The organism is Vibrio aquaticus (assembly GCF_003970385.1).
Taxonomy (GTDB): Bacteria; Pseudomonadota; Gammaproteobacteria; order Enterobacterales; family Vibrionaceae; genus Vibrio; species Vibrio aquaticus.
This window is the reverse complement of sequence record NZ_RXZH01000001.1, coordinates 576,715-634,385: the sequence shown is the minus strand read 5'-3', so window position 1 is coordinate 634,385 and position 57,671 is coordinate 576,715. Positions and strand designations below refer to the sequence as shown.

The 57,671-nt window shown below is 45.9% G+C and carries 45 protein-coding genes (2 of these 45 only partly in view); 30 read left to right on the top strand and 15 right to left on the bottom strand.

The window, feature by feature from the left end; all coding sequences use genetic code 11:
• Positions 1-281, top strand: partial view of a DMT family transporter gene (locus tag EJ063_RS02625; protein WP_126572449.1) — the 3' portion only. It extends 652 nt beyond the left edge of the window; 281 of the gene's 933 nt are visible here — the last part of the coding sequence; the start codon falls outside the window, past its left edge; its stop codon occupies positions 279-281.
• Here EJ063_RS02625 and EJ063_RS02620 read toward each other — a convergent pair.
• Positions 278-1,189, bottom strand: a complete 912-nt coding sequence (locus EJ063_RS02620) for a DMT family transporter (protein WP_208640333.1) — start codon at positions 1,187-1,189, stop codon at positions 278-280. The genes EJ063_RS02625 and EJ063_RS02620 overlap by 4 nt on opposite strands.
• Before the next feature lie 86 nt (positions 1,190-1,275).
• The gene (locus EJ063_RS02615; protein WP_126572448.1) at positions 1,276-1,851 is read right to left on the bottom strand and encodes a flavodoxin family protein; all 576 of its coding nucleotides are present in this window, start codon (positions 1,849-1,851) and stop codon (positions 1,276-1,278) included.
• 192 nt (positions 1,852-2,043) lie between these two features.
• Between EJ063_RS02615 and EJ063_RS20965 the strand changes: the two genes are divergently transcribed.
• Positions 2,044-2,193 (top strand): hypothetical protein, encoded by a 150-nt coding sequence (locus tag EJ063_RS20965; protein WP_167469856.1) that lies wholly within the window; start codon positions 2,044-2,046, stop codon positions 2,191-2,193.
• Between the two features lie 81 nt (positions 2,194-2,274).
• The gene (locus EJ063_RS02610; protein ID WP_126572447.1) at positions 2,275-2,886 is read left to right on the top strand and encodes a LysE family translocator; all 612 of its coding nucleotides are present in this window, start codon (positions 2,275-2,277) and stop codon (positions 2,884-2,886) included.
• 87 nt (positions 2,887-2,973) lie between these two features.
• Here the strand turns inward: EJ063_RS02610 and EJ063_RS02605 are convergent, their stop codons facing one another.
• Positions 2,974-4,305: an MFS transporter gene (locus EJ063_RS02605; protein ID WP_126572446.1), complete on the bottom strand. Its 1,332-nt coding sequence runs from the start codon at positions 4,303-4,305 to the stop codon at positions 2,974-2,976.
• A 373-nt stretch (positions 4,306-4,678) separates the two neighbouring features.
• Between EJ063_RS02605 and EJ063_RS02600 the strand changes: the two genes are divergently transcribed.
• The 6 genes from EJ063_RS02600 (at position 4,679) to copI (ending at position 13,842) form a co-directional block, all read left to right on the top strand.
• Positions 4,679-6,244 (top strand): ABC-F family ATP-binding cassette domain-containing protein, encoded by a 1,566-nt coding sequence (locus EJ063_RS02600; RefSeq protein WP_126572445.1) that lies wholly within the window; start codon positions 4,679-4,681, stop codon positions 6,242-6,244.
• Positions 6,245-6,404: 160 nt separating this feature from the next.
• Positions 6,405-6,863 (top strand): hypothetical protein, encoded by a 459-nt coding sequence (locus EJ063_RS02595; RefSeq protein WP_126572444.1) that lies wholly within the window; start codon positions 6,405-6,407, stop codon positions 6,861-6,863.
• 120 nt (positions 6,864-6,983) lie between these two features.
• Positions 6,984-8,354 carry a TolC family protein gene (locus EJ063_RS02590; RefSeq protein WP_126573097.1) on the top strand — a complete coding sequence of 457 codons (1,371 nt, stop codon included), beginning with the start codon at positions 6,984-6,986 and terminating at the stop codon, positions 8,352-8,354.
• Positions 8,351-10,087 carry an efflux RND transporter periplasmic adaptor subunit gene (locus EJ063_RS02585; protein ID WP_126572443.1) on the top strand — a complete coding sequence of 579 codons (1,737 nt, stop codon included), beginning with the start codon at positions 8,351-8,353 and terminating at the stop codon, positions 10,085-10,087. Before EJ063_RS02590 ends, EJ063_RS02585 begins: the two co-directional genes overlap by 4 nt.
• Positions 10,084-13,233 carry an efflux RND transporter permease subunit gene (locus EJ063_RS02580; RefSeq protein ID WP_126572442.1) on the top strand — a complete coding sequence of 1,050 codons (3,150 nt, stop codon included), beginning with the start codon at positions 10,084-10,086 and terminating at the stop codon, positions 13,231-13,233. Before EJ063_RS02585 ends, EJ063_RS02580 begins: the two co-directional genes overlap by 4 nt.
• A 69-nt stretch (positions 13,234-13,302) precedes the next feature.
• Positions 13,303-13,842, top strand: coding sequence for a copper-resistant cuproprotein CopI (copI, locus tag EJ063_RS02575; protein WP_126572441.1), 540 nt, complete (start codon positions 13,303-13,305; stop codon positions 13,840-13,842).
• 900 nt (positions 13,843-14,742) lie between these two features.
• On the opposite strand, the gene EJ063_RS02570 is transcribed toward copI, so the two are convergent.
• Positions 14,743-15,297, bottom strand: coding sequence for a winged helix-turn-helix domain-containing protein (locus EJ063_RS02570; protein ID WP_126572440.1), 555 nt, complete (start codon positions 15,295-15,297; stop codon positions 14,743-14,745).
• Between the two features lie 617 nt (positions 15,298-15,914).
• Between EJ063_RS02570 and EJ063_RS02565 the strand changes: the two genes are divergently transcribed.
• Together EJ063_RS02565 and EJ063_RS02560 are read left to right on the top strand one after the other, a co-directional pair.
• Positions 15,915-16,292, top strand: a complete 378-nt coding sequence (locus EJ063_RS02565) for a hypothetical protein (RefSeq protein ID WP_126572439.1) — start codon at positions 15,915-15,917, stop codon at positions 16,290-16,292.
• A complete protein-coding gene (locus EJ063_RS02560) occupies positions 16,289-19,915 on the top strand; it encodes an inverse autotransporter beta domain-containing protein (RefSeq protein ID WP_126572438.1) in 3,627 nt (1,208 codons plus the stop codon). The genes EJ063_RS02565 and EJ063_RS02560 overlap by 4 nt, the downstream gene beginning before the upstream one ends.
• Positions 19,916-20,077: 162 nt before the next feature.
• Here the strand turns inward: EJ063_RS02560 and EJ063_RS02555 are convergent, their stop codons facing one another.
• The 5 genes from EJ063_RS02555 to EJ063_RS02535 all read right to left on the bottom strand — a co-directional run bounded on the left by EJ063_RS02555 (position 20,078) and on the right by EJ063_RS02535 (position 26,028).
• Entirely contained in the window at positions 20,078-20,647 is a 570-nt protein-coding gene (locus EJ063_RS02555; RefSeq protein ID WP_126572437.1) for a sugar O-acetyltransferase, read from the bottom strand.
• Between the two features lie 138 nt (positions 20,648-20,785).
• Positions 20,786-21,271, bottom strand: coding sequence for a hypothetical protein (locus EJ063_RS02550; protein ID WP_126572436.1), 486 nt, complete (start codon positions 21,269-21,271; stop codon positions 20,786-20,788).
• A gap of 59 nt (positions 21,272-21,330) precedes the next feature.
• Positions 21,331-24,195 carry an aminomethyl-transferring glycine dehydrogenase gene (gene gcvP / locus EJ063_RS02545; RefSeq protein ID WP_126572435.1) on the bottom strand — a complete coding sequence of 955 codons (2,865 nt, stop codon included), beginning with the start codon at positions 24,193-24,195 and terminating at the stop codon, positions 21,331-21,333.
• A 121-nt stretch (positions 24,196-24,316) separates the two neighbouring features.
• A complete protein-coding gene (gene gcvH, locus EJ063_RS02540) occupies positions 24,317-24,697 on the bottom strand; it encodes a glycine cleavage system protein GcvH (RefSeq protein WP_126572434.1) in 381 nt (126 codons plus the stop codon).
• A gap of 35 nt (positions 24,698-24,732) precedes the next feature.
• Positions 24,733-26,028: a serine hydroxymethyltransferase gene (locus tag EJ063_RS02535; protein WP_126572433.1), complete on the bottom strand. Its 1,296-nt coding sequence runs from the start codon at positions 26,026-26,028 to the stop codon at positions 24,733-24,735.
• A gap of 368 nt (positions 26,029-26,396) precedes the next feature.
• Between EJ063_RS02535 and EJ063_RS02530 the strand changes: the two genes are divergently transcribed.
• The 5 genes from EJ063_RS02530 (at position 26,397) to EJ063_RS02510 (ending at position 31,382) form a co-directional block, all read left to right on the top strand.
• Positions 26,397-27,020 carry a helix-turn-helix domain-containing protein gene (locus tag EJ063_RS02530; protein ID WP_126572432.1) on the top strand — a complete coding sequence of 208 codons (624 nt, stop codon included), beginning with the start codon at positions 26,397-26,399 and terminating at the stop codon, positions 27,018-27,020.
• Positions 27,021-27,278: 258 nt separating this feature from the next.
• Complete coding sequence (gcvT, locus tag EJ063_RS02525; protein ID WP_126573096.1) at positions 27,279-28,397, top strand: glycine cleavage system aminomethyltransferase GcvT; 1,119 nt, start codon at positions 27,279-27,281, stop codon at positions 28,395-28,397.
• 104 nt (positions 28,398-28,501) lie between these two features.
• Positions 28,502-29,464 (top strand): S1 family peptidase, encoded by a 963-nt coding sequence (locus EJ063_RS02520; RefSeq protein WP_126572431.1) that lies wholly within the window; start codon positions 28,502-28,504, stop codon positions 29,462-29,464.
• Between the two features lie 79 nt (positions 29,465-29,543).
• The gene (locus EJ063_RS02515) at positions 29,544-30,578 is read left to right on the top strand and encodes a S1 family peptidase (protein WP_126572430.1); all 1,035 of its coding nucleotides are present in this window, start codon (positions 29,544-29,546) and stop codon (positions 30,576-30,578) included.
• Positions 30,579-30,713: 135 nt separating this feature from the next.
• The gene (locus EJ063_RS02510; RefSeq protein ID WP_126572429.1) at positions 30,714-31,382 is read left to right on the top strand and encodes a LuxR C-terminal-related transcriptional regulator; all 669 of its coding nucleotides are present in this window, start codon (positions 30,714-30,716) and stop codon (positions 31,380-31,382) included.
• Between the two features lie 83 nt (positions 31,383-31,465).
• Here the strand turns inward: EJ063_RS02510 and EJ063_RS02505 are convergent, their stop codons facing one another.
• Entirely contained in the window at positions 31,466-31,729 is a 264-nt protein-coding gene (locus tag EJ063_RS02505; protein ID WP_126572428.1) for a DUF3012 domain-containing protein, read from the bottom strand.
• A gap of 309 nt (positions 31,730-32,038) precedes the next feature.
• Here EJ063_RS02505 and rbsD point away from each other — a divergent pair, with 309 nt between their 5' ends.
• From rbsD to EJ063_RS02465, 8 genes are all read left to right on the top strand, one after another.
• A complete protein-coding gene (gene rbsD, locus EJ063_RS02500) occupies positions 32,039-32,458 on the top strand; it encodes a D-ribose pyranase (RefSeq protein ID WP_126572427.1) in 420 nt (139 codons plus the stop codon).
• Between the two features lie 24 nt (positions 32,459-32,482).
• Positions 32,483-33,988 (top strand): ribose ABC transporter ATP-binding protein RbsA, encoded by a 1,506-nt coding sequence (gene rbsA / locus EJ063_RS02495; protein WP_126572426.1) that lies wholly within the window; start codon positions 32,483-32,485, stop codon positions 33,986-33,988.
• Positions 33,985-34,968, top strand: a complete 984-nt coding sequence (rbsC, locus tag EJ063_RS02490) for a ribose ABC transporter permease (RefSeq protein ID WP_126572425.1) — start codon at positions 33,985-33,987, stop codon at positions 34,966-34,968. The genes rbsA and rbsC overlap by 4 nt, the downstream gene beginning before the upstream one ends.
• A 58-nt stretch (positions 34,969-35,026) precedes the next feature.
• Positions 35,027-35,905, top strand: coding sequence for a ribose ABC transporter substrate-binding protein RbsB (gene rbsB / locus EJ063_RS02485; protein ID WP_126572424.1), 879 nt, complete (start codon positions 35,027-35,029; stop codon positions 35,903-35,905).
• Between the two features lie 142 nt (positions 35,906-36,047).
• Complete coding sequence (gene rbsK, locus EJ063_RS02480) at positions 36,048-36,968, top strand: ribokinase (RefSeq protein ID WP_126572423.1); 921 nt, start codon at positions 36,048-36,050, stop codon at positions 36,966-36,968.
• Positions 36,969-37,005: 37 nt separating this feature from the next.
• Entirely contained in the window at positions 37,006-38,007 is a 1,002-nt protein-coding gene (locus EJ063_RS02475) for a substrate-binding domain-containing protein (protein ID WP_126572422.1), read from the top strand.
• Between the two features lie 85 nt (positions 38,008-38,092).
• Complete coding sequence (locus EJ063_RS02470) at positions 38,093-40,039, top strand: tetratricopeptide repeat-containing diguanylate cyclase (RefSeq protein WP_126572421.1); 1,947 nt, start codon at positions 38,093-38,095, stop codon at positions 40,037-40,039.
• Positions 40,040-40,127: 88 nt separating this feature from the next.
• Complete coding sequence (locus tag EJ063_RS02465; RefSeq protein WP_126573095.1) at positions 40,128-41,675, top strand: DUF3369 domain-containing protein; 1,548 nt, start codon at positions 40,128-40,130, stop codon at positions 41,673-41,675.
• 21 nt (positions 41,676-41,696) lie between these two features.
• Here EJ063_RS02465 and EJ063_RS02460 read toward each other — a convergent pair whose 3' ends face one another.
• Positions 41,697-43,625 (bottom strand): sensor histidine kinase, encoded by a 1,929-nt coding sequence (locus EJ063_RS02460; RefSeq protein WP_126572420.1) that lies wholly within the window; start codon positions 43,623-43,625, stop codon positions 41,697-41,699.
• Between the two features lie 122 nt (positions 43,626-43,747).
• On the opposite strand from EJ063_RS02460, the gene EJ063_RS02455 reads away from it, so the two are divergent.
• Positions 43,748-44,713 carry an ABC transporter substrate-binding protein gene (locus tag EJ063_RS02455; protein WP_126572419.1) on the top strand — a complete coding sequence of 322 codons (966 nt, stop codon included), beginning with the start codon at positions 43,748-43,750 and terminating at the stop codon, positions 44,711-44,713.
• 121 nt (positions 44,714-44,834) lie between these two features.
• Complete coding sequence (locus tag EJ063_RS02450; RefSeq protein ID WP_126572418.1) at positions 44,835-45,818, top strand: chemotaxis protein; 984 nt, start codon at positions 44,835-44,837, stop codon at positions 45,816-45,818.
• A gap of 103 nt (positions 45,819-45,921) precedes the next feature.
• On the opposite strand, the gene EJ063_RS02445 is transcribed toward EJ063_RS02450, so the two are convergent.
• Positions 45,922-47,904 (bottom strand): DEAD/DEAH box helicase, encoded by a 1,983-nt coding sequence (locus EJ063_RS02445; RefSeq protein ID WP_126572417.1) that lies wholly within the window; start codon positions 47,902-47,904, stop codon positions 45,922-45,924.
• Positions 47,905-48,360: 456 nt separating this feature from the next.
• Here EJ063_RS02445 and rnb point away from each other — a divergent pair, with 456 nt between their 5' ends.
• Positions 48,361-50,364: an exoribonuclease II gene (gene rnb, locus EJ063_RS02440; RefSeq protein WP_126572416.1), complete on the top strand. Its 2,004-nt coding sequence runs from the start codon at positions 48,361-48,363 to the stop codon at positions 50,362-50,364.
• A gap of 62 nt (positions 50,365-50,426) precedes the next feature.
• On the opposite strand, the gene EJ063_RS02435 is transcribed toward rnb, so the two are convergent.
• Positions 50,427-50,780, bottom strand: coding sequence for a DUF3024 domain-containing protein (locus EJ063_RS02435; protein WP_126572415.1), 354 nt, complete (start codon positions 50,778-50,780; stop codon positions 50,427-50,429).
• A gap of 252 nt (positions 50,781-51,032) precedes the next feature.
• On the opposite strand from EJ063_RS02435, the gene EJ063_RS02430 reads away from it, so the two are divergent.
• Positions 51,033-51,851 (top strand): phosphate ABC transporter substrate-binding protein, encoded by an 819-nt coding sequence (locus tag EJ063_RS02430; protein WP_126572414.1) that lies wholly within the window; start codon positions 51,033-51,035, stop codon positions 51,849-51,851.
• Between the two features lie 44 nt (positions 51,852-51,895).
• On the opposite strand, the gene EJ063_RS02425 is transcribed toward EJ063_RS02430, so the two are convergent.
• Positions 51,896-53,182, bottom strand: a complete 1,287-nt coding sequence (locus tag EJ063_RS02425; protein WP_126572413.1) for a GGDEF domain-containing protein — start codon at positions 53,180-53,182, stop codon at positions 51,896-51,898.
• Between the two features lie 136 nt (positions 53,183-53,318).
• The gene (gene malK, locus EJ063_RS02420) at positions 53,319-54,431 is read right to left on the bottom strand and encodes a maltose/maltodextrin ABC transporter ATP-binding protein MalK (protein ID WP_126572412.1); all 1,113 of its coding nucleotides are present in this window, start codon (positions 54,429-54,431) and stop codon (positions 53,319-53,321) included.
• Between the two features lie 654 nt (positions 54,432-55,085).
• On the opposite strand from malK, the gene malE reads away from it, so the two are divergent.
• Together malE and malF are read left to right on the top strand one after the other, a co-directional pair.
• Complete coding sequence (gene malE, locus EJ063_RS02415) at positions 55,086-56,267, top strand: maltose/maltodextrin ABC transporter substrate-binding protein MalE (protein WP_126572411.1); 1,182 nt, start codon at positions 55,086-55,088, stop codon at positions 56,265-56,267.
• 75 nt (positions 56,268-56,342) lie between these two features.
• On the top strand, positions 56,343-57,671 hold the 5' portion of the coding sequence (gene malF / locus EJ063_RS02410; RefSeq protein ID WP_126572410.1) for a maltose ABC transporter permease MalF. The gene runs 243 nt beyond the window's last position; 1,329 of the gene's 1,572 nt are visible here — the first part of the coding sequence; the start codon lies at positions 56,343-56,345; the stop codon falls past the right edge of the window.

The window sequence follows — 57,671 nt, the reverse complement described above, 5'->3', positions numbered from 1 at the left end:
GGGCAGTTGTGTTACTTGCGATGTTCATCATCAACACCCAAGTATTTAGGGCTAAGGCGTACAAATTGGCCCAATCAAACTCGCAGCTTGCGCCACTGATTTTCACCAATCTGATTTTTACCGCGATTTGGCAATTGTGCTTTTTCGACCAAACATACCACGCCTTTCAGTGGCTAGGGCTTGGCTTGATCATTGGTGCGAATATGATGTGCGCCCTAGCACCGAAATTGGTTTCTCAATGGCGAAAGAAATCAAAGCTCGCCTTAGCTGATTCTCACTAAGATGACTTTGCTTCGCTGGTGCGTTTAGGCAGTAACTTTTTGCCAAATACGTTAATCAACGCACCAGTGACAATTAAGCTGCCGCCGATGTAAGTCCAAACCGAAGGGATCTCGTTGAACAACACGACCCCAAGCAGAGCCGAAAAGACGATTTGAACGTAAGAGTAAGCCGAGGCCTTGCCCGCAGCTTGGGTTTGCATCGCTTTGGTTAGACCGTATTGGCCAATCTGAGTGAAGATACCGACAAGTACCAACATAAAGGTCAGGGTCAAGCTCGGCACAACAAAGTCATTCCACATCAGTGCGACAGACGTTGGCAAGGCCACCAGTGGGAAGTAAAAGATGATCACTGAGCTGTCTTCTGTTTGGCTCAGCTTACGCACAATCACATAAGCGATGGAACTGCCCAGTGCGCCAATCAAAGCCATGGTGACGCTGAATATAGGTAATGCTTGGGTCGTCGAATTTGCAAGACTTGGTTGAACCATAAAGCCAAGTCCAACCAAACAGAGAGCGATACAAATCATCGTTGCACCCTGAATACGTTCTTTTAGGAACAGCACGCCAAGTAGGGCAGTAAACACAGGGTGAACGTATTGCAAAATGGTGGCTTCGGCCAAAGGCAAAGTAGTGACAGAGTAGTACACACACATCAGTGCGAGTGTACCAACAACGCCTCGGACCATAAGCAGAGGTTTGTTGTTACCCCAAACAGACAGACGTTTACGCTTGATGTCGATATAACTGATGATGAGAGAGACCAACGCACGAGCCGCAACAATCTCAAACAGAGGGATGCCGTACTCGCTCACGTATTTCACACAGGCAGACATTAGGGCAAAACCTAACGCCGACAGCAGCATAAAGCGGACGCCAACTGGGATCATCTGTGTGAATTTCGCATTCATTCTCGTTCTCATCATTCTTGTTTGGAGCCGCTATCATACGCCAAGCGAAACCGAAGTAAACCGATTCGCTTTCAGTCAAACCGTAACTATTTTGCAGAGGCGGTGCTTAAGCGTTCGGCGAGTAAAGCAACGCGCTGGCCAAGGTATTCTGCGGTCGCTCGGTCAGACGGGTGAAGAGAACCCTCAAGGTCCTGCGCCACAACGCCAACTTGCGAACCCAATCGGTTAAGACCTTGTTCGCCGGAATTGCTAATGGCATCTAATCCGACCCAAAGCATGCCATGTTGGCTCGCGAGAGTTTGCATGTATTGCAGAGTGCATGATTGATCGCCATTAGGAGATCCACCACTGGTAAAGCCTGCCGCGATCTTTCCTGCCCATTGTTGCGCGCCCCATGTTTCGCTGCTGGCATCGGCAAAGGCTTTGAACTGAGCAGATACGTTACCCATATAGGTAGGCGATCCAAAGATAATTGCTTGGCACTCGGAGAGGGTGGAAAATAATTCTGAATTGATGAAACGGCCCTCGAGGATCTCTTTGCCTGAGATTTGGTGAGAGAAAATCTCGAATTCACCTTGCTGTTCAATGCTGGTGGCCATCGCTTGGGCTAGTTGATTCGTGACGCCTGTTTGACTGAAGTAAATAATCGCAATTTTTGTCATGTTCATTTCCATTTATGTTGTGCGAGATATGTGTAATTGGGAATGAACAGAGGCTAAAACCTCAACCTAGGTAGAGGTCAACAACAAAATTAATTTTGTCGTTTTTCTGATTTTGCCGTTGACCTCAACTTAACTTGAGGTTCTAAGCTTTTCCCATCAAAACGTTTCCGGTAGAAACAAGGAGAGCACATTATGCAAAACAACTACATCAAGGAATTGGCGACAAAAAGCTACCAAGAAGAGATTCAAAGAGAGTATTACAGCAGTCAAAGAGTCAGTTTCCATACGCCAAGCTTCTTAGTCGGTAGCTTGATGTCCATCCTTTTACTGAATCTATTTTGAATAATTGATAGGAAAGGTTGATTAATTTATAGCCAGTCACCATGTAATGTCTACAAGGAGAATAAGAGTAAGGATAGCTACATGGAATACCTTTTCGCTGTTGCGTTGTTTGCCGTGTCATCGTCGGTGACCCCTGGTCCAAACAATATTATGGTCATGACATCCGGCGTTAACTTTGGCGTTAAGAAGAGCTTACCGCTACTCACGGGCATCTGTGTTGGCTTTACCATCATGCTGTTGCTCGTTGGGATGGGCTTCGCTCAGCTCTTTGAGCTCTTTCCTAGCTTACACTTCGTGATTAAGTGTGTCGGTGTCCTTTATTTACTCTACCTTGCTTGGCTCATTGCCCGTTCGGCAGGGGAGGTGGAATCTAGCCAGCAACAAAAGCCTCTGACCTTTATGAAAGGCGCATTGTTTCAGTGGGTAAATGGTAAAGCTTGGGTGGTTGCAACGGGTGCTATCGCGGCTTTCACCACCGTTGGAGACAGCTTTCTCAGTCAGAATATGATGATTGCCACGACCTTTTTCATCGTATCGTTCCCATGTGTAGGGGTATGGCTGATGTTCGGTTCAGTGCTGAAAAATATCCTCAAGAGCAGTAAGAGTCGAATGGTGTTCAACTACATTATGTCAGGCTTGCTCGTGCTTTCAGTCGTCCCTGTGGTGAATGAAATTGTCGTCCAGTTGGCATAATACTGAGCGCTTAAAAATCGAATCATAAGCAGGAAGGCGAACTTAACCGTTCGCCTTTTTGTTTTTGGGGCCATTTAAACGAGAGACTTAAAAGATGGGTTGCTTCTTATCTTTGACGTAGAAAGCCATACTGATAGCAATAAACAAAAACGCAAAGTAATAAACAAATGATGACAGCGAAGCAATAAAGTCAATGTGCTCGGCGATCTGTTCTTCGGTGTAGTTCTGTGAGAGCAGTTTGTAGTAGTAGGCATACAGCATACCAATCGAACCATAGCCTAAGTTAAACATCAGTCCCTTGAAGCTCAGCACCGTCGCTCGGTTGTGCGATTCGGTTTTTCTATTCAGGTGGTAGCTGATGAAAATGTTCATTGTCATGATGATAAAAATCAGCACCAATGCTGGGATCACGCCATAAATAGACCAACCCAAGCTAATCCAATAGTAGGTTGCTATGCTCGCCAGCCCCATCATCAAGATAAACGGTTTGGGTGCGACAGACTCAGCTAAGCGGCGGCTCTGACCAGCCAGTAGAATCTTTAGCCCGCTTACGCCTGCCCCAATCATGCCGAAGTAAATGATCGGAATGTTAATCGCACTATAGTATTGGCTATTCATGGTCAAAAACATGCGTGATGTGTGCTCAAACAAGCTGTAGTAAAGCAGAATAAACAGTACGTACGGTGTCGACGTGACCCACTTGCCCGTTTCTAAGGTCAACTTTAGGCTCGCCATTGTGGTGGCAAGTTTACCACCATCACTCGGCAAGGTTTTCTTCTCTTCTCTCATGCTGAACGCGGCATACATGGCGACCAAAGCGACTAGCAAAGTGGCGTAAACCGGAATGCGCATGATGTCTTGGGTGGTTTCTGGTTCAGCAAAACCAAGTAAATGGAAGACGTTTGCCATAAAGTTCACATCATACATTGCAGCACCGAGCAGAGTAACAAAGATACCGATACCAGAAGAGAGGCGAAGCTGAATCTGCAAGATACGTGGCCATAAATCTTCTTTGCCCTGATCTTTCAAGGTGTCGTAAGCGAGCGCTTCATCGGCGCCACTGGCCAGTGCCATGGCTAAACCACTCAAGACTCGGTTGATGAGAAATACGAAGAAGACAAGGTCGAGGTTTCCGGTGGGCACAAAGGCGATCATCGCAATTTCAATAAACATTACGATGGATGAAAGTACGACCAATTTCTTGCGCCCCAGAGTGTCAGCAAATGCGCCCGATGGGACTTCGGCAAGTACAATGGTGGCAGCCCAAACCACATTCAGCATGGCGAACTGAGAAAGGGTTAGGCCGTAATCCAAATAGAGTAGCGTGAAAACAGGGTAGTAAAAGCGAGCAAAGTAACTGCTACGAAAAATCAGGAAATTGCGCACATTACCTATTTGAAGGATTTCTTTGAGTGACATGAGTCGTCCAACTCTTTAAATAACATATTCTTATTGTACTTATTCTTGCTAAGGATGAACAAAGTTGTGTTCAGTGGAATATTGTCTAGATAACAAGTTGAATGAATTGTGACCACTCCCCCTTGTTAGCCACAGATGAAAACCGCTATACTCACCGCATCATTTCTTTAGGAGTTTACGCCAATATGAAGCACTAAACCTGTCATCCATACCATCAACTTTATTTGGATTTACAGGGTTAGTAGGCGTAGCTCACTACCAATTCATTGCACCTCAAAGAAACCACCCGACTTGGGTTTGTGTGCATTGATCTATTCGTTGTTTCTTTCATGTGTTGCTACGGCTGTTGTCCCTGTCATACAGGAGGCAATTTATGCCAAAATTTTATGCGAATAACATCAGTTACCAATTCGATAATGGTGACACTCTTTTTGATCACCTAACGTTCTCGATGAACCAAAAGCGAGTTGGAGTTGTCGGTCGAAATGGGGCAGGTAAGTCTGTTCTTGCTTCGATTATCTCAGGCCAAATTCAGCCCAGCAGTGGTTCCATCTCCAAGTTGCATTCTTGCGCCACTTATCATCAGCAGGCAGTCTCTTTTGGTCAGCAGAACATCGCTGAGTTTCTCGGCCAAGCGGATTTGCTCGATGCTCTTAATCACATTGAATCAGGAGATGTTTCTCAACATTGGTTTGATGTGGTTGGTGATAACTGGGATGCAGAGCCACAGCTTAAGAGGGCGTTAATTGAGTTGAACTTGCCGTGTGATCCCTTCATGGACTGCAATCAATTGAGTGGTGGTCAACAAGCTCGGCTTCAGCTTTGGCAGCTATTTTCAGGGGACCATGAGTTGCTGATTCTCGATGAGCCATCAAATCACTTAGATCGAAGAGCTAAACAGTGGCTCAAACACTCTATGCATGAGTTTGGTGGACACATATTACTGATCAGTCATGATCGTGAATTGCTCCGAGAAATGGACGAGATCTGGGAGTTATCGAGCCTTGGCTTACGTGTTTATGGGGGCAACTATGATGACTACCACGCTCGTAAGCAAGCCGAAACACAAGCGCTGGATCGACAGCTAAATCAGGTGGTTAAGCAAACCAAACACCTAGAGATACAGCAACAGAAAAACCGCGAGAAAGCAGAGCAAAGAGCCGCTCAAGGCAATAAGATTCGTAAGGATGGCAGTCAGCCTAAGATGTTATTGGACGGCATGAAAGAGAGTGCGGAAGACAGTGTTTCCAATCGCAATAAAAATACGACCTTACGGCGCAATTTGTTAGACCAAAAGCAGCAAGCCTTGAGCAGTCAACTTGAGCAAATAAAGCCGCAAAAGTTTTATTTATCTCAAGGCTCAGAACAGAAACATCAAGTGCTCAATCTAGAATCGGTTGTGCTGCCATTTGGCATTCAAGCACCCATTGCCTTGCAAGTTCGGGCGAACGATAAAGTGCACTTAACCGGCCTCAATGGCTGCGGAAAATCCACCTTACTGAAAGTTGTTAATGGACAATATTCCCCGTTGAGTGGGCAGCTTCAGATTAACTGTCCGGTCTATTATCTTGACCAGCATTTCAGTGTGGTAATTCATGAGCAGACATTGCTGGATAACCTTATGAATGCCTGTGTGGGTCTCATAGAAAGTGATGCCAGAACGTTGTTGGCAGGAATTGGGTTTCGAAGCGACAAGGTGTTTAAACTCGTACAAACGCTGAGTGGTGGAGAAAAGATGAAGTTGGCGATGTTGATTGTTAGCCATCAAACCGAAAAACCATTGCTGCTGTTAGATGAACCGGATAACCACCTCGATTTGGAGTCGAAAATTCTATTGGCATCGGCCTTATCGGATTATCAGGGAGGCTTCTTATTGGTCTCCCATGATGAGGACTTTGCTTTGGAAGCGGGAATTCAACGAACGTTAGAGCTCGAATAGGGAGTGAAACCAGCGCATTATTGGCGGGCTGAAAAGTTCGCCAATACAGAGCATCTATTGTTCTTAGAGAGGTTAAGGGCTTTGAATATTCGATGGTTTTACGTGTTGACCTTTCCCTAAGGGTAAGGTCTATACTTAAAGCTTCATTAGAAGGTAAGTTATGATTCATTCTCACAAAAACATATGGATTGCAATATTCAGCCTCTTTGCGATGCTGATGTCTAGCTATGTGTCGAGTATGCCAATGATGGCGATGAATAATGCACCTTCTTACTCAATGGCTTCCGATGAACGCGATAGTCATCAGCATCATCATGTGGCTGAGTATCGTGAACTCTCGAGCGACGCCCATTCGGATCACAAGGCTACCAACTGTCATTCAGAGAGTCACCCAACGGTCGATTTGGCTGCTCACAACGTAATGGAAAGTAGTCACTGTAGTGATTCCAGCTCTAGTGTCGACACCTGTTGCATCTCCGTTTGTTCAAGTACCTCTTATCCTACGAGCGATGTTGATGCGCCGCATTCCCTTTCGTTTTCGTTAGCCTTACATCAATCCGATACGATTGGTGCCCCTGTTACACGTATTCAAACCTTACTTCGCCCGCCCTCAGCTTAATTCAATACCCTCATTGTTAGCTCTCAAACCCTGATCAGGACAGATCTGCGTTTGAGGTGTGTCCATATCTTTTATTCGTGGATAAACATCGTGAATATTGAATTAAACGGGCTTGGTCTCATGAAAACCTTGCCTTTGAGTATTGCAGCTATTGTTTCTGCAATGCCTCTAATCTCGTACGCAGAAGATCAAGTTTCTGTGACCACTGCTGCGGCATCAACCAAGCAGCTAAATGCGTTGATTGAGTTGGCGCTAGACAGTGACACCAGCCGTGCACAATACGCTGCGCAATCCCAAGCTATGCGTCAGCGAGGGGCAGCGAGTGCAACCTTAATGGATCCCAAGATCAAAGTGGGTTTCGGTGGCTTACCGACCGACTCGTTCAAGTTGGATGAAGACCCAATGACCAACTTGTCGGTGGGTTTGATGCAGCAGTTTGAGCGTGGTTCGACTTTGGCATTGAATCAGCGCAAAGCCAACCAACAGGCTGATGGTGTGTCCTATCAAATCCAAGTGCGAGAACGTGACGTTGCTAATGCCATCACTCAGCAATGGTTGGAGCTCGGCTACCTTCGCTATGCGGCAAGTGTCATTCAAGACAATCAACGTCTAATGACAGAGATGGAGCGATATGCTCAAACCAACTATTCGATTGGTAAGAGTGAAGCGCAAGACTTGCTGAACGTTCAATTGCAGCGCAATAAGCTGGATGAAAAGTATCAGTCCAATCAACAAATGCAGCATCGAGCTAAGGCGCAATTGTCTGAATGGCTCGGTTCACAATGGCTCGACTCAAACCCAGATATTGATGCCAGCTATCAGCTTAGTTGGTCGCATCTAGACGGCATTTTGCAATCGAACGATGGCTCACAACAGTTCTATACCTTGTTGAATCAGCATCCAATGGCTCAAATCGCTGAGTCCAATATTGCCGCGAGTCGTACTCAGGTCGAAGTCGCTGAGCAAGCGTACACGCCTCAAGTTGGTGTAGAAGTGATGTACGCCCATCGTCAAGCGAACAACATGATGGGAGAACCGGCTTCGGATTTGTTGAGTGCGTATCTAACGATGGACATCCCCCTGTTCACCGATAACCGCCAAGATAAAAATGTCTCGGCAGCTCAATATCAAGTGGGCGCAGCACAGTATCAAAAAGACACCTTACTCGCTCAGATGAATGCGCAGGTTAATGCCCTGATGATCGACAGAACGAACCTAAAGGAACGTATTGAACGTTATCAGCTGCGGTTGCTACCTCAAATGACAGCACGTATTGAAGCAGTTGAACGTGGCTATCAAAACAACACTGCGCAGTTTGGCGATGTGATCACCGCATCGACTGACGAACTGGCACTAAAAGTCGAACTCGCACGCCTTATCACCGATCTAAATCAGACCAACAGCAAGCTTGCATCTCTGCTTGGAGGGTTTGAATACCAAGTATCGGCTCCTTCCGCTCAATACAACAAGAATAAAGGGAATTCAAAATGAGTACATTTAAAGTCGCGGCTGTTGCGTTAATCGTTGGTGCTGTCATGGGTGGTGGAATCGTTGGATTTGGGGCAAACCATTATCTTGCTGATATGAACCATTCGATGCCTCTAACCAATGACGGAGTAGCCAGTGACGCTCCAGCCAGTGATGAACCATTGTATTGGGTCGCTCCCATGGACCCCAATTATCAGCGAGATAAACCGGGCAAATCACCAATGGGGATGGACCTTATCCCAGTCTATGCCGATGACTTAAATGGCGCCAATGACAAACCCGGAACCGTAAGAATTGACCCTGCTGTTGAAAATAACCTTGGGGTGAAAACAGCCATGGCGGAACATGCGGTGCTTTCTCCTCGAATTGAAACCGTGGGTTACGTTGCCTTTGATGAAAGCCAGTTGTGGCAAACCAACGTGCGAGTATCGGGTTGGGTAGAAAAGCTCTACATCAATGCAGTAGGTGAAAAGGTTAAACAGGGCGAAGTGCTTTTCACGCTTTACTCGCCTGAATTGGTTAAAGCGCAAGAAGAGCTGATCAGTGCCTACAAAACCAAACGACAAGGGATGATCAAAGGCGCAACGGATCGATTACTGACATTAGGTGTCGATCGTAGCCAAATTAAAGCCATTGCACGTTCGGGGAAAGCGTCTCAAACGATTGAGGTCAAAGCACCAGCTGATGGTGTGATTGCTAGCTTGAACATTCGTGAAGGTGGCTACCTATCGCCAGCACAAGCGGTGATCAGTGCGGGGCCGTTGGATGAAGTATGGGTCGATGCGGAAGTGTTTGAGCGTCAATCTCACTGGATCAAACAAGGCAGCCAAGCATCAATGACCTTGGATGCGCTACCTGGTGGCGAATGGAAAGGGGAAGTGGACTACGTTTACCCGATTTTAGATCCCAATACGCGAACATTGCGTGTCCGTTTACGTTTTGAAAACCCACAAGGTCAACTTAAACCGAATATGTTCGCCAACGTTTCGCTGAACCCCGTTACTAGCGACCAAGTGCTGACGATTCCTCGCTCTGCGGTGATTCGTTCCGGTGGCATGACTCGCGTTGTCTTGGCGGAAGGTGAAGGCAAATATCGCTCTGCTCGCATCGAAGTTGGCCGAGAAGCCGCTGACAAAATCGAAGTGCTTCAGGGGCTTTCTGATGGGCAGAAAGTGGTGACTTCTGCGCACTTTATGTTGGACTCTGAATCGAGCCAATCGGCTGACCTATCACGAATCAATGGTGTTGAAGCGCCAACAGAAACCGCGTGGGCAACAGGCGAGATCACCGATGTGATGGCTGACCACCGCATGCTCACTATCAATCACCAGCCAGTTCCAGAATGGGAGTGGCCTGGAATGGTGATGAACTTTAACGTCGCCGAAGAGGTTGCGTTTGATTCGCTTAAGCAAGGACAGTTGATTGAGTTCGAAATGCAAAAGTCAGACTCTGGTCAGTATGAAATTGTCGATTACAAAGTCAGTGAATCTCAGATAGAAGCAACGGTGTGGGTGGAAGGTGATATCACCATGCTGATGGCTGATTTCGGCATGATTACCTTGCAACATCAAGCTGTCACGGAGTGGAACTGGTCAGCGGGAGAAATGAACTTCTCTGTAGGTGATGAGGTGAGTCTTAGCGACTTTGTAGAAGGACAGAGTGTTCGTTTTCTTGTTGAGAAGCAAGGGTCGGAATACCTGTTGAAGCAACTAGAGCAGAGTGAGGCGAGCCAATGATCAATGCCATTATTCGTTGGTCGATCAGTAACCGATTTTTGGTGCTGCTTGCCACCTTTGCGCTCATCTTTGGTGGGCTTTACAGTGTAAAAAACACGCCTGTTGATGCGATCCCTGACTTGTCAGATGTTCAGGTGATCATCAAAACCAGCTATCCGGGCCAAGCTCCTCAAGTGGTGGAAGATCAAGTGACCTATCCGCTCACCACTGCCATGCTTGCGGTTCCGGGAGCAGAAACGGTGCGTGGTTACTCGTTCTTTGGCGATTCGTACGTTTACATCATTTTTAACGATGATACCGACATGTACTGGGCACGTTCGAGGGTGTTGGAATATTTGAGCCAAGTCGCACCAAAACTGCCTTCGAGCGCCAAACCAACGTTAGGCCCAGATGCAACCGGCGTGGGCTGGGTTTACAGCTATGTGTTGCAAGATAAGACCGGACAACATGATTTAGCCGAGCTACGCAGCTTGCAAGATTGGTTCTTAAAGTATGAGCTGCAAACTGTCGCAGGCGTTTCAGAAGTGGCGACTGTTGGCGGTATGGTGAAGCAATATCAAGTGCAAATTGATCCTGCCAAGCTGCGCGCTTATGACCTGACCTTGCAGCAAGTCAACATGGCTATCCAAAATGGTAACCAAGAGAGCGGTGCATCGGTGGTCGAAGTAGCCGAGGCCGAACACATGGTGCGCACAACGGGTTATCTCTCAGGTATTGAAGATATTCAAGCACTGCCTTTGAAGGTGACTAAGCAGGGAACGCCATTGTTATTGGGTGACATTGCCGACATTAACCTTGGCCCGCAGATGAGGCGTGGTATCTCTGAGCTGAATGGTGAAGGCGAAGCGGTCGGTGGTGTTATCGTCATGCGCTTTGGTGAAAACGCCAGTGAGGTGATTGCCAAGGTCAAAGATAAGCTTGCAGACCTTCAGCGTAGTTTGCCTGATGGCGTTGAGATTGTGGCAACCTACGATCGCTCCACTCTGATTGATTCGGCGGTAGAAAACCTTTGGAAGAAACTGGCGGAAGAGTTCATTGTTGTTGCGATTGTCTGTGCGTTGTTCTTGTTCCACATTCGTTCTTCATTGGTTATTGCTCTGAGTTTACCAGTCGGGATTCTATCGGCGTTTATCATCATGCATTGGCAAGGTATCAATGCCAATATCATGTCTTTAGGTGGTATTGCAATTGCGATTGGCGCAATGGTGGACGGGGCGATCGTTATGATCGAGAACGTTCACAAGCACATCGAACGAACGCCTCTCAACGACAAGAACCGCTGGCAAGTGATAGGTGATGCCGCGCAGGAGGTAGGAGCGCCACTGTTCTTCTCATTACTGATCATTACATTAAGCTTTGTTCCCGTGTTTGCACTAGAAGGGCAAGAAGGGAAGATGTTCTCGCCTCTTGCGTTTACTAAGACGTATGCGATGGCGGCATCGGCGGGTCTTGCGATCACCTTAGTGCCAGTATTGATGGGTTACTTCATTCGTGGCCGAGTGTTACCCGAGCACAAGAACCCAATCAACAAAGGTCTTGTTGCACTCTACAAGCCGCTACTCAACATCAGTCTAAAGCACCCTAAGAGTATGATCGTATTAGCGATGACCTTGATGGGATCGGCGTACTACCCAACAACAAAATTGGGCAGTGAATTTATCCCGCCGTTGGATGAAGGCGACCTGATGTATATGCCGACCACTTACCCCGGTATTTCGATAGGTAAAGCGCGTGAACTGCTGCAACAAACCAACAAGCTGATCATGACGGTGCCAGAAGTAGAAACTGCATGGGGCAAAATTGGTCGTGCAGAAACCGCAACCGATCCTGCGCCGCTGACCATGATTGAAACCGTCATTCAGCTTAAACCAAGAGAAGAGTGGCGTGACGGTGTGACGACAGAATCCCTTCGCAAAGAGTTTGACGACTTGGTTCAGTTCCCCGGTTTAACCAATGCGTGGGTCATGCCGATCAAAACTCGCATCGACATGCTCGCAACCGGTATCAAAACGCCAATCGGCATCAAGATAGCTGGGCCGGATCTTAAAGTGATCGAACAAATCGGCTCTGAGCTAGAACCTGTCCTTAATGGTATTTCAGGTACAGCTTCTGTCTATGCCGAGCGCGTGGCTGGTGGACGTTACGTTACCATTGATATCAATCGCAGAGCCGCTGCTCGTTATGGCCTGAGCATTAAAGAAGTTCAGCAAGTGGTGTCGACCGCAGTAGGTGGGATGAACGTGGGTGAAACTATTGAAGGTTTGGAGCGTTACCCGATTAATGTTCGCTACCCGCAAGATTACCGCGACTCAGTGGTTAAGCTACAAAACCTACCGTTGGTGACGCCAAATGGTGCTCGTATTGCGTTAGCCGATGTCGCCGACATTCGTTATGAAGATGGTCCACCGATGATCAAAACAGAGAATGCACGCCCGAACGGCTGGGTGTTCGTTGACATTGAAGGACGAGATCTCGGCTCTTACGTTGAAGAAGCAAAACGCACGGTTGCTCAAGAGCTGAACTTACCTGCTGGGTACTCTCTCGCGTGGTCTGGGCAATATGAATATATGGAGCGAGCTAAAGAGCGCTTGGGTGTGGTCGTTCCGATTACGATTGCCATTATCATGTTACTGCTCTATTTCAGCTTCCGCCGAGTGGGTGAAGTGATGATCATCATGCTGACTTTACCCCTTGCCATGGTTGGCGGGCTCTGGTTGATGCATTTCTTAGGCTACAACTTCTCTATTGCCGTTGGGGTAGGCTTTATTGCGCTTGCTGGTGTTGCGGTTGAGATTGGCGTGATCATGTTGGTCTACCTCAACCAAGCGTGGCACTACACCAAACTCGATGCGCAAGAAAAAGGGCTCCCATTAAATCAACAAGACCTCAGTGATTCGATTCGTGAAGGTGCAGGGCTTCGAGTTCGACCAGTCATGATGACGGTACTCACGGTCATCATCGGCCTTATTCCAATTATGTATGGCGAGGGGACGGGCTCCGAAGTCATGCAGCGTATTGCCGCGCCGATGATTGGTGGTATGGCGTCAGCTCTGCTTCTGACTTTGCTTGTGCTGCCTGCCATCTTCAAATTATGGAAACAGCGTGAGCTCAAAGCGCTCGCACAGAAACTAACCTCAAACTCTTAAATCAATACCAATGGGTAGCGGTCGCCGTTACCCAAACTAAGCCTATTAAAGGCGAGAAGGAAAACAAAAATGAAAAAGACAGTATTATCCGTTTTATTATCAGTAGCAGTCACCCCTGTATGGGCACAAATGGACCACTCGCAGATGGATCATGGCTCGATGAAGCACGGTGAAATGGACCATAGCAAAATGGATCACAGCAATATGGACCATTCAATGATGAACATGGAAGGGATGTCAGACGTAGGTATGCCGGCGAAAGGGGCGAAACCAGATAAAGTTGTCCACGTTTTGCTGACCGATGACATGAAGGTTCAGTTTAAGAAGCCAGTCACCATCGAGCCAAATGATGTCGTTCAATTTGTGGTAATGAACGTGGGTAAAATTGATCACGAGTTCACGATTGGCTCCGCTAAGGAGCAGTTAGAGCACCGAGAAATGATGAAGAATATGGGCCATCATGAACATGATTCAGGCAATGCTGTAACCGTTAAACCCGGTAAAGCAAAGCAACTGCTGTGGCACTTCCACGGCGACAATAATGTTGAGTTTGCCTGCAATATTCCAGGCCATGCTGAAGCGGGTATGGTGAAGAAAATCGAATTGTAGTGATATCGAAGAGGTGGCTGATGCTGCCTCTTTTTTGCCTAAATTTTTCGACGAAGCTCACCGCTAGGCCTAGGCGTTGAAGGCAAGTCCCTTATTTGAGGCAACGGAATCGATAGAGCAAGACTTAGAGAGTGATATTTTGAAATAAACTAAAAAGGAGGGCCTAAGAGGTGGTCAACAAACAGTGTGTAAAACTACCTTTTCATAATGTGCTCCATGTACAAGCCCATCTAGCGATCAGGTGTTTACACTTTGTTCGTTCTATGTCGAGGTTATTATATAAATTATGTCTCTCTATTTGTCTGCTCGGCCTAGCCTCTTTACCATAAGAATTACGACCATCTTTAATCATTGGCTTGGGAGAAAGGGTGCGAAAATGTGACCAAGAGCTGTACAGAGTCGTTAATGTATGTTGCTAGCAGGCATTCGTATAGCTTTTGTCATTAATTAGGCTCTATAAGCCCTAACTTCCCTTTGAGGTCGGCCGTATAGACGTTGTGCTCCGGAAACTTCTCAAAGATAGTCAATTGGTTATCGGTTCGTTTCACAAAGTAAAATAGTGTATTGAAATCTTTAACTGAATAGTTGTAGTCGTCAATGTCGGCAGTACTGGCGGTTAATGGCCCCCCAATCCTTTCTCGGTCCCAGATGAGAAAAATGAGCTGATTACCGAATAATAACTGCCTTGCGGATATCCTCCATAGGGCAACCGTATTCTCTGTATGAGATTCTTCTGTGTGCAAAACGCTAACTTTCCCAACTCGACAACTTAAGTCAATTTGATTTGTTGGTGAGTGCGTTATCTTGAGTTGATATGAGCAAAAAAGAGAATTGACAAAGCCATAAAGAACAATCAAGAGAGAGAGACAAAAAGTTAACAGGATGCCTGTTATTATTGATTTACTTAAGGTTGATTTCATAGATTATCCCTCCAATTTGACAGACTTCCTTTTCGTCTTGCTTGTTGCACGATACATAAACCCAACTGCCTAAAGTATTAACCCATAATAGTATTAGGCCTCCTGCCATTAGAATGATGCCAATATTAAAGAGTGTTCGCTTTATATTGATTGCTCGTAAGTGGGTGGCGGATGCTTCTAAGGACAAATCATTGGGTGTCGCTATCGTCTCAGAGCTTACGGAAGAAAACTCTATTTTGTAGCCAACTCTCGGGGTGTTGATGATATCAGCATTGGCAATTTTGAGTATTTTTCTGAGCCGAGAAATTGCAACGGGTAGTGAGTTTTCACTTAGGTGCTCGGATCGTCCCCAACCCGCTTCAAGAAGTGTAGCTTTTGAGACAGTCTCTCTTTGTTCAAGTAGACACTGAAGTACTCGGCTTTCGGGATGGGATATTGAAAACTGATGTGTTGTATTTTGAAAGTAAACGATGGGCGAGGATTTTGTCCTATCTATTTTTAAGAATTCGTCTTCATAGTGATTCTGCTGATCCATTGAAAATCCTATTGGTTAATAACGTCACATTTTCTTTCATCGCTCAATATTAAGCTTAAATATTCGAGCCATTTTGCATTTTACTTTTATTTGAAGGCCGCCCTTTCAAGAAGGAAGACTGTCGAACTTCTGGGATCTTGCATGAAATCGCGTGACGATAAAGTTCTTTATTTATATGCAACTGGATAATTTCCAGTTAAGTTATTGAAAATAAATGGGTTATAATTATATTAATTATTATTAACCTTATCATTATTTAGTATAAACAAACATTGCTTAATGGCTCAACCTCATTATTTTTGATGAAATTTTCATAAAGACAATCAGAGGTACTTTTATGAAAATTCAGCAGCCCCCCTTGCTAGACTTGGGTTCCCCTTGTTCTCCTCCTTCAACAGCAACTCACAAGAAAGAAGTCATTGTGTGTTCAAGTTACGAATCCTTTTATGACTTATGTGAAAACAATCTTGTAGAGGGTAAGGATGTGCATTGCGTTTTCAGAATGACACGGAATGAATGCTCCTACCTTAAAGATCTATTGGTTGAAAAAGGTGGGGTCAACATGACGGTGTCCAAATCACTGTTAAAAGCGAATATCCCTTTTTTGAGGGGTGACTATGTTTGATATCTACGTAGGCAGCGTAGGGAATCTTCATAAGGCCGTTCAAGCAGTCGAGCAACGTAATATTTTTTGTCTCTTCGAGTTTAACGCACGAGAGCTTTTTATTTTTGGTGCTCTCGCACATAGAAAAGTCAATCATTTAAGTGTTGCTCTTTCTGGGCGTTCTGCCATGGAAAAAAAGGAGGTGGCTATGTCCTCAAATCCTTTATCCAAAGGTAGTCGTCTCGAAGTGATGTGTGCAGAAGAGCTTATCTCGACTGATTTAATTAAACGCTTTGGTTGGTCGGCAGGTGGTCGAATTAAGAGCTCGTTAATGTGTTGCAGAACTCCGATTGTCCACAGGCAAACAAGAAAGAAGATAGCTAAGTTATGAATGTACAAATAAAACGATACAGTGCGCTATTAATGCTGTTTAGTGTTCCTTTTAACACAATCGCTAACTCTCATCTTCAGTATGAACTTTATAATGAGTATGACTTTCGAACCAGCAGTGAGCTACCTCACTTGTTTTCTCAAGCCAGTGATGGTGAGTATGTGCATCTTTACTACGGCTCGTCCGTACCAAGAGAGGATTTCATTAATGAGATTTCTCAGGACATTAAGGAAAGCCACGTTTTTCTTTGGTTTGACCGAGCGTTTGATAATTATCGGTTAATGATGAAAGTTCCCTTAGGGGCGGATAAGTATGCCTTTTTGGAGAAAGCACGCCAGTATGTGCCGGATGCATACCTTTGGTCTTGGGTTGGCCATGGTGACGCGCAAAAAGTCGCTGCTCTAGCAGATTTTCAACCAGTCCAAAACGCGGAACAGAGCAATGGTCAAGGAGAGGGATTACCCTCACTTGGACGTGATGGTGACGTTGCCTCCCATGACTCAGTTTCTCTGGTGATCGCTTCTGAACTCGCTAGCGCTGGTCAAGCACTTAATGAGGGGAAGCCTTCGGACTTCTCCGATAGCGTCATATCAAAAGTACAAAACTACGCCAATCAGCAATTGGAAAGCACAGTAACCGATTGGTTGTCTCCTTATGGAACGATTGAGTTCTCAACAGATTTACTCAATAACCTTAAAGGCCCTTCTGCTTCATTAAATGCACTGATACCGCTTTATGATTCAGGGTCACAGCTGTTGTTTACTCAGTTTGGTTATCAAGCGAACGGCGAAAATACCTTTTCTGGACGTGATTTCATGAATGTTGGTTTGGGGACTCGCTACACCACTGATGACTATCTTGTGGGGATGAATGCCTTCTTTGACCGTGATGTAACACGCTCACACCAACGAGCTAGTACGGGTGTGGAGTTTTTTTCCAACTATTTAAAGTTAACAGGGAATTACTATTTCCCACTATCAGATTGGAAGGACTCGCCTGATTTTGATTACTACGAAGAGAAAGCGGCTAGAGGCTTTGATTTAGATGCAACGGGTTACCTCCCTTCCTACTCGCATCTAGGTGCCTCTGTCACCTATGAACAATATTTTGGTAATGAAGTGGATATTTTGGGGAACAAGAATAGGCAGTCAGACCCATATGCAGGCTCGCTGAGTCTTAATTATACGCCTATACCTCTTCTGACTTTTCAGACAGCTGTCACTAAAGCAAAAGGTGATAATCCATTATTGAGTGCGGGTGTTGATGTGACGTACCGATTTGGTGTTCCGTGGGAAAAGCAAGTATCTCCAAGTTATGTGGATATTACTCGTCAAATTGATGGTCAACGAGATGACTTAGTGAAGCGAAACAATAACATAGTTTTAGAATATCGTGAGAAATCAGTATTAACCGCAGAGCTCAGTGATCAGAGTGTCTTAACACTGAATGCTGGTCACGATTATCAACCTCTTGTGCTGGGGGTGGCCATTAACGGTGATAAAGCGCTCATTCCGAGCGAGCGCGTCCGAGGACAAAATATGGGGCTAAGAAGTCTCCCTGTATCTGGTGATTATCAAGTGGAGTGGACATTACATCCTGCACTTCTGGTATCACAGCCGCTTAAGGACTTACAGTCGTTTGAGGTTCTGACACCGCCAATCCCTGGCAAATATGAATATCAAGTAACTGTGACTCATAAAAGCAGTGGGAAGTCACAGACTATAGCGGGTGCAGTGACGGTGGAAGCTGATCCAGCTCTAGGTTTGACACACTTTGCTCCTGTGACTACGGTGGACATGAGTCAAAGTTCGTCAAGTTTTGAGGTGAGGGAAATTGTTGAGAGCCCCGAGTTGAGTGCTGCGATTCAGCGTTATGCCATACAAGCTGGTGTAAAGGTAGCGCCAATGTTAAAGCAGAATACAGACAAGCTGGACAAGACGTGGACCGATCCAAAGATTTCGCTTACTACTAAGAATGGAAGGGCTCTGTCCTCTGTGCTGACACTCACGGGTGAGCCAGTGATAGCGATGGTATATCCTTTTACTTTTGGTGAGTTGGCTTTTCCTTTAGTCATTGACGAAAGCAGTATCGATTCAGACGGGGATGGCATTTCGGACAAAGATGAAATTTCGAATGGTACCAACCCATTAGATCCTAACGACCCCGTGATGGGCGGAAATAACGACAGCGATGGTGATGGTCTTGTGGACGGGGTAGACCCAGATCGTGATGGTGACGGTGTAGTAAATGACGATGATATTGATCCAGCTGACCCGAACTCGGATTCAGATGGGGATGGCATTTCGGACAAAGATGAAACTTCGAATGGTACCAACCCACTCGACCCGAATGACCCCGTCATGGGCGGAAATAATGACAGTGATGGTGACGGCATTGTAGATGGTGTAGACCCAGATCGCGATGGTGACGGTGTAGCAAATGACGATGATATTGATCCAGATGACCCGAACTCGGATTCGGATGGGGATGGTATTTCGGACAAAGATGAAACTGCAAATGGCACGAACCCACTAGATCCGAACGACCCCGTGATGGGCGGAAATAACGACAGCGATGGTGACGGCATTGTGGATGGGATAGACCCTGATCGTGATGGTGACGGTGTAGCGAATGGCGATGATATCGACCCAGATGATCCGAACTCAGATTCAGATGGGGATGGTATATCAGACAAGGACGAAACAGCGAATGGTTCCAATCCACTTGACCCGAATGACCCAATTGCTCCATTGAATATTGGTGCTAATACCACAATTATAGTGGGCGCAACCCATACTGGCTTAGTGAGTCATGGTAACGGCGGTTCAATTACTTACCAAACAAGTGATGCGACGATTGCTTCTGTAGATTCAAATGGCCTAGTCACTGCTCTTAAGGCAGGTAACACGACTATCACGGGGACTCAAGTTATTAACGGGATTTTGCCAGCGCAAACGGCGAGCTACACGTTAACGGTAACGCCTCCGTTTAATGCATTAACGATTGCAGGGGATATTACTAAGAAATACGGTGATGCAAGCTTCACTCAAAAGGCAAGCGGTGGTAATGGAGGTACGGTGACGTACAGCTCTTCAACCCCTGGGATTGCAACGGTAAACAGCACGACAGGTGAAGTAAGCATTGTGGGTGCAGGTTCTGTGGTCATTACTGCGACTGAGGCTGCTTCTGCAGATTTTGCGAGCCAAGCAACAAGCTACACTGTGACAGTTGATTTGCCAACCATAATAAGTGGTGGTATGACTTGGCTGCCAGCTTTACCAGTGAACGTTTACAACTCCTTAGGCATTAGCCCTGATTTGAACTCTACTGACCACGGTGTGTCAATAGGCCGTTTTTATCATGGAAACGCAGTGGCAATGTGTGAAAAACTCAATGTCAATGGTCTTAATAATTGGCGATTACCATCTACCAATGAACTCCTCAACTTACATAGTAGAGAAGGTGATTTATCGAGTAGAGATGGCTGGCCTGTTAGCCTCCGGTACTGGTCAGCGACGCTAGGTAGCTCTGGTTACCGCGAGAATGCGCACCTTGGAATTGGCTACTCCCACAGTAACGACATCTCAAACACAGTTCTCTTCGCATCTTGCGTGTCAGGATAACCAACGTGTAATACCATGTGAGCGCCAGGATTTATACTTGGCGCTTTATTGATTTTTAAAGTCAAAACTAGATGACTCTGTTGTATAAATGATCGAATTTTTATCCCCAAATAAACCACAAAGGCGAACCGAATTGGTTCGCCTTATTCTATTCATTATTGCTTAGTCATTACCCTGTTCATTTTCATGAATCTTGCGGATTAACTTGGCGGGTGTTCCACCATAAAGAGAGTCAGGCGGAACGTCACTGTTTACGACGGAGTTAGCCGCAATTACTGAGCGTGCGCCAATGGTTACACCTTGGTTGATTACCACATTACCGCCAATCCAGACATCATCTTCTACCGTGATAGGGGCACAGTGAGTTGCCCAACTGCGGCGTTTTAAGTAGTTCAAATCATGGCTAGCACAGTAAAACTGCGTATTTGGGCCAATCAACACATTATCGCCAATGGTAATTTTTGCGCCGTCTAACATGGTGATGTTCATGTTGAGGAATGTTCGTTCACCGATAGAAATCGTCTTACCGAACTCGCAATAAAAGGGTGGGCGAATAATGCTAGAGTCAGGCATGTCCGCCATTAACTGCTTAAACAGTTCGTTGAGCTCGGCATCATCACTGGTTTGGTTAATTGCCTGCAGCAACGTTGAAGCGTTTTGACGAACCTCGTTTATCGAATCAGACCCGCCATCAAAGTTTTCTCCAGCAAACATCTTTTCAAATTCGGTCATTGGATTCACCTGTCTTTCATCGCAGTTATTAGCGTGGGATTGTAACAGTCATAGGGTATTCGCTTCCTAGATAGCCATTCCAAAAACCAATAACATCAGGGGTTTCGGCATATAAATGTTGGCGTACTTTTGAGCCGATTAGCGATGACCTGTTGCAAATATGCCAAAGGTGACAAGATTCAAGGTGTCAGCCACGTCTTCGAGTGATTTCATCACTTGCTTGGTCGGCTCGTTATTCAGTAAATAGTGTTCTGATGAGCTTTTTGAACTATTAGATTTGCTGTGTGATTTTGTCTGCGGGGCTTCTTTCGCTTTCGCTATTTCAGCAGGCTCATGGCTGCTCTCGGCTTTGGCCTTTGACTGGTCATCAGGCGTGATTTGGTGTGTAGATTCTAACTCTGCTTTTTGAGAGGAAGTGATCTCAACAGCGGTTGACGCTTTTTCTTGATTAGTAAGCATTTCTTCATCATTTGGAGTATTAGTGGTGGTAGAGCAAGCAGTAAGCGACAGTAGGCCAGCAACAACGATGACTAAATTTCTCATAATATCGTTTATAGCTATAATAAAAAAACAACGTTCGATTGTAAGGGTGTTAGCTGACGAGATCCAGTGAAAAGTACCCATAAAAAAAGCGAACCCTCTCAGGTTCGCTTTTTGATTTATAGCGTGAATAGAACGACTAATTAATCTTCGTAGTTATCAATGCTTGGACAAGAACAAATCAGGTTACGGTCACCGTATACATTGTCTACACGGTTAACTGTTGGCCAATATTTCCAAGACTTCGTTGCCGGTGAAGGGAAGCAGCCAAGCTCGCGAGAGTATGGGCGATCCCACTCTGCTGCAGACAGATCCACTTGAGTGTGAGGTGCGTTAACTAGAGGGTTATTCTCTAGCGGCCACTCACCGTTCTTCACTTTCGTCATCTCTTCACGGATAGCGATCATCGCATCACAGAAGCGGTCTAGCTCTTCCAAATCTTCCGATTCAGTTGGCTCAACCATTAGTGTACCCGCAACTGGGAACGACATAGTTGGAGCGTGGAAACCGTAGTCCATTAGACGCTTCGCGATATCTTCTTCGCTGATGCCTGTCTCTTCTTTTAGTGGACGAATATCGATAATACATTCGTGTGCTACGCGGCCGTTAGTACCGCGGTAAAGAACAGGGTAGTGAGGGCGTAGACGCTCCATCACATAGTTCGCGTTTAGAATCGCTACTTTTGTTGCGTCTGTTAGGCCAGCTTCGCCCATCATAGCGATGTAAGCCCAAGAGATAGGTAGGATAGAAGCACTACCAAGGTCTGCCGCAGAAACTGCACAGTCTGAACCCTCAACACCGTTTTCGATGTGACCAGGTAGGAAAGGTGCTAGGTGCGACTTCACGCCGATAGGACCCATACCCGGACCGCCGCCACCGTGTGGAATACAGAACGTTTTGTGTAGGTTTAGGTGAGAAACGTCAGAGCCGATAAGACCAGGAGACGTTAGACCAACCTGAGCGTTCATGTTTGCGCCATCTAGGTAAACCTGACCGCCAGCGGCATGAACCATTTCACATACTTCTTTCACTTGCTCTTCGTAAACGCCGTGCGTAGAAGGGTAAGTGATCATGATGCTTGATAGGTTCTCTGCGTGCTTCTCGATTTTCGCTGCTAGGTCTGTCATGTCGATGTTGCCATCTTCATCACACTTAACCACAACTACTTTCATTGACACCATTGAAGCTGTAGCAGGGTTAGTACCGTGCGCAGAGCTTGGGATCAAACATACGTTACGGTGACCTTCGCCACGGCTGTCGTGGTAGCGTTGAATCGCGATTAGACCTGCGTACTCACCAGATGCACCTGAGTTAGGTTGTAGTGAGAAATCGTCGTAGCCAGTGATTTCACACAGCTTCTCTTTCAGATCTTTTGCAAGTGCCGAGTAACCCGCCGCTTGCTCAATTGGCGCGAATGGGTGGATCGAACCAAATTCAGGCCATGTGACAGGGATCATTTCAGCGGCTGCGTTCAACTTCATCGTACAGCTGCCTAGCGGGATCATACCGTGAGTCAGTGAGAAGTCTTTGTTCTCAAGCTGCTTCAGGTAACGCATCATCTGCGTTTCGCTGTGGTGCGTGTTGAATACTGGGTGAGTTAGGTATTCTGAAGTACGACGTAGCGCTTCAGGAATAGCGGCGAACTCGTTGCCTGCGATTTCAGAAGAAAGTGCATTCACTTCTTCTTTCACATCAAACACTGAGAACAATGCTTCAACGTCAGCAACGGTTGTTGTTTCGTCTAAGCTCACACCAAGTTGAATCGGTAGTTTGCGAAGGTTGATATCAGCAGCTAGTGCCTTAGCGTATAGCGCTTCCGTTTGGTCGCCAGAATTGATGGTGATGGTATCGAAGAAGCTGTTATGAGCAAGTTCGAAGCCCGCTTTAGTCAGACCAGCAGCCAAGATAGCTGTCATGTGGTGAGTACGACGTGCAATAGTACGTAGGCCTTCTGCGCCGTGGTAAACCGCGTAGAACGAAGCCATGTTTGCAAGTAGAGCCTGTGCCGTACAGATGTTAGATGTCGCTTTCTCGCGGCGGATGTGCTGCTCACGAGTCTGCATCGCCATACGCAGTGCTTGGTTACCGTTGGTATCGATAGAAACACCAATCACTCGGCCTGGCATGGTACGCTTGTGTTTGTCACGAGTTGCCATGAATGCTGCGTGTGGACCGCCGTAACCCATTGGTACACCAAAGCGTTGAGCTGAGCCAATTACAACGTCTGCGCCCATTTCGCCAGCTGGCTTAAGCAATGCACAAGCGAGTAGGTCAGTAGCAACAGTAACCAGTGTTTTGTTTGCTTGCGCTTTAGCGATAACGTCCGTTAGGTCATGTACTTCACCAGTCGTACCAGGGTACTGTACTAGTGCACCAAATACGTCTTGCTCTGGTAGAGATTCTAAAGAACCCACTTGTACATCAAAGCCGATGTATTTCGCACGAGTCTTAACCACTTCTAGTGTTTGTGGGTGAACATCGTCAGCCACAAAGAATACTTTGCTCTTGCTCTTACCTGCACGCTTACATAGCGTCATTGCTTCTGCCGCTGCGGTTGCTTCATCAAGCAGCGATGCGTTAGCGATGTCCATTCCAGTTAGGTCCATTACCATTTGCTGGAAGTTCAGTAGAGACTCAAGACGGCCTTGAGAGATCTCAGGTTGGTAAGGCGTGTATGCCGTGTACCAACCTGGATTTTCAAGCACGTTACGTAAGATGACGTTCGGAGTGAACGTGTTGTAGTAACCTTGGCCGATAAAAGTACGTTTGATCTGGTTTTGATCGGCAAATTCGCGCATAGCAACCAGCATGTCAGCTTCGCTTTTCGCTTCTGCTAGGGTCATTGGTTTTTCTAGGCGAATTTGCGCTGGAACTGTTTCTTCAATCAATGCGTCTAGGTTGGCAACATTGATTGCGTCCAACATTTTCTGTTGGTCAGATTTGTTTGGGCCGTTGTGGCGAGCAACGAACTCATTTTGTGTGCTGAGGCTTTGAAGTAATTCAGTCATTGTCCTTTACCTACTCCATCATTCGGGTAATGGATTGTCGTTACTGACAATATTAATTATACGTCCGAACGTTGAAAAAAAGCTGCCTCTGAAACAGGGCAGCCTTCCTATGTCTTCCTAATTACTCGTCTTCGATTGAGTTTAGGTACTCTTCTGCGTCTTTTAGGTTGTCTAGTTCAGATGCGTCAGACATCTTCACTTTAACAATCCAACCGCCTTCATAAGGTTCTTCGTTGATTAGCTCTGGGCTATCTTCTAGCTCTTCGTTGATTTCAACGATTTCACCAGTGATAGGTGCATAGATGTCAGACGCTGCTTTTACAGACTCAACCAGTGAGAAGCTTTCACCCGCTTCGATTTCGTCTTCTGTTTCCGGTAGGTCAACGAATACTACGTCACCTAGCATTTCTTGAGCGTGCTCTGAAATACCGATTGTTACCGTACCGTCACCGTTGTCACGTACCCACTCGTGGCTATCTGCAAACTTCAGTGTTTTATCCATTGCTTAATCTCCAAAAATAACTTTGTTTAAATTGTTTATTGGTAAAGTGGGAAGCGACTACACAGCGTCTTCACTTCTTTGCGAACACGTTGCTCTACTTCTGCGTTGCCTTCTGGGTTTTCTACAAGCCCATCTAGCACATCGCCAATCCAGTTACCGATGAGTTTGAATTCTTCAGCGCCAAAGCCGCGGCTTGTGCCTGCCGGTGTCCCTAGACGAATGCCCGATGTAATCATAGGCTTCTCAGAATCGAATGGGATGCCGTTTTTGTTACATGTGATCCCTGCACGTTCTAGTGCTTCTTCTGCTTTGTTACCTTTTAAGCCTTTCGGGCGAAGGTCAACCAGCATTAGGTGGGTATCGGTTCCGCCAGTCACAATGTCGCATCCGCGAGTTTGCAATACTTCCGCTAGAACTTTTGCGTTATCGATCACTGAATCGATATAAGTTGAAAATTCAGGGCCTAATGCTTCACCGAACGCCACAGCTTTCGCCGCGATAACGTGCATTAGTGGACCACCTTGAAGGCCTGGGAAGACCGCAGAGTTAATCTTTTTATTGATATCTTCGTGGTTGGTCAGGATCATGCCGCCACGAGGACCGCGCAATGTTTTGTGTGTTGTTGTTGTCACAACGTGAGCGTGAGGAAGCGGGCTAGGGTGCGCACCTGTCGCGATAAGACCAGCAATGTGCGCCATATCGACCATCAAGATTGCGTCTACTTCGTCTGCGATTTCGCGGAACTTAGCAAAGTCGATAGTACGTGGAATTGCACTACCACCTGCAATGATCATTTTAGGCTTATGCTCTAGTGCCAATTCACGAACGTCGTCGTAGTTGATTTCGAGTGTTTCACGATCAACACCGTATTGAACGGCGTTAAACCATTTACCAGAAAGAGCAGGGCGAGCGCCGTGAGTTAAGTGACCGCCAGCGTCTAGAGACATACCTAAAATAGTGTCACCTGGTTGAAGCAGTGCCAGTTTCACCGCACCGTTTGCTTGTGCGCCAGAGTGTGGTTGAACGTTTGCGTATTCACACTTAAATAATTGTTTAGCACGTTCGATTGCAATCGCTTCTACCGTATCAACATGCTCACAGCCGCCGTAGTAACGACGACCCGGATAACCTTCTGCGTACTTGTTCGTTAAGCAGGTGCCTTGGGCTTGCATTACCGCTTTAGAAACAATGTTCTCAGAAGCGATAAGCTCAATTTGTTCGTTTTGACGTGTGTTTTCAGCTTGGATGCCAGCAAATACAGCATCGTCTGTCGCAGCAAGGTTAGTAGAGAAAAAGTTCTCTAGGCTGTGGTTTTGAAACGGTTTGTTCATGGTAGATGACCTTCCATTCGTGCCAGCGAGTTTATTATGTAGGGTATTGGTACTCGCCAGTTTCTTGTTTATTACTGCTCTTTCTCTAAAAGCAGGGTGAATTTCCATGCCCCAAAAGTGTGGGGAAAAAACGAACCCAATTGTTAAATCAGTCAACGATTGGCTTCGGAAATAACATCTCTACAACTAACAAGTTGGTAACATAGCGCTTGTGTAAGGAACAATCAACCAAAAATTTCCTATTGGAAACAAGGTTTCTGTTTTTGTTACCAAGAGCACGGTTTATTTCTTGTTCATCCCTTTTTTCTATTAAATGCTTCGTGCACAATGAAAAGTACAGGAAGTAGCCAGAGCAGAAGAGGGAAAGCATGCCCGAAGATATCTTTGATGAGTATCCATCACTCACATTGTCGAAAGAGTCCACGGACGAAAACATCGAGCCATTAAAGCTGGGTGAGCGTATTAAGAAAATCCGTGGCAAGCTAGGAATTACGTTGGAAGAGGCAAGTCAGCGCACAGGATTAGCTCGCTCGACATTGAGTAAAATTGAGAACGAACAGATCTCTCCTACTTTTCAAGCAATGCAAAAATTGGCAATGGGCTTGCAGATTGATATGCCGCAACTCTTTGAGCCGCCTAGAAAAAAAGTAGCGACAGGCCGCCGAGACTTGACCCGATCAGGTCAGGGTAAGCCACACCCAACGCCAACGTATGAGCACGAACTACTGGCCACTCAACTTTCCAATAAGAAAATGATGCCGTTCAAAAGCCAAGTGCATGCGCGTAACTTTGAAGAGTATGGAGACTGGGTTCGCCACGATGGGGAAGAGTTCCTTTTGATCCTTTCTGGTTCGGTTCGATTCTACTCGGAGTTCTATGAGCCGGTAGAAATGAACGAGGGCGACAGTGTATATTATGACGCCAATATGGGGCACATGCTCATCTCAACGAGTGACGACGATGCACACATTTTGTGGGTGACGGCAAAATAAACGCTCAATTAACCGATTTTCTTATACGAAAAGCAAACGTTTGCTTTTTGTTTTTGGATGAGTACAATAGCGCCGCCTTAGGTGAATTATCACTAAGGCGGCGTTTCTATTTGAATAGAGGTGATGTGAATATGATGTTAAACATCACATTTTAAACTGTTCCCTCTTTGTTAATCGTGCAAAATCTCTCCACTCGTGTTTATTATTGGAAACAAGGTTTCCTGTATGGAAAACGAACCTGATAAAACGGAGACAATGATGACTCAAGAACTACTCAAAACCCCTTTGCATGCGCTTCACGTAGAAGCTGGCGCAAAGATGGTCCCATTTGCTGGCTACGACATGCCTGTTCAATACAAACTTGGTGTAAAGAAAGAGCATTTGCATACTCGTGATGCGGCGGGCCTTTTTGATGTATCACACATGGGCCAACTGCGCCTACACGGTGAAGGTGCGGCTGCGTTTCTTGAGTCTTTGGTTCCTGTAGATATTATCGACCTACCAAAAGGCAATCAGCGTTATGCTTTTTTCACTAATGAAGAAGGCGGCATCATGGATGATTTGATGGTTGCTAACCTTGATGATCACTTGTTCGTTGTTGTTAACGCAGCATGTAAAGAACAAGACATTAGCCACCTTGAGGCGCACCTGCCATCTGGCGTAGAACTAGAAGTTATTGATGATCGCGCGCTGCTTGCCCTTCAAGGCCCTAAAGCGGTAGACGTGCTTAAACGCTTCAACGCTCAAGTGACTGACATGGTCTTCATGGATGTGAAAAAGCTTAATATTCTAGGTGTTGAATGTATTGTTAGCCGCAGTGGTTATACGGGTGAAGATGGCTACGAAATTTCTGTACCGAACTCACACGCAGAAGAGTTAGCGCAAAAACTTACCGCAGAAGCGGAAGTAGAGTGGATTGGCTTAGGTGCGCGAGATTCACTTCGTCTTGAATGTGGTCTATGTCTATACGGTCACGATCTTGATACAACGACGACTCCAGTAGAAGCAAGCCTGCTTTGGGGCATTCAAAAAATTCGCCGTATTGGCGGTGAACGTGAAGGTGGTTTCCCTGGTGCGGATATCATCCTTAAGCAAATTGAGACAAAAGATGTAACGCGTAAACGTGTTGGTCTAGTGGGTCAAACCAAAGCGCCAGTGCGTGAAGGTACGGAACTGTTTGATGCAGATGATAATAAAGTGGGCATCGTAACCAGTGGTACAGCGGGCCCGAATGCAGGCAAACCAGTTTCTATGGCGTACGTGCGTGCCGATTTAATGGCAGTAGGAACAGAGCTGTTTGCTGAAGTACGTGGTAAGAAATTACCAATGACAGTTGAAAAAATGCCGTTTGTTCCACAAAGGTACTACCGCGGTTAATTTTCACCACGAAGATTAAATTAATGTGCTAAAACCTCTCTTAGGAGAGGTTTTTTCGTATTAGAAGAAATCAGAGGTAAATGGATGCAGTAGAGGTAGTAGTCATGAAACGTATTTCTCTTTTGATGGCTTCGTTGTGGGCAAGCCATGCAGTCGGTGTGGAAGTGACGCCTTACATTGTCAACGGCACAAACATTAGTGCGTCTGCCTATCCTGATTTTGTCAGTTTATTCTATGACCGTATCGATTACGATGGGGCCTATGGTAGCGGTCCTTACTGTGGAGGGACGTTGCTTGATAACCAACACGTGCTGACCGCGGCTCACTGTATTTATGGTGACAGCAACTATCAGCTCTTTACCTCAATTGTGCCCCAACTACAAAATGAAACGGATTTCCCTAATTCAGTTTTACAGCGTGTCATGGTCAATGAGTACTACTACCCAAGTACCTATAATAACACCACGCTCTATGACGATATTGCCATCCTCAAGTTAGCCAGCCCTGTAACTGCGGTAAATACTTATGTCGATCTTGCTGAAAATGGCGATCGTAGTACCTATCGTCAGGTGGCTGAAGTCTTTTATGCCGTGGGTCATGGCAACACTCAAAGCAACGTCGATGCGACCGATGAACTGCAGCGAACCCAATTAAGCTGGGTTAATAATGCCACCTGTGACGCAATATACACGGTCGATGCCAGTGAAAATTTGTGTATGGATGGGGCTGCCACCGTAGTGTACGACAACGCAACCTGTCAGGGTGATTCTGGCGGTCCACTTTATTGGAACGGTGAGCAGGTAGGCATCACCAGTTTTGGTCCAGGAACCTGTGGGGATCCGGCTGTCACCGCCAACTCCGTATTTACCGAAGTTGCACTGACAAAACACCGAAACTGGATAAGCTCAGTATTGAGTGGATCAGAAACACCGAAGGTGACTGTTTCAGACTCGGATAGAAATGCAGCGTTAGGCATCTCGACGCCTTCCAGTAGCGGTGGTGGCTCATTGGGGGGACTTGTTATGGGGTGCTTAGCGTTGCTCGGTTGGAAAAGAAGTAGAAAATAGAATTAGTTAGAGCAAACTTATCTATAAAATCTGAAAAATTAAACTAAACTTAGGTGTGGTGATAAAAGGATTTTATACTATGCCGAAGTTGTACTGTTTTTTCTGCTTAGCTTTGTATTCGTTGTCGGGTTCCGCAATAGAAATACAGCCCTATATCGTCAATGGCAGTAACGCCAATCTTGCCAACTACCCGTCTTTCGCAAGCCTGTTCTATCGTAACAACAACGTCTACAGCACGTCGTCTTTTTGCGGTGCGACGATGATCAATAACAAGTACGTATTGACCGCTGCCCACTGTATATACGGCGACAACGACTTAATGCTCAACACCGTTGTTGCGCCCCAGTTAGAAGACGAAAGTAACTTCCTGTCTTCTGAGCAAGCGCGTGCGAAGGCATTTTACTACCCCGACACCTATGTTGATTCGTCCTCGGAATTATGGCGAGATGATATTGCGATTATTGAATTAGAAACCACGCTCTCAAATCCTGATTACAGCTCGTTATTGAATAGCACAAGGAACAATAACTTTAGCGGTGCTGATGCGTTTGAAGCGGTGGGTCATGGGTATATAGAGGGCAATGTTCGAGGTGGGACACGCTTACTTGATACGGACTTGGACTACATGAGTACCGCCAGTTGCCAAGCTATCTACGGCAGCAAACTGACGTCAAAGCACTTGTGTTTCTCGGGAGCTCTGCAAGGTGGTTATCGAAATTCAACCTGTTCGGGTGACTCAGGTGGGCCAGTCTATTGGTATAACGGTAGTACCTATATTCAAGTCGGCATCACTAGCTTTGGCCCTTCGGTATGTGGTGATCCCGGTATTACGGTGACGTCAGTGTTTACTGATGTCTATGATTATCAAGCGTGGATCAATCGAGTAATTAATGGTCAAGAAGATCCGAAAGCGTATGTCGTGACTTCGGGGAGTACTCGCAGTCTGGTCAATACTGATTCTGGTAGTACTTTACAGGCAAACTCCACTGAGGGTGGTGGCGGCGGAGGCAGCATAAACCTATCGATAGCACTAGCTTTGCTTCTCATACTTTTAGTGAGATATTGGTTGCATGAGCGGATGCAACGCGTTAGTTATCCTCTTTCTCATAATTAAGAAATGGCCGCTAACCCAATGAATAATAACCAAGTTCCATAGAGTCTAATTGCCTAACTTGTAAACAGCTTGTTGACTATTTGCGTCTAAACGATAGTTTTAAGTCATCAACCCGATAACGCAGAGGCTTTTGTTATGACTCAAGGCAATGTTTACCCAATTACTCTTATTTCTGATGTCAGCATGCAATCTAAGCTGCTTAAAGACTCGTTGGAAAAAGGCTTACCTATTCAGGTAAATATTGTGTCATCAGAAGCTCTGAAAGCGTATGAGCTGAATGGGAAGACAATCGATGAATTGGTGCTGATCGATTTTCATTATTTAGATGATGGCAAATTTGAAGCCTATAACACGGCAAAAATGCAAAGTGATGCCACAATTAAAGAAATTGTCTTCAATTGCCCAAATGATGCTCCATCAAGCCAACTGTTTAAGTGGCGTAATCTAGTTGGTGTATTCTATGTTGATGATGATATTTCATTGCTATTGAAGGGAATGGACAAGATCATGAACGATGAGATGTGGCTTTCGCGCAAAGTGGCACAAGACTACATTGAACATTTCCGCTGTGCGAATACGGTGACGACCTCTCAGGCTTATGCCAATTTAACCAAGCGTGAGAAAGAGATCATGAAGCTGCTCGGGCATGGTGCGTCTAATGTGCAAATTGCCGATGAATTGTTTGTGAGTGAAAATACGGTGAAAACGCATCTGCATAATATCTTCAAGAAGATCAACGCGAAAAACCGCTTACAAGCCCTGCTGTGGGCAAACAACAACATCTCCTTGGAAGAGCGTGTTTAGCCTACGACGTTAACGCTGAGAATAGATAAAAAAGGTCTAGCGATTGCTAGACCTTTTTCATTTTTGATGGGTGACAAGTGGCTTTAAAATACGCAGTGTTTGGCAAAGCTGGTGGCTTCGTTCGCGCTCCAGTCACCTTTTGGTTTGTCTTTTAAATCCGTACACCATGATTCGCTTCCTACCGCATCTTGCAATACACAATGCTTAGCAAAGTCTAACGCGTCTTGAGCACTCCACTCACTTTTGGCTGACTCAGCTTTGTTGTCACACCAGCCCTGCGTGCCTACTTCATCTTTACAAGCAGATAACGCGAGAAGAGCGAAGAGTGCGAATGTTACTTTTTTCATATTGGATCCCTACATCATTTGCAGCAACTATACCGAAAAAAGTCACGCGAGTGTGTAGGAAAATCGTTAAAAGCTTCTAATAATTACTCCATCGAAACGTTTCGATAGAGTGAGCTGAATCACTGAGTACTTGTTTGAACAGAAGCGAAAGAGGATCAAATTCACACTCTATAAAATGCCAGATCGTAATTCTTTATCGAATGTTTATTATTCTATCGAAACGTTTCGATGAGTGTTTTATCAACAATGAATGTTGGCTGATGATACAGAGCTCGCGGATGGTGAAACGTCTAATTGACAGGTCGAATAATGAAAAAAAGTACCCTAATTAACTCTGAACTCTCTTACCTAGTTGCCACGCTTGGCCATACCGATGAAATCACCATTTGTGATGCCGGTTTGCCTATTCCGGAAGAAGTTCAGCGGATAGATTTGGCGTTAACCCATGGTGTGCCATCTTTTCTCGAGACTGTAAAAGTGATCCTCAGTGAATCTCAAATCGAAGGGGTGATCATTGCAGAAGAGTTTGCCACGGTGAGTCCTGAGCACCATGAAGCTCTGATCAATCAGTTAAATGCGGAAAGTGAAGCCTCGGGCAAATCGATAGCAGTGACTTACGTATCCCATGAAGCGTTCAAAGCTCGTACCAAGCAAAGTCGCGCGGTGGTCCGTACTGGCGAATGCACGCCTTATGCGAACGTCATTTTTCAAGCTGGTGTGGTTTTTTAACCTCTGGAACGGAAAGGAATGATTATGACTCAAGCCATCTTACAGCTGAGTTCGATTGAAAAAGCGTTTCCGGGCGTAAAGGCTCTGGATAAAGCAAGTCTCAATGTTTATCCGGGCCGTGTCATGGCACTCATGGGAGAAAACGGTGCGGGCAAATCGACTTTGATGAAAGTGCTCACTGGCATTTACACCATGGACGCGGGTTCGATTCACTATCAAGGTGAACCTGCCGCATTTAAAGGCCCAAGAGATTCTCAGCAAGCGGGGATCAGCATTATTCACCAAGAGCTTAACTTGATTCCCGAGCTAACCATCGCGGAGAACATTTACCTTGGCCGTGAATTTACCAACGGGTTTGGCGGCATTCAGTGGGGCAAGATGTATGACGAGGCGGATAAATTGCTGACTCGTTTGAACGTAAAACACAGCTCAAAAACACTTCTTGGCGATTTAAGTCTTGGTGAACAGCAAATGGTTGAAATTGCCAAAGCGCTCTCGTTTGAATCTAAAGTCATCATCATGGATGAACCGACCGATGCTCTGACGGATACCGAAACCGAATCTCTGTTTAAGGTGATCAATGAGCTTCGTGATCAAGGCTGTGGCATCGTTTATATCTCTCACCGCTTAAAAGAGATCTTTGAAATTTGTGATGACATTACCGTTCTACGTGATGGCAAATTTATTGGTCAATGTGCGGTGGCAGATACCGATGAAGATGGCCTGATTGAAATGATGGTTGGCCGTAAGCTTGATGAGCAATACCCTCGTATTGATGTTACTCACGGTGATACTTGCCTTGAAGTCATTGGCCTCACTGGCTCTGGCGTTCAGGATGTCAGCTTCACTCTTAAGCGAGGAGAGATCCTAGGTATCTCCGGTTTGATGGGGGCGGGCCGTACAGAGTTGATGAAAGTGATTTATGGTGCGCTGCCAAGTGAACGCGGTGTTATTAATCTCGACAATAAAACCATTAACCCGGTTAGCCCACAAGATGGCCTTGCTAATGGCATCGCTTATATCTCTGAAGACCGTAAAGGTGATGGCTTAGTACTTGGCCTATCGGTTAAAGAGAATATGTCGTTATGTGCTCTAGACAAGTTAACAAAAGGCGGTCGAATCCAACATGGTGAAGAGGTGATGGCGGTTGAAGACTTCATCAAACTGTTCAACATCAAAACCCCGACACGCGATCAAATCATTGGCAACTTATCGGGCGGTAATCAGCAGAAAGTCGCCATTGCAAAAGGACTGATGACCAAACCGAAGGTTCTCATTCTCGATGAGCCAACTCGTGGTGTCGATGTGGGTGCGAAGAAAGAGATTTACCAACTGATCAACAAATTCAAAGCCGATGGCATGAGCATTATTTTAGTCTCTTCTGAAATGCCAGAAGTGCTTGGCATGAGCGACCGTATTCTCGTCATGCACGAAGGTCGTATCAGCGGCGAGTTCGATGCCAAAGACGCCGACCAAGAAAAACTACTCGCCTGCGCTGTAGGCAAAAAGATTAACGAGGAAGCAGCATGAGTACCAATACCATGAGCAAACCAACGGATTCACACAATAAAAAACTGCTTAGCAAAGAGTGGCTGATTGAACAAAAATCGCTGATTGCGTTGTTGTTCTTGATTGTTGTCGTGTCGTTTTTAAATCCTAACTTTTTCACTGTCGACAACATTCTCAACATTCTGCGCCAGACCTCGGTTAACGCGATTATCGCAGTCGGTATGACGCTGGTTATTTTAACCGCAGGTATCGATCTCAGTGTTGGCTCTGTGCTGGCTCTTTGTGGCGCATTTGCCGCAAGTTTAATTGCGATGGAAGTGCCTGTTCTGATCGCAGTACCAACGGCGTTGTTTGCTGGTGCGGCCTTGGGTGCGATTAGCGGCATTATTATCGCTAAGGGCAAGGTTCAAGCCTTTATCGCAACACTTGTGACGATGACGCTGTTGCGCGGTGTAACCATGGTTTATACCGATGGTCGACCAATCTCTACGGGTTTTACTGACACTGCAGATGCATTCGCATGGTTCGGTACGGGTTACGCACTGGGTATTCCTGTTCCGGTATGGCTAATGGTGATTGTATTCGCTTCGGTTTGGTACGTACTTAACCACACTCGTTTTGGTCGCTACGTTTATGCTCTAGGTGGCAATGAATCAGCGACTCGCTTGTCTGGCATTAACGTTGACCGCGTGAAGATTGGTGTATACGCCATCTGTGGTCTTCTAGCAGCCTTGGCCGGCATCATCGTAACGTCTCGTTTGTCGTCAGCACAGCCGACAGCAGGTATGGGCTATGAGTTAGATGCTATCGCTGCGGTGGTTTTAGGCGGCACCAGCTTAATGGGTGGTAAAGGTCGAATCATGGGCACATTGATTGGTGCATTGATCATCGGCTTCCTAAACAACGCGTTAAACCTACTCGATGTTTCCTCTTACTATCAAATGATCGCAAAAGCAGTGGTAATTCTTCTTGCGGTACTGGTAGACAACAAAAACAAGTAATTGATAACGAAAAGGGTCAGGCAACGACTTGACCCACCCTACACAAAGGACTAACACAATGAAAAAACTCGCAACTTTAATCTCTGCTGCACTCCTTTCTTCAACCGTTTCTGTTTCAGCACAAGCGCAAGATACGATGGCAATCGTACTGTCTACGCTGAACAACCCATTTTTTGTAACGATGAAAGATGGTGCGGAAGCAAAAGCGCAAGAGTTAGGCTATGACTTGATTGTTCTGGACTCACAAAATGACCCAAGCAAAGAGCTATCAAACATTGAAGATCTGACGATTCGTGGCGTAAAAGCGATCCTGATTAACCCAACGGATTCCGATGCCGTGTCGAATGCGATTCGCATGGCAAACCGCTCTAACATCCCTGTGCTAACACTTGACCGTGGTGCTAGTCGTGGTGAAGTCGTCAGTCACATTGCATCAGACAACGTGGTTGGTGGTGAAATGGCGGGTAACTTCATTGTTGAAAAAGTGGGCATGAAAGCGAAAGTTATCCAACTAGAAGGCATCGCAGGTACGTCGGCAGCACGTGAGCGTGGCGAAGGTTTCATGAACGCAGTAAAAGGCAGCGAAATGAATGTACTTGCTAGCCAACCTGCGGATTTTGACCGTACTAAAGGTCTAAACGTGATGGAAAACCTCTTGGCAGCAAACCCTGACGTACAAGCGGTATTTGCGCAAAACGATGAAATGGCATTAGGTGCGCTGCGCGCCGTTCAAGCTTCAGGTAAAGACGTGATGATCGTTGGCTTTGATGGCACTGATGACGGTATCGCAGCGGTTAACCGTGGCAAGCTGTCAGCAACAATTGCACAGCAGCCAAATCTTATTGGTGCGCTCGGCATTGAAACCGCAGACAAAGTACTGAAAGGTGCATCGGTTGAACAATACATCCCAGTACCACTGAAAGTGATCACTAAGTAAGACACTTGCCTTCCTTCTCGCATTTATCTGTCGTGCGAGGAGGAGGGCACATAAGTTTGCGTTTTTAAGCGTCATTCGAGAATGCAAACTTATTACTCCTGTTCAAATAATATAAAGGCTGAATTGAGCCGAGGATAACCGTATGAATAAGTTAGTGGTTTTAGGTAGTGTTAACGCTGACCATGTTCTTCAAGTGCCTTCATTTCCTCGCCCTGGCGAGACGTTACATGGTCGAAATTACCAAGTTATTCCTGGTGGTAAAGGGGCGAACCAAGCGGTCGCTGCGGCAAGATTGAACGCAGACATTGGTTTTATTGCTTGTGTGGGTGATGATGCCTTCGGTATTAACATTCGTGAAAGCTTCAAGATGGACAATATCAACATCGCGGGTGTAAAAATGCAGCCAAACTGCCCGACAGGGATCGCCATGATTCAAGTGTCTGACAGTGGTGAGAACAGTATCTGTATTTCTGCTGAGGCGAACGCCAAGCTGACGGAAAGTGCCATCGAGCCCGATTTAGAACGTATCCGCCAAGCAAAATATCTTTTGATGCAGCTTGAAACGCCGATGTGTGGCATCGAGAAAGCGGCAACAATCGCGAAAGAATCAAAAACTAACGTTATCTTGAACCCGGCACCTGCGCGCGAGCTACCAGACTCACTGCTTGCTTGTGTCGATGTGATCACGCCAAATGAAACCGAAGCGGAAGTGTTGACGGGCATTACAGTGACAGACAATGACACCGCACAAGAAGCGGCCAATGTACTGCACCATAAAGGGATTGAGATCGTAATGATCACCTTGGGTGCGAAAGGCGTGTGGCTAAGCCAAAACGGTCGCGGAGAGTTGATTCCTGGCTTTAGAGTGGAAGCAACAGATACAACCGCAGCAGGAGATACGTTTAATGGGGCGTTAGTCACTGGTTTACTGGAAGATTTACCTTTAGAATCAGCGATTAAGTTTGCTCATGCCGCAGCGGCGATTTCCGTCACTCGTTTCGGTGCTCAAACATCGATCCCGACCCGTGCGGAAGTGGACGCATTCTTACAGCAGCAGAGTTAACCGAGTTCGACGCTCGTCATCATAAGGAGAGAATGATATGGCAACGATGAAAGATATTGCGAAATTAGCCGGAGTATCCACTTCAACGGTTAGCCATGTCATTAACAAGTCTCGCTTCGTGAGTGAAGCGATCTCGGAACGAGTCAATAACGCAGCCCGAGAGCTTAACTATCGTCCTTCTGCGTTGGCGCGCAGCCTCAAAGTCAATCGCACCAAGACCATCGGTATGCTCGTCACCACGTCGACTAACCCATTCTTTGGTGAAGTCGTGAAAGGGGTAGAACGCAGTTGTTATCACCAAGGCTACAACCTGATTCTGTGTAATACAGAAGGGGACAATGCCCGTATGCGTGATTCGATTGACACCCTATTGCAAAAGCGCGTCGACGGTTTAATTTTAATGTGCTCATCCCTTGAAGGAGAGCGCATTGATGTGTTTGAGCAATACCCAGATATTCCTGTTGTGGTGATGGACTGGGGCCCGATGCTGTTTACCAGCGATAAGATTCAGGACAACTCCCTCCGTGGCGGCTACCTTGCCGCTAAACACCTTATCGAGTGTGGTCATACTGAAATTGGCTGTATTACCGGCCCGTTAGTTAAGCACCAAGCGCAAATGCGTTATGAGGGCTATAAACGTGCTCTTAATGAAAAGGGGCTCACGTTCAATGCCGATTGGATTGTCGAGTCTGACTTTGAATCGGAAGGCGGTTACGATGCTTTCAATCGAATGCACGCGAAAGGTAAGTTACCTAGCGCGATTTTCGTTTGTAACGACATGATGGCGATGGGGGTGATTAATGCCGCGCATGAAAAGGGCATTCGTATTCCTCAAGACCTCTCTGTTATCGGCTATGACGACATCCATATCGCGAAATTTATGACGCCATCGTTGACGACTATTCATCAACCTAAATACCGTTTGGGTAAAGCGGCGGTAGAAGCCCTGTTGAATAAGATAGATGGTCACAGCAGCGATGCTCAAATCGTGCAGCTTGAACCAACCTTAGTTGAGCGTGCGACTGTCCAACAAGTTTAATATTAATAAGTATGGCGTATTGTTGTTCGTCTGGGTCTGTTTTATAATTACGGGTTCTTGTTCTGTATTTGTAAGATAGTTGTCTGTGTCTAGATTCTTTAAACTGTTGTCGATTGCAATAGTTGCCTTCTTTTTCCTATCTCTTTATCTGTTTCGCCCCTTCTCTGGTAGCGAGCAAGCGCCCGTTATTTCTGAGCCGTTGGAGCCATTTGAACCCGATACATTCGTCGCCAAAACCGATTACGGCCGAGAGCTGGTGGAGCTGCGAGACCTTTCACGAAGCAAACCCAAACAGGCAATGGCTCGACTGAGCATACAGCACTCTCAACTTTGGCGTTTGGAAGAACCGATTGAAACCGCGTATCGATACATGATCATGGTCAATGTGTCATTGCACATGCAAAACAATGAAAAAGTGACCTATTACAATCAATTGCTGTTGGACCTTGCTGAAAAAGAAAACATAGAGTGGATCTTAGCCAGTGCTTTGGTTGAGCAAAGTATTGAGCATGCGAAGCATGGAGAGCCAAAGCTTGGCCTAGAGAAGATTCTTAAAGCGAAGGAGATCGCTAAGCGGATTCGATATGAGAACCTGCTGGTTAAAATCTACAACACGGCAGGCGCGCTTCACAATGAGATCAGTGATTACGTCAGTGCTCAGAACTATTTCCATAAAGGCATCGAGCTAGGCAAGCGCTACCCTGAACATATTTATAACAGTAAGCTTCTTAGCAATATGGGCTTTCTTTACGTTCAACTTGAAGAATGGCAACAAGCCAAGCGCTTTTTTGATCGATCGCTTGAATCATATTTACGCAGCAACTTGGTCGAGAATGGTGTGCCACTGATCCTGTATGGCAATCTTGTCTATGTCCATTACCGGTTGAATGAACCTGTCGAGGCACGAATTGCGTATGACAATTTGATCAGCTACTTGAATGATGCATCCCCAACTCGGCAAAAGTTAATTGCAACAAAAGCTCTAGCTTATGCAGAGAAGGCTGAGGGCAACTTAGAAAAAGCGCTAGCCACGGCAATGACGTGTACAGAGGGAAGTGAATCGGAGTCGTTTCCAAGTGAGCATGCGCAATGTTTGTTACTGCAAGCAGAGATTGCTCTTAGCATGGGCGATACAGAAAAAGCCGTCTCATTAGGCCAAGAATCTCAGCAGTTTTTCGAAACAATGGGCGCAAGAAACTGGCTCATCGCTGTGTACCGGTTTTTGTCTGATGCTTATGACAAGCAAGGTAATGCAACGTTGGCACTCGATATGTATAAGCGCTATTACCAAAATGAGAAAGAACTGCTGTTCGACCGTCGCCAGAGCGAACTCTATTTGGTTGAAGAGAAGTTCGCTAACAAACAACTGGTGCAAGAACGTGATTTACTTGATGCCCAATCGCGTTTAGACGAGCTCTCGATGGAAAAGCAGAAACTGCGTAACCGAGTGTTATTGTTGATGTCTGTTGTGTGCATCGGATTACTGATCTTTATGGCTTATCGCTCAATTGAGTATGTGCGCAAAAATAGAGAGTTGTCGGCAATCTCTACTACTGATCCTCTGACGGGATTGAAAAATCGACGCTATTACGAGCAGTGGGCAAAAGAACAAGCAGATAATGAAAGCTTATATACGCTAGCGGTGGTTGATCTCGACAAGTTTAAATCAATCAATGATACGTACGGCCATGATGTCGGCGATGATGTATTGGTTGAAACGGCAAACCGCTTACAAGCTGCTGCGCCCGAAGGCAGTCATATTATTCGTTGGGGAGGGGAAGAGTTCACTTGTTTAGTCCCTTACTCTTCAAAGCAAAAATCGGATTTAGATAACATCAGACAGGCTATCGCAGGCCAGCCAATCGAAACAAAGTTCGGTGATATAGCGGCCAGTATTACGGTAGGGGCAGTTGGCCCAATAAAAGCTGAACAGTTGAGCCATAACAATGACTTATTTGCCGAGGCGGATGAAGCATTGTATCAAGGGAAAAATGAAGGTCGCAACCGCGTTATCTACAAGCAAAGTGCGTAATCTACGTGGCGTAACAGCTAACTGAGCAGACTGTTGATGCTTGTGCTAAACCTAAGTTAGGTACAACAAAAGTTTAGGCAGCGTGATGATGGATTTATTTGCAGATCATCGCTCTCAAGAAGAAAGCGTTAACACGGATACACAACGCGACCAAACCGTTCGACAGGGCTGGAAGGTCTTGTTGGTCGATGATGATGAGCAAATGCACCAAGTCACCCGCTTAGCTTTGTCTGGGTTTGAATTTGACAAGAGAAAGTTGGAGCTAATTTCGGCGTATTCTGGCTCTGAGGCCCGAGAGCTTTGCCAGCGGCACAACGATATTGCTTTAGCGTTGGTTGATGTGGTGATGGAAACCGAGCACGCGGGGCTAGATTTGGTTCGCTTTATTCGAGAAGAACTGAACAACCGAGTGATTCGTTTAGTGCTGCGAACGGGCCAAGCAGGACAAGCGCCAGAAGACAGTGTCATCCGTGAGTATGAAATTGATGACTACAAAGAAAAAACCGATCTCACCACCCAAAAGCTCAAAACGGTCCTCTATTCCATGCTTCGCTCGTACCGAGATCTCAAGTTAATCGAAGCGCAAAAAAACGGACTTCGCAAAGTCATCGAATCGTCCGCCAAAGTTCAAAATACAACCACCCTTCGTGCCTATGCCAGCTCAGTATTGGAACAGCTCACTTCGCTATTACAGCTCGAAGAATCGGCGTTCTATTGTGTTGTTAAACCTCGTCCACAAGGGGAAGAGTCACGTTCACTAACGCTGGCGGCTTCTGGCGATTATGTTGATTGCTACAGCGAGTGCGCCCTTGAGAAATTACCCAATGTTGTTGCCTCCCGTTGTCGTCAAGCCATCGAGGAGCAGCGTTCCAAAAACTTTGGTGATGCCTTTGTTTTGCATAGTCATGATCACCAAGGCGTCGACAGTATTTTGTATGTGAATTTTAACCGTGAGCTGGATGAACTTGATGTTCAGCTGTTAGAAATCTACATGCACAATATTGGACTAACGTTTGAAAATCTCAGCCTCTTACTCGACATAAAAGAGACCTCCAAAGAGCTAGTCTATAACTTAGCGAATGCAGTAGAAGCTCGGAGTAAAGAGACGGGCGCTCATGTGCAACGTGTGGCCTTGATCTGTGAACGGCTAGGTATGCTCTATGGGTTAGAAGATGAGCAAGTCTTAATGCTTAAACTGGCAGCACCATTGCACGATGTGGGCAAAGTCGCTGTGCCTGACTCCATTTTACATAAGCCGGGCAAGTTGACCGCTGAAGAGTGGGAAGAGATGAAAAAGCACGTCGATTATGGTGTGGATATCTTGAGTAAGTCGAAACGTCGCTTGATCTTAGTCGCCAAAGAGATCGCGGGTCATCATCATGAAAAGTGGGATGGCAGTGGTTACCCAAACGGTTTAGCCGGAGAGAGTATTCCAATTTCAGGCAGAATTGCTGCGCTTGCGGATGTGTTTGATGCCCTAGGTTCGAAGCGCAGCTATAAAGAACCTTGGAGTGAAGAAGACATTCGCAATGAGATTGCCGCGCAAAGTGGCTGCCACTTTGAACCTAAGCTGGTGGATCTGCTACTGGATCAGTGGCAAGAGTTTGTCGATATTAGAGAGTCGTTACCTGACTAGCTTGCAGCTCTCATGATCGCCTTAGCCATCGTATGGAAGATCTTTAGGTACGGTGATAACGAGTTTTATGCCTTTACCCAGTTCGGAATCGAAGGTTAGGTCGCCTTTTAGCTTTTGTTTGATCAGATTAAACACTAAGTTTAACCCAAGCCCCGATCCTCCTTTTCCGCGCCTTGTGGTGTAAAAGGGCTCGAAGATTTTATGGTGAAGGTCTGGTGCGACACCGCAGCCATTGTCGGTGTACTCAAAGACGATATTAGTTTCTGATTGGTGAAAGGAAATCAAGATCGTAGGTTCATCGTTATCTGAGAAGGCATGAATGACGCTATTTAAGACTAGGTTAGAGATGATTTGAGTAATGACGCCAGGCAGACTGTTCATTTGCAACGTCTCATCGCCTTGAATAATCGGCGTTACGGGAATCTTCCTCGTTTCTGGATGCAGGCTCGCAATTAGCGCTTCTAATGTGTGAGCGATGACAAATTGACTACGGCTTTCGGAGACTTGATCCACCGCTGTTTGCTTAAAGTCTCGAATTAGCTTGGCCGCACGTGCCAAATTGGTTTCAAGCATGGCACTTCCATCGGCCAATTGTTGGATTTTCTCTTCGAACTGAACGCTTGTCAGTGTTTGATCATTGAATGCGGTATGCAGGTCTTTTGTCGCCTCTCGTATTACTGACGTCGCCGTTACCGCGATGCCCAGTGGCGTATTCACTTCATGGGCGACACCGGCGACTAGCCCCCCGAGTGCCGCCAGCTTTTCTTGCTCTACCAACTGCTCTTGGGCTTTTTGCAATTGCGCCATGCTTTGCTTTAAATCCGCGGTACGCACTGCAATGGTGTGCTCTAAGTTTTGGTTCAGTTCCTGCAAATTCAATTGGGCTATTTTGAGCTCGGTAATATTGATGGCCGAGCCGCGAAAGCCAAGAAATTTATCCTCGTCAAAGTGGGCAAGGCCCTGAAACATCAGATAGTGAGTAATGCAGTCTAAGGTGATTTGTTCTTCACAGCGGTAGAAATCAGAGTGGCGAAGTAGGTGCCGATGTAGGTCAGTGCAGTCTTTTAACGCGTCCACTTGATTGAAATAAGGCTTATCACTTACGTTAATCCGCAGTGAGACTCGCATGTGTTCAGAACAATAAGTCAACCGACCTTGATTATCGGTTTCCCATAGCCAATCAGATGACACCAGTGCAAAATCATTGAGTCGCAGTTGCTCTTGGCGAATATTTTGATACAGCAAAGAGACATTGGTGGTAATTTTGTTGGTTTCTTCCCCTAACCAATCAAGCTCATCGTCTTTTTCAGATAACCAAAGTGAGTGAGGCAGCTCGATGGCCTTGGCAGGATGACGTGGGTTGTACCCTCGCAAGTATTGGGCGATAGCAAAAATACGTTGGTTGATACTGCGGTGGAACACCACCAACACGATGCTGCAGACAAAGAGCGTACGAACCAAATTGAGCAACAAGGTGTAAATGAACTGGCGTATCAAGTAGTCGTAGACATCTTGCGCATTTGATTCGACGTATATCTGACCGACTTGTTCCACGCTTGATGAGTCGGGGTGTTGAAATAATAGAGGGTATGTGGATTGTACGACACTCTCGGTGACTTTCGTGCCTGCTTCAAATACATAGCCATCAGAGATAATCTTTAAATAGGCAATCCGAGGCAAGTTCACTAATCCATCGAGCCTTTGTTGCAAGACAACCAAATCAAACGTCCACAGCGAGGCAGAGAGTAAAGGCGAATGAACATCGCGTATCTCCAACTGACGCTGATCGATTGAGTCAAACTGTTCTCGATAGTCCCAAGAGAGTTGCAATAAAGTCGTCAGTAACGTCACCGCACCACTAAGCAAAATCATGATCAGAATGATTCGGCGTCCAACTCTGCTGTAGAAAGGATTGTGAATACCGTCTTCAAACTGCTTCGTGCGACTCATATTGACCTACTATTAAAGGACGATGACTTTTAGTATAGCTAGTCCTTAAGAAGCATGCCTGAGTAGGTAGATCATGGAATGGTTGACTAAATGGCGGGAATCAACTCAAAGAGGGAACGATTATGCGATGGGCGATGATGTTATTGCTGTTCTCATTTCCGGTCTTGGGCGCCAAGGTCTTTCTCATCGAAAGTTACCATTCAGAATTTGAATGGGATAAGAGCTATGTTCAAGGAATCAAAGATACTTTGCAGCAAGGTATAGAGCTTGAAACTTATCAGATGGATACCAAGCGAGTACCACCGTCTGAATATGAAAAAATGGCGGAGCTTGCGTTTGTTAAGTACATTGAACTGAAGCCTGATGTTGTTATTCTCGGCGATGACAACGCGCTTAAGTATATGTGGCCGATGATATACGATGACCCGATATCTGTTGTGTTCTTAGGGATTAACTCGAACCCTAGAGAAGTATTTAAGAATCATCAAGGTCAGGCAAAGGTGACCGGCGTTTTAGAGCGCCCGTTATTTGTCAAAACCATCGGTGAGCTGAAACGTTTTTTATCCGATAAAGAGATGAAGGTTCGCATCATGTTTGATTCTGGGGTGACGTCCACCATCGCGCGGCAATACATTGAGCGACAATATTCAATGATAAAACACAATCTCGGCGTGGAAATAGAGATCGTGTCAGCCGCAACTAAGCAAGAGTGGCGGCAAAACATTGTATCCGCGGCGGAAGAGAACTTTTCAGTCCTCATTGTTGGCCTTTATCAGACGCTCATTGATAGTGAAGGAAACAACGTTCCAGCAGACGATGTGATTAGATGGACTCATCAAAACTCAGAACTGCCCGTTTTTGCGTTCTGGGACTTCGCGGTTGCGAGTGATAAAGCAGCCGGTGGCGTGGTATTATTTGGCAACAGCCAGGGCGTGATGGCTGGGACCTTGGTCAACAGAATAATCAATGGTGAATCGGCACGAAGCATTCCGATTCAAATAGGTAATCAGGGGAAAGCGATCTATTCAACGTCGGCAATGGAGCGGTGGAGTATGACGCCTCCGGAACATTGGAAACCGATTGATTAGAGTGATGAGTTGTTGAGTGAATCACAACATCGGGTAACTGATGCAAATGAAATTTACAAACGACTCAATAGCCGTTACAAAGGTGTATACCCCGAAAGTTTAGCGTAGGCAAAAAGAAAATATGAGTGTATCAAGCAGTACGATACTGACAGAAAGTGGTACGAATGAGCTAGAAATTATCGAGTTTCATCTGGTCAAACAGATGCCTGATGGCAGTAAGAAAACCTGTTATTACGGCATCAACGTCGCGAAAGTACGTGAAGTGATTCAAGTACCAGACACCACCGATTATCCGAATGCTCAACCGCACATGATTGGGGTATTTTCATCACGAGATATCCTAACGCCGCTGGTGGATCTTGCGGGTTGGTTAGGTGTGCCGACGAGCAAAGATTTGGATCGTAAGTTTGTTATCGTGACGGATTTTAACAACATGACTAATGGCTTTTTGATCGACTCAATCAGCCGTATTCATCGTATTTCATGGAATGATGTTGAATCGCCAAGCCAATTTTTAGAAGCCGGTGAACAAGATTGTGTCGTTGCCGTGGTTCGTAAAGATGGCAACTTGATCATGATCCTCGACTTCGAGAAGATCATTGCTGACATCAACCCTGAGCTCAGCATGGAGAAATACGATGTCACGCTCGATAAAAGTGTTGATTTGAACCAACGCATGGTCACTAAGCGCAATGCTAAGACGGTGATGGTTGTGGATGATTCTGCGTTTATCCGCTCGATGATTCAAGATACGTTGACCTCTTCGGGTTACAACGTCATTGCGTGTAAAGATGGTGGCGAAGCGCACGAGAAGCTGATGAACCTTATCGAGGTGGCAAAAGAGGAGAATCTTCCTGTTAGTGAACTTATCGATGGTGTGGTGACAGACGTTGAAATGCCACGCATGGACGGCATGCATTTAGTAAAACGCCTGCGAGAAAGTGAAGCTTATTCGACGATGCCTATTGTGATGTTCTCTTCACTGATGAGTGACGACAACCGTGCCAAAGCATTAGCCTTGGGCGCTAACGATACGATTACGAAACCAGAGATCGGTCGTATGGTGACGTTGATGGACAAGTATATCTTTGGCAAAAAGAACTAGTCGCTTAGCTTGATAGCCGCTTATTTCAAGCGGCTTTTTTTAATCCTAAGCAACAGACAAAAAAAGGGTACGCAATGCGTACCCTTTTTTCTTGATTCAGGAATTAACCTTCGCTGCGGTTACCGCGACCATGGCCACGTTCGCCACGGTGGTTACCACGGTGATCGCCACCACGGTTACGGTCGAAGCGACGCTCGCCATCACGACGGCCGCCTTCACGGTTACCATCACGACCGCCTTCACGGTTGCCACGGTAGCCACCTTCGCGGTTACCATCACGACCGCCTTCACGGTTGCCACGGTAGCCACCTTCACGGTTGCCATCACGGTTACCACGGTAACCACCATCGCGACGACCACCGTCACGGCGACCACCATCACGACGACCGCCATCACGGCGTGGTTCGCGGAAATCGTTGAAGTCACATACTACAGCGTCAACTTGCTTCTGACGAATACGTAGTTTTTGTAGCTTGCCAGCCGTTTCAGAAGACATTGCTTTTGGTAGCTGAACGTAAGTTTCACCTTGAGCTAGTTTAATAGCACCGATAGAACCTTTCGTTAGACCAAGTTCGTTTGCTAGTGCGCCAACGATGTCTTTAACTTGAACGCCTTGCTCACGGCCAACTTGCAGTTGGTAAGTATCCCAATCTTGAGTATTGAAGCTGCGACCACCTTCACGACGAGCGCCGTCACGGCCACCATCACGATCACGACGTTCTTTACGACGTTGCTTGTCACGCTCAATTGCTTCAATCATTGGGTCTTCGCCAATGTAGAATAATGGGCGCTTACCTTGCTGACGCTTAAGCAGGATTGCTGCTAGCGTTGCAGCGTCTAGCTCTAGAGACTCTTGTAGTTTTTCAACTAGCTCAGAGAATTTCTCTAGTGCTTTATGTTCTTTTTCAGTTTCTAGTTCAGCACCAAGCTTAGCTAGACGAGCTTCTGCTACTTTGTCACGGTGTGGAAGTTGGATTTCTTCCATTGATGACTTAGTTACACGCTCGATAGTGCGAAGCATACGCAGTTGGTTTGTACGAACTAGAAGGATCGCTTTACCTTTACGTCCAGCACGACCTGTACGACCGATACGGTGGATGTAAGATTCAACATCGAATGGGATGTCGTAGTTGAATACGTGAGTAATACGTGGAACGTCAAGGCCACGTGCTACAACGTCAGTTGCAACTAGGATATCGATAACACCTTGTTTGATGTGATCAACAGTACGCTCACGTAGAGACTGAGGAATATCACCGTGTAGTGCTGACGCTTTGAAGCCGCGTGCAGATAGCCAATCAGCTAGACGCTCAGTGTCTTGACGAGTACGTACGAATACGATTGACGCGTCAGTTTCTTCCGTTTCTAGAAGACGAGACATTGCTTCGTCTTTTTCTACACCTTTAACAACCCAGAACTGCTGTTCTACTTTGTCTACTGTGTGGTTTTTACCTGCAACGTCGATCGTTTCTGGATCACGTAGGAAGCGCTCAACAATGTTCTTAAGCATTGGAGGCATAGTTGCAGAGAATAGTACACGTTGTGCAGAAGAAGGAGCGTGCTCCATGATCTCTGTTACGTCGTCAACAAAGCCCATGTTTAGCATTTCATCAGCTTCGTCTAGAACGAATGTGTGTACTTCGTCTAGGTGTAGACGGTCACGGTTGATAAGGTCTTGAACACGGCCTGGAGTACCTACAACGATGTGAGCACCGTTTTTAAGAGCGCGCATTTGATCAACGATAGAAGCACCACCGTAGATCTCTAGCACTTTAAGGCCAGCGATGTTTTTACCTAGGTTCTTAACTTCTGCTGCTACCTGAATCGCTAGTTCGCGAGTTGGTGCAAGAACGATAGCTTGAGGCTTACGTTGGCCAAGATCGATTTTGTTAAGAAGAGGTAGAGAGAAAGCAGCCGTTTTACCAGTACCAGTTTGAGCTTTACCTAGTGCGTCTTTACCAGCCAATAGGTGCGGGATAGCAGCAGCCTGAATTGGAGTTGGTGAAACAAAACCCATACCATCAAGAGCTGAAAGGATAGAGTCGTTAAGCGCTAGATCGCTGAACTGAATTACAGAATCTGTCATTGGGATCCTACTGTATATAAGTCAATAAAAGGTCCCACGAGCTCTACCAATTCCAATACCAATCCAGATATTTGCTGAGATCCGTTCAGATGCGGATAAGTCGTAAATCGCATCAAGCCGCTAGGGACATAAAAATATCGTTGCGGCGCAATGTAGTGAACATCAATGTTGCAGCGTCGATATAAGGGGGCGGATTATTCCTTAAATGCATAAAAAAAGCTAGAAAAAATTGAAATTCATCACAATTTTTTCCTAGATTGAGACTGTTTGTTCACATAATCGTCATTCTTTTTCATTGTTAGTGTGAATTTCGCACTATGGAACCACTTGGCTAACTTATTGAATTGTTCATTATTCAACAGATAGTCACGGTCAGACGCTAGCTAGGGTAAGGGCTCAATGATATAGTGTGCACAATTTTTCGGTTAGATAATTACTTCGGTTAATACAAGATAGATGTTTCAAGATAACCCTCTACTGGCTCAACTTAAGCAGCAAATTCAAGAAAACCTTCCAAAAAAAGAAGGCACGATCAAAGCGACTGAGAAAGGCTTCGGCTTTTTAGAAGTAGACAGCAAAACCAGTTACTTTATTCCGCCTCCATACATGAAGAAGTGTATGCACGGCGATAAAGTGAAAGCGATCATTCGTACAGAGAAAGAGCGCGAGCAAGCCGAACCAGAAGAACTCTTAGAACAAGGTATTAACCGTTTTATCGGTCGAGTTAAGCTGTTTAAAGGCAAATTAAATGTAACACCTGATCACCCACAGCTTAAAAAGCTCTCTTTGAAAGCGAAGACGCGCAAAGGCATTAAGAGCGATGACCTTAAAGAAGGCGATTGGGTAGTGGCACATCTGATTCAACACCCTCTTAAAGGTGATAACGGCTTCTTTGTTGAGATCTCTGAAAAAATCACTGATGCAGATGACAAGATTGCTCCTTGGTGGGTCACCCTGGCGCAAAACGATCTACCCAACAGCGAGCCTGCAGGCATCGATAACTGGGAAATCAAAGATGACGCGGATCTAGAGCGTATCGACATGACTCACGTACCATTCGTGACGATTGATGGTGCATCAACCAAAGACATGGATGATGCGCTTTACGCGAAGAAGACGGAATCTGGTGATTTTGAACTGACGATCGCGATTGCTGATCCTACGGCTTATATCACACCAGACAGCGACATGGACAAGGTAGCCCGCGAACGTGGCTTCACTATCTACCTACCGGGTCGTAACATCCCAATGTTGCCACGTGATCTAGCGGATGAGCTATGTTCACTAATGCAAGATGAAGTACGCCCAGCGCTTTGCTGCACAGTGACAGTAGGCAAAGATGGCGTTATTGCTGATGACATCAAGTTCTTTGCTGCTAACATCAAATCACACGCTCGTCTTGTTTATGACCACGTATCAGACTGGCTAGAAAATGGCGATTCGCCTGAGTGGCAACCAAACGAAGAGATTGCTCAGATCGTTCGCGACCTTTACGACTTCTCTTTAGCGCGCGCTGATTGGCGTGAAAAGAATGCCGTGGTATTCCCTGACCGTCCTGACTACCGCTTTGAATTAAGTGAAGACAATGACGTTGTGGCCATTCACTCTGACATGCGCCGCAGTGCAAACCGCTTGGTTGAAGAGTCGATGATCACGGCAAACATTTGTGCGGGTCGTACTCTACAGTCAACGTTTAACTCAGGTGTCTTCAACACTCACCTAGGCTTTAAGCCAGAGAAAATTGAAGACGTGCTTGGCTTTGTAAACCCAGAAGGCGATTTGCCATTCACGGCTGAATCTGTCGCCACACTCGAAGGCTTTGCCGAGCTACGCCGCTGGTTAGGTCAGCAAGAATCAAGCTACCTAGATAATCGCATCCGTAAGTTCCAAGCGTACAGCGAAATTGGCAATCAGCCTTTACCGCACTACGCAATGGGCTTAGATATCTACGCAACGTGGACATCACCGATTCGTAAATACGGCGACATGATCAACCACCGCATGCTAAAAGCGCACATCTTAGGCAAAGAGCCAGTACAAACTGCGGATGAGACTGTGGGCGAAGAGCTAGCACTTCACCGTAAACACCACAAAATCGCAGAGCGTAACGTTGGTGATTGGTTGTACGCTCGTACTCTTGCAGAAGAGCCAGCGAAAGAAACTAAGTTCAACGGTGAAATCTTCGATATTAACCGTGCGGGTATGCGTGTTCGTCTAGTGGAAAACGGTGCGGCTGCGTTTATTCCTGGTTCTCTGATTCTGGCGAACAAACAGCGCCTAGAGTGCAGTGCAGACAATGGTACAGTGTCTATCGACAAAGAAGTGGTTTACCGTTTAGGTGACGTTCTAGAAATCGTATTGACGGAAGTAAACCAAGAAAACCGTAACTTGGTTGCCAAGCCAACTCAGATCTTTGAAGACGTGAAAACGGTTGAAGAAGTCGAGAAAGCCGCAGAGTAATTGACACTCGAAAATGATAAAAGGGCGCTAACTTAGCACCCTTTTTTGTGTCTATTGATTGGCTAATCGACCCAGAATATCGCTTTCGGGTCTTTTTCGATTTCGCGCATGATCGCCGTTAAGTCAGTGCTTTGGGCTAAGTATGGATAAGGTAGCCATTGTTCAGGCTCAGAGTGATGAGGAAGAAACAATTGCCAAAGTGTCAGTTCATCGCTCCAGCATACTTTAGCGACAGGGTTCATGTAATCACAATGGCTTGAATCGAGTAAGAAGTGTTGCTTGATGAAGGTCACTTCGTTGTGCCTACTTTCATAGCTCGCTTTACCTAACTCTGCAGGCATGCTTTGGTTGCGCAGCTTACAAATAAGTTGTGCACGACTTTCAATTTGTCTTTGTAGCAAGCTAATGACTGTCATCGTAATCCTCTCGGCTAAGTCATTCATACTATTGAATCACGTTACCAGTTTCTGTCGTCGCTTTCACAGAATTAGCGATTTAATCATAGAGGAAAATCTGCGAGATCTGGCAGTTGATAGCTCGTGATTGAAGCCGTAATCGTTGCGTGAACAGCCAGCCAACCCAGTAACATCATTCACAAAACTGTAATCTAACCGAAATAAGATGGCAGCCAACAAAATCACTTACCAACAATTCAATGGGAGAAAATTATGGTTCGTGCTGTGCTCGCTGCATTGGTTTCTTGTGCGCTGGTTGCGCCGTCGGCCTTTGCAGAAGAAGTCAACGTCTCTGGCTCAACATCGGTGGCGCGTGTCATGGATGTGTTAGCGGAAGAGTTTAACAGCTCGCATGACGATATCTACATAGCCGTGCAAGGGGTTGGATCTACAGCCGGTATCACTCTCGTGGAAAAGGGGGTAGCCGATATTGGTATGAGTTCTCGTTATTTAACAGAGCGTGAGCAAAATGAATCGCTAACGGTTTCTCCAATCGCTTTTGATGGTCTTGCTGTTGTAGTCAATAAATCTAATGCTGTAGTAAACATCACTCGTGAGCAGCTGTTTGACGTTTACAAAGGGAAGATCACCAATTGGAAGCAGCTTGGTGGCGCCGATCAGAAAATCGCAGTGGTAACCCGTGAGGCTTCTTCGGGTTCTCGTTACAGCTTCGAAAGCTTAATGGGATTAACCAAGATCGTGAACAAGCGATTAGTATCTGATATCAATCCTGACAACTTAGTGGTCAACAGCAATAGCATGGTCAAGACCATCGTGAATCATAATAAACAAGCGATTGGGTTTATCTCGACAGGTTCGGTGGACAGCTCAATCAAAGCGATCACGTTTGAAGGTGTTGAAGCCACCAACAAGAATATTGCAACGGGTACGTATGAATTGTCTCGTCCATTCTTAGTGTTGTATCAGCAAGCGAGTTTGACCGAAGACTCACAAGCGTTCTTAAAGTATCTAAAGAGCAGCCAAGCTAAGAAGTTGATTGCCGAATATGGATATACCCCAATCGCTAAATAACACTTCAATAAAAAACCACCTGCGGGTGGTTTTTTTGATGAGTGCTATTGAGTGATGACTCTATCTCGTCCGGCTAATTTCGCTTGGTAGAGCAGAGCATCAGCACGTTCAATGGCACTTTCAACAAACTCATTTGAGATTTCCACCACGCCTGTCGAAAAGGTCACATCAAGGCCATGTGGCCATGTTTGAGCCTTCATTGATGTTCTCAGTTGATTGAAGAACACCTCGGCTTGAGCCAGTGAGCAGCCGACTTTAATGATTACAAACTCTTCGCCACCCCAACGAATCAGAATGTCTTTGTCTCTTCCTGTATCGATAAGGTTCTGGCTGAACTGGCGCAGCACATCATCACCAATCGCGTGTCCATGGGTATCGTTTATCTTTTTGAAGTAATCAATGTCCATAACGCCAACAGAGACATGGTGATTATGTTGAGCCAGTTGCTCGACGGTCTGGAACAGAGGCTCTAAACCACGGCGATTACGCAGTCTTGTTAGGGGGTCAATCGAGACCTCTGTCTGTAGCATCGAGAGGTGGCTTTGCAGATGTACAATGGTCTCTTTCTCTGCTCTTAATGTTTTGAGGATCTTGATGACATACCAAATAAGATAAGCAAACAGCGTTACGATCCAAACAACAATAATAATGCGTTGATATACTGCAAGCGGAAGCCATTTGCCTCTAAATTCTATCGAGCGAATTTCAAAGGTGCTTATCCCATCGGCGACAAACTCTTCAGTACCAATCTCAATGGAAACCGATTGACTGATGTCCACCGCTGTTAAGGTGATTGGGTGGTGATAGTAGTCAAACCACCATTTAGGCACATACAGATAGTTTAAAGAGAGTGGTGACTCGCTGTTATGTTGAACCGTATTAAACTCAAAAATGTTGAATTTGTCCGACTGTAAATCGTCTTCGACGCTATATTGCTCATTGTGATTGCGGATGATGAAGCGAGATTTAGGCTTACTTACACCCGAATAGATCACATCGAACGCGACCTCATCGTATTTTGAAAGGTCGAGGTAGGGATCCATGCCTGGCTTCGGTTTGTAATCAAAGCTGACTTCGCAGAATGGGTTCTTATAAGCATGTGACACGTTACAAGTGAGTAAGAGCGCGCCAGAATCTGTATAGGTGAGCTTTCCGGTGGTTAGGCCGTTGTGGTCTTGGTCGGTGTTCACTCGCAAGCTGAAGTTGTCATTGTGGACGGGATCGAGTGTGCGGTTAAAGCCGAAGTGATAATAAACGAATGCAACGAGCGTCATTACCGTCAATGTGACGATAGTGATGAATAAGTTTTTAATTTGATGTTCGACTATCACAAGCGGTTGGGTATGAGTTCATAGTTTTTTAACGGTATCATGTTCCGTATGATTTTTTCAACTTATCCAGCATTTTATAGAGACAAAAAAAGCAGAAACCGAGGCTTCTGCTTTTTAGTGTAGTGAATGTTAAGGATTACTCAACTCCAGCCTCTTTATAAAGGCGGCGGCATGCTTTACCGTCACTGTGGAATAGGTGGCAACGATGAGCTGGAATACCGACAGACAACTTATCGCCTGGGTCTACGTCCAATGTATCTGGTTGGCGGTAAATCATATCGGCATCGGCAGCATCAATGTGGAGGTACACCTGAGTTTCATTGCCTAGTTTCTCAACGATGTTGATGTCACCTTCAATAGTTGCATCGCCTTCGTTAGCTGGCAGTAGGTGTTCAGGTCGCACGCCCAAAGACATACGTTCTCCGGCTGTGACGGTTGTACCATCGACTGGAATCCAGAAAGTCGTTCCGTTGGCCAGTTGTACCATAACGCGATCTTTTTCTACCGCTTCGATGAATACACTCATAAAGTTCATTTTTGGTGAGCCGATAAAGCCAGCAACAAAGCGGTTTTGTGGGTAGTGGTAGAGATCTAATGGCTTACCAACCTGTGAAACAAACCCTGCATCGAGCACAACAATTTTGTCGGCCATGGTCATTGCTTCAACCTGATCGTGGGTTACGTAGATCATGGTGCAGCCCAGTTTGCGCTGTAGCTTGGTGATTTCAGAACGCATCTGAACACGTAGAGCTGCATCAAGGTTGGATAGAGGTTCATCCAATAGGAACAGATTTGGTTGCGATACGAGTGTACGACCGATCGCTACACGTTGACGCTGACCACCAGACAAGGCTTTTGGTTGACGCTCTAAAAGATGGCTGAGCTGCAAGATTTCAGCGGCGTGTTCAACACGTTGGTCAATCTCGCTTTTATCGGCTTTTGCCAGCTTTAGGCCAAACGACATGTTGTCGTAAAGGTTTAGGTGTGGATAAAGCGCGTAAGATTGGAACACCATGCCGACGCCACGCTTAGATGGCTCGACATCGTTCATACGTTCGTTGCCGATGTACAAATCACCCGAAGTAATGTCTTCTAAGCCTGCAATGCAGCGTAACAGTGTTGATTTACCACAGCCTGATGGACCAACGAAGACGACAAATTCACCTTCTTGGATCTCTAAATCCACATTCTTGGAAATTAGTACATCGCCATACGCTTTACATACATTTTTTAACGTGACACTCGCCATCTAGCTCGCCCTCGATCGATATTGGTTTTATCGCCTGTCATTTTATAGTTGATGTTGTCGGCAATAATAGTAGGAATTTGATAAGAAACTGAATTCTATCAGATGGTAAAGAAAAGTTGGGTGAAGAACAATTTCAACACCCATCAAGCCAAGTCAAGTTTGCATCCCCCGTGCTATTCAAGCTTCTCCCCCGAAGAATTCGGTTTAATGAATCACAACGTCGCTTGAACACTCTTTGCAAACATGAGCAGCATTGTAACCAGCCACCATGAAAAGGCGATAACTGGAAAAGGGTTCTTACCATCCACTCTTGGATAGGGTCATTGTGCTTAAGCTCCGTTATTCTCGCATCCTCCTAGTAAGATTTTTTATGGGGGGAGTAGAGAGGGAGTAGCGAAAAGGAGGAGGAGCGGGAGTAGTAAGACCAAGCTCAAATTATTTCGCTCGAGAGCAGTGAATCTGATCACACTAAGGGTCGGTTTTGTGATTTCAGTCGATAACCGCAACGATAGGGATCACGAAAATAGTACATAATAGCAAGGGCGTAGGGAGTAGGAGGATGAGCCCAGAGTTGGTTTGGCTGAAAATAGGCACTGAAATGAAGGCGAACCCACCGGTCGACCCCTACAACACAAATATAAAAAGGATATGAACATGAAAAACGCCCTAAGCACTGTCGCGCTCGGAACACTCGTTGCTCTTGGCTCATTTGGTGCAAATGCTGCTATCGAAGAAGGTCAACTGACCATCTGGATCAATGGTGATAAAGGCTACAATGGACTTGCAGAAGTAGGTAAACAGTTTGAAGAAGACACAGGCATTAAAGTGACGGTTGCTCACCCTGATGCACTTCAAGACAAGTTCCCTCAAACTGCGGCGACAGGCGATGGTCCAGATATCGTATTTTGGGCACATGACCGATTCGGTGGTTACGCAGAAGCTGGCTTGATTGCTGAAGTTAACCCTTCACAAGAAATTAAAGATGGCATTGTAGACTTCGCGTGGGATGCGGTGAAATACAATGGCAAAACTATTGGCTACCCAGTAGCAGTTGAATCTCTTTCTCTTATCTACAACAAAGATCTTGTGCCGAAGCCGCCAAAAAGCTGGGAAGAAGTGGCTGCGATTGACGCTAAGTTAAAAGCAGACGGCAAATCTGCAATCATGTGGAACCTGAAAGAACCGTACTTCACATGGCCTCTAATGGCGGCTGATGGCGGTTACGCATTCAAATACGGTTCAGCAGGTTACGACGTTAAAGATGCGGGTATCGCAAGTGATGGCGTAAAAGACGCGATGAACTTCGTAAAAGGTTTAGTCGATAAAGGCGTGATTTCTTCAGATATGGACTACTCAGTCTCTGAATCAGCGTTTAACCAAGGCCAAACAGCAATGACCATCAACGGTCCTTGGGCTTGGGGCAACATCGAAAAATCGGGCATTAACTACGGCGTAACAACCCTGCCTAAGTTCAATGGTCAATCCTCTAAGCCTTTCGTTGGCGTATTAACAGCGGGTATCAGCACGGCTTCACCAAACAAAGACTTAGCGGTTGAGTTTATCGAGAACTACCTACTGACTAATGATGGTCTGCGTAAGATGAACGACGACAAGCCTCTTGGTGCGGTTGCATTGAACTCATTCCAGCGTGAATTGGATGCTGACAAGCGTATTGCGGCAACAATGGATAACGCAATGAATGGCGAAATCATGCCTAACATCCCTCAAATGAACGCATTCTGGGGTAGCGCGAAAAGTGCAATCATCAATATCGTTGATGGTCGCCAATCAGTAGATGCAGCCCTTGCAGATGCTGAAAAACAGATGACTAAATAAACGTTTTTCTCTTTTTTAAGGAGGGGGCAACCCCTCCTTCATTTCTAAGTACTATCATCGTTAGCAGGTTCTTCTATGCAGTCAGTTCAAGGTACAGATGCGATGACATCTACAACAACGAGCTTGCCATCAAGTAAAAAAGTATTCGTTAAGTGGGGGCTACTCGGCTCTATTGGTATTCTTAATGGCTATGCGACAATTCTCATGTATTCTCGAGGTGAAGTGGCTTTTGCTCTGCTTACCCTCATTCTAACCGCGCTTGCACTTTACATTTTTGGTAGCAAAAAGACCTATGCTCATCGCTATATCTACCCAGGTATCGCGGGCATGATTCTCTTCATTTTGTTTCCACTGGCTTATACCGTTGGTCTTGCTTTCACCAACTATAGTGCGAAAAACCAGCTTGCGTATGAGCGAGCACAAACCGTCTTACTCGAGCGCATCTATCAAAGTGGCGACAGCTATCCTTTCACGCTTTATAAGACTGAAAACGGTCACCAAATTGCCATCAAGAAAGGCGGCGAGCTGTTTGCAACGGAAGAATTTAACCTAACTCAACCTTCCGCGGATATGGATCTTACACTGGTCGGTTCGGTAACGGGTGATAAAGAAAAAATCAAAACCATCATCAAGAACAAACAAGCGCTAGGGACGATCGACCTGCATCTGCCGTCAGGCGAAGACATTCGTATGAGTGGCCTGCGTAAGTTTGCGGCTGTGGTCCCTTTGTACACCCTGCAAGAGGATGGAGAAACACTCTTCAACCATCGTACCGGCGAGACACTGAAACCAAACTTAGAAGTGGGTTTCTATCAGCCTATCGATGAACAAGGTCAGTTTACTGGTTCTACCGTTTCGCCTGGCTTTATCGTAGATATTGGTACGCACAACTTTGAACGTGTGTGGAAAGACGAAGGTATTAAAGAGCCGTTTATCAGTATCTTTATTTGGACAGTCTTCTTCTCTGCCGCAACGGTAGGTTTAACCGTAGTGGTCGGTTTAGTGCTGGCAAGTGTTGTTCAGTGGGAAGAGCTAAAAGGGCGCGCGGTATACCGAGTACTTCTGATTCTGCCTTATGCGGTTCCTGCGTTTATCTCAATTCTGATCTTTAAAGGTCTGTTTAACCAAAGCTTTGGTGAAATCAACATGGTGCTTGAAGCGCTATTTGGTATCAGCCCGGCTTGGTTCTCAGAGCCGGTGTTAGCCAGAACCATGGTGTTGATCGTTAACGTGTGGCTTGGCTTCCCTTACATGATGATTCTGTGTATGGGTTTACTAAAAGCGATTCCTGAAGACCTGTATGAGGCGTCTGCAATTGATGGCGCTAACTTCATTGATAACTTCCGCCAGATCACGCTACCACTGATGATTAAGCCGTTAACGCCTCTATTGATTGCTGCGTTC

Coding starts and splice junctions, on each gene's coding strand:
- EJ063_RS02510 (WP_126572429.1), top strand. CDS start 30,714: ATGACTCAAGGCAATGTTTACCCAATTACTCTTATTTCTGATGTCAGC.
- EJ063_RS02520 (WP_126572431.1), top strand. CDS start 28,502: ATGAAACGTATTTCTCTTTTGATGGCTTCGTTGTGGGCAAGCCATGCA.
- EJ063_RS02615 (WP_126572448.1), bottom strand. CDS start 1,851: ATGACAAAAATTGCGATTATTTACTTCAGTCAAACAGGCGTCACGAAT.
- gcvT (WP_126573096.1), top strand. CDS start 27,279: ATGACTCAAGAACTACTCAAAACCCCTTTGCATGCGCTTCACGTAGAA.
- EJ063_RS02605 (WP_126572446.1), bottom strand. CDS start 4,305: ATGTCACTCAAAGAAATCCTTCAAATAGGTAATGTGCGCAATTTCCTG.
- EJ063_RS02475 (WP_126572422.1), top strand. CDS start 37,006: ATGGCAACGATGAAAGATATTGCGAAATTAGCCGGAGTATCCACTTCA.
- EJ063_RS02620 (WP_208640333.1), bottom strand. CDS start 1,189: ATGAATGCGAAATTCACACAGATGATCCCAGTTGGCGTCCGCTTTATG.
- EJ063_RS20965 (WP_167469856.1), top strand. CDS start 2,044: ATGCAAAACAACTACATCAAGGAATTGGCGACAAAAAGCTACCAAGAA.
- rbsB (WP_126572424.1), top strand. CDS start 35,027: ATGAAAAAACTCGCAACTTTAATCTCTGCTGCACTCCTTTCTTCAACC.
- EJ063_RS02610 (WP_126572447.1), top strand. CDS start 2,275: ATGGAATACCTTTTCGCTGTTGCGTTGTTTGCCGTGTCATCGTCGGTG.
- copI (WP_126572441.1), top strand. CDS start 13,303: ATGAAAAAGACAGTATTATCCGTTTTATTATCAGTAGCAGTCACCCCT.
- malK (WP_126572412.1), bottom strand. CDS start 54,431: ATGGCGAGTGTCACGTTAAAAAATGTATGTAAAGCGTATGGCGATGTA.
- EJ063_RS02455 (WP_126572419.1), top strand. CDS start 43,748: ATGCGATGGGCGATGATGTTATTGCTGTTCTCATTTCCGGTCTTGGGC.
- rbsK (WP_126572423.1), top strand. CDS start 36,048: ATGAATAAGTTAGTGGTTTTAGGTAGTGTTAACGCTGACCATGTTCTT.
- EJ063_RS02530 (WP_126572432.1), top strand. CDS start 26,397: ATGCCCGAAGATATCTTTGATGAGTATCCATCACTCACATTGTCGAAA.
- EJ063_RS02460 (WP_126572420.1), bottom strand. CDS start 43,625: ATGAGTCGCACGAAGCAGTTTGAAGACGGTATTCACAATCCTTTCTAC.
- rbsA (WP_126572426.1), top strand. CDS start 32,483: ATGACTCAAGCCATCTTACAGCTGAGTTCGATTGAAAAAGCGTTTCCG.
- rnb (WP_126572416.1), top strand. CDS start 48,361: ATGTTTCAAGATAACCCTCTACTGGCTCAACTTAAGCAGCAAATTCAA.
- EJ063_RS02435 (WP_126572415.1), bottom strand. CDS start 50,780: ATGACAGTCATTAGCTTGCTACAAAGACAAATTGAAAGTCGTGCACAA.
- EJ063_RS02595 (WP_126572444.1), top strand. CDS start 6,405: ATGATTCATTCTCACAAAAACATATGGATTGCAATATTCAGCCTCTTT.
- EJ063_RS02555 (WP_126572437.1), bottom strand. CDS start 20,647: ATGACCGAATTTGAAAAGATGTTTGCTGGAGAAAACTTTGATGGCGGG.
- EJ063_RS02465 (WP_126573095.1), top strand. CDS start 40,128: ATGGATTTATTTGCAGATCATCGCTCTCAAGAAGAAAGCGTTAACACG.
- EJ063_RS02590 (WP_126573097.1), top strand. CDS start 6,984: ATGAAAACCTTGCCTTTGAGTATTGCAGCTATTGTTTCTGCAATGCCT.
- malE (WP_126572411.1), top strand. CDS start 55,086: ATGAAAAACGCCCTAAGCACTGTCGCGCTCGGAACACTCGTTGCTCTT.
- EJ063_RS02430 (WP_126572414.1), top strand. CDS start 51,033: ATGGTTCGTGCTGTGCTCGCTGCATTGGTTTCTTGTGCGCTGGTTGCG.
- gcvP (WP_126572435.1), bottom strand. CDS start 24,195: ATGACTGAATTACTTCAAAGCCTCAGCACACAAAATGAGTTCGTTGCT.
- EJ063_RS02560 (WP_126572438.1), top strand. CDS start 16,289: ATGAATGTACAAATAAAACGATACAGTGCGCTATTAATGCTGTTTAGT.
- EJ063_RS02550 (WP_126572436.1), bottom strand. CDS start 21,271: ATGGGTACTTTTCACTGGATCTCGTCAGCTAACACCCTTACAATCGAA.
- EJ063_RS02600 (WP_126572445.1), top strand. CDS start 4,679: ATGCCAAAATTTTATGCGAATAACATCAGTTACCAATTCGATAATGGT.
- EJ063_RS02535 (WP_126572433.1), bottom strand. CDS start 26,028: ATGAACAAACCGTTTCAAAACCACAGCCTAGAGAACTTTTTCTCTACT.
- gcvH (WP_126572434.1), bottom strand. CDS start 24,697: ATGGATAAAACACTGAAGTTTGCAGATAGCCACGAGTGGGTACGTGAC.
- EJ063_RS02580 (WP_126572442.1), top strand. CDS start 10,084: ATGATCAATGCCATTATTCGTTGGTCGATCAGTAACCGATTTTTGGTG.
- rbsC (WP_126572425.1), top strand. CDS start 33,985: ATGAGTACCAATACCATGAGCAAACCAACGGATTCACACAATAAAAAA.
- EJ063_RS02505 (WP_126572428.1), bottom strand. CDS start 31,729: ATGAAAAAAGTAACATTCGCACTCTTCGCTCTTCTCGCGTTATCTGCT.
- EJ063_RS02450 (WP_126572418.1), top strand. CDS start 44,835: ATGAGTGTATCAAGCAGTACGATACTGACAGAAAGTGGTACGAATGAG.
- rbsD (WP_126572427.1), top strand. CDS start 32,039: ATGAAAAAAAGTACCCTAATTAACTCTGAACTCTCTTACCTAGTTGCC.
- EJ063_RS02515 (WP_126572430.1), top strand. CDS start 29,544: ATGCCGAAGTTGTACTGTTTTTTCTGCTTAGCTTTGTATTCGTTGTCG.
- EJ063_RS02565 (WP_126572439.1), top strand. CDS start 15,915: ATGTTTGATATCTACGTAGGCAGCGTAGGGAATCTTCATAAGGCCGTT.
- EJ063_RS02570 (WP_126572440.1), bottom strand. CDS start 15,297: ATGGATCAGCAGAATCACTATGAAGACGAATTCTTAAAAATAGATAGG.
- EJ063_RS02585 (WP_126572443.1), top strand. CDS start 8,351: ATGAGTACATTTAAAGTCGCGGCTGTTGCGTTAATCGTTGGTGCTGTC.
- EJ063_RS02445 (WP_126572417.1), bottom strand. CDS start 47,904: ATGACAGATTCTGTAATTCAGTTCAGCGATCTAGCGCTTAACGACTCT.